At 66.9% G+C, this 55,005-nt stretch carries 53 protein-coding genes (2 of these 53 running past the window's edge); 25 read left to right on the top strand and 28 right to left on the bottom strand.

Annotated elements, in window-relative coordinates; all coding sequences use genetic code 11:
* Together IB243_RS20250 and IB243_RS20255 are read left to right on the top strand one after the other, a co-directional pair.
* Positions 1-1,345: the 3' portion of an AMP-binding protein gene (locus IB243_RS20250; protein WP_192428952.1), read on the top strand. Its footprint begins 323 nt before the window's first position; only the last 1,345 of its 1,668 coding nucleotides appear in the window; the start codon falls outside the window, past its left edge; it ends in the stop codon at positions 1,343-1,345.
* The gene (locus tag IB243_RS20255) at positions 1,345-1,743 is read left to right on the top strand and encodes a RidA family protein (RefSeq protein WP_192429089.1); all 399 of its coding nucleotides are present in this window, start codon (positions 1,345-1,347) and stop codon (positions 1,741-1,743) included. Before IB243_RS20250 ends, IB243_RS20255 begins: the two co-directional genes overlap by 1 nt.
* Here the strand turns inward: IB243_RS20255 and IB243_RS20260 are convergent.
* Positions 1,688-2,656, bottom strand: coding sequence for an EamA family transporter (locus IB243_RS20260; RefSeq protein ID WP_029414002.1), 969 nt, complete (start codon positions 2,654-2,656; stop codon positions 1,688-1,690). The two genes, IB243_RS20255 and IB243_RS20260, sit on opposite strands and share 56 nt — an antisense overlap.
* Before the next feature lie 97 nt (positions 2,657-2,753).
* Between IB243_RS20260 and IB243_RS20265 the strand changes: the two genes are divergently transcribed.
* The 4 genes from IB243_RS20265 to IB243_RS20280 all read left to right on the top strand — a co-directional run bounded on the left by IB243_RS20265 (position 2,754) and on the right by IB243_RS20280 (position 5,745).
* Entirely contained in the window at positions 2,754-3,215 is a 462-nt protein-coding gene (locus IB243_RS20265) for an Lrp/AsnC family transcriptional regulator (protein WP_010462900.1), read from the top strand.
* A 187-nt stretch (positions 3,216-3,402) separates the two neighbouring features.
* On the top strand, positions 3,403-4,080 hold the full coding sequence (locus tag IB243_RS20270) for a DUF1045 domain-containing protein (RefSeq protein WP_192428954.1): 678 nt from the start codon (positions 3,403-3,405) through the stop codon (positions 4,078-4,080).
* 72 nt (positions 4,081-4,152) lie between these two features.
* Positions 4,153-4,575: an arsenate reductase (glutaredoxin) gene (arsC, locus tag IB243_RS20275; RefSeq protein WP_192429091.1), complete on the top strand. Its 423-nt coding sequence runs from the start codon at positions 4,153-4,155 to the stop codon at positions 4,573-4,575.
* 21 nt (positions 4,576-4,596) lie between these two features.
* The gene (locus tag IB243_RS20280; RefSeq protein ID WP_192428956.1) at positions 4,597-5,745 is read left to right on the top strand and encodes an MFS transporter; all 1,149 of its coding nucleotides are present in this window, start codon (positions 4,597-4,599) and stop codon (positions 5,743-5,745) included.
* Here the strand turns inward: IB243_RS20280 and IB243_RS20285 are convergent, their stop codons facing one another.
* Positions 5,746-6,420 carry a DNA-3-methyladenine glycosylase I gene (locus tag IB243_RS20285; protein WP_192428957.1) on the bottom strand — a complete coding sequence of 225 codons (675 nt, stop codon included), beginning with the start codon at positions 6,418-6,420 and terminating at the stop codon, positions 5,746-5,748.
* Between the two features lie 82 nt (positions 6,421-6,502).
* On the opposite strand from IB243_RS20285, the gene IB243_RS20290 reads away from it, so the two are divergent.
* Genes IB243_RS20290 through IB243_RS20300 form a run of 3 tightly spaced genes read left to right on the top strand, consistent with a single transcriptional unit; the run spans position 6,503 to position 8,798 of the window.
* A complete protein-coding gene (locus IB243_RS20290; RefSeq protein WP_192428958.1) occupies positions 6,503-7,657 on the top strand; it encodes an aminopeptidase in 1,155 nt (384 codons plus the stop codon).
* Between the two features lie 11 nt (positions 7,658-7,668).
* Entirely contained in the window at positions 7,669-8,076 is a 408-nt protein-coding gene (locus IB243_RS20295) for a polyhydroxyalkanoic acid system family protein (protein ID WP_192428959.1), read from the top strand.
* A gap of 17 nt (positions 8,077-8,093) precedes the next feature.
* On the top strand, positions 8,094-8,798 hold the full coding sequence (locus IB243_RS20300; RefSeq protein WP_192428960.1) for a nitroreductase: 705 nt from the start codon (positions 8,094-8,096) through the stop codon (positions 8,796-8,798).
* A gap of 11 nt (positions 8,799-8,809) precedes the next feature.
* Here IB243_RS20300 and IB243_RS20305 read toward each other — a convergent pair whose 3' ends face one another.
* Positions 8,810-9,871 carry an ornithine cyclodeaminase gene (locus IB243_RS20305; RefSeq protein WP_192428961.1) on the bottom strand — a complete coding sequence of 354 codons (1,062 nt, stop codon included), beginning with the start codon at positions 9,869-9,871 and terminating at the stop codon, positions 8,810-8,812.
* Positions 9,872-10,083: 212 nt separating this feature from the next.
* Here IB243_RS20305 and IB243_RS20310 point away from each other — a divergent pair, with 212 nt between their 5' ends.
* On the top strand, positions 10,084-11,016 hold the full coding sequence (locus IB243_RS20310) for a hydroxymethylglutaryl-CoA lyase (protein ID WP_192428962.1): 933 nt from the start codon (positions 10,084-10,086) through the stop codon (positions 11,014-11,016).
* Positions 11,017-11,094: 78 nt separating this feature from the next.
* Here IB243_RS20310 and IB243_RS20315 read toward each other — a convergent pair whose 3' ends face one another.
* Entirely contained in the window at positions 11,095-11,349 is a 255-nt protein-coding gene (locus IB243_RS20315) for an acyl-CoA-binding protein (protein ID WP_010462918.1), read from the bottom strand.
* Positions 11,350-11,598: 249 nt separating this feature from the next.
* On the opposite strand from IB243_RS20315, the gene IB243_RS20320 reads away from it, so the two are divergent.
* Together IB243_RS20320 and IB243_RS20325 are read left to right on the top strand one after the other, a co-directional pair.
* Entirely contained in the window at positions 11,599-13,233 is a 1,635-nt protein-coding gene (locus IB243_RS20320) for a wax ester/triacylglycerol synthase family O-acyltransferase (protein ID WP_192428963.1), read from the top strand.
* A gap of 65 nt (positions 13,234-13,298) precedes the next feature.
* Positions 13,299-13,859: a DUF922 domain-containing Zn-dependent protease gene (locus IB243_RS20325; RefSeq protein ID WP_057229482.1), complete on the top strand. Its 561-nt coding sequence runs from the start codon at positions 13,299-13,301 to the stop codon at positions 13,857-13,859.
* Positions 13,860-13,900: 41 nt separating this feature from the next.
* Here IB243_RS20325 and IB243_RS20330 read toward each other — a convergent pair whose 3' ends face one another.
* Positions 13,901-14,758 carry a LysR substrate-binding domain-containing protein gene (locus IB243_RS20330; RefSeq protein WP_192428965.1) on the bottom strand — a complete coding sequence of 286 codons (858 nt, stop codon included), beginning with the start codon at positions 14,756-14,758 and terminating at the stop codon, positions 13,901-13,903.
* 100 nt (positions 14,759-14,858) lie between these two features.
* Between IB243_RS20330 and IB243_RS20335 the strand changes: the two genes are divergently transcribed.
* Positions 14,859-15,248, top strand: a complete 390-nt coding sequence (locus IB243_RS20335; RefSeq protein ID WP_192428967.1) for a tautomerase family protein — start codon at positions 14,859-14,861, stop codon at positions 15,246-15,248.
* Positions 15,249-15,290: 42 nt separating this feature from the next.
* On the opposite strand, the gene IB243_RS20340 is transcribed toward IB243_RS20335, so the two are convergent.
* Complete coding sequence (locus tag IB243_RS20340; protein ID WP_192428969.1) at positions 15,291-16,241, bottom strand: LysR family transcriptional regulator; 951 nt, start codon at positions 16,239-16,241, stop codon at positions 15,291-15,293.
* Positions 16,242-16,357: 116 nt separating this feature from the next.
* Here IB243_RS20340 and IB243_RS20345 point away from each other — a divergent pair, with 116 nt between their 5' ends.
* The 4 genes from IB243_RS20345 (at position 16,358) to IB243_RS20360 (ending at position 20,254) form a co-directional block, all read left to right on the top strand.
* A complete protein-coding gene (locus IB243_RS20345) occupies positions 16,358-17,296 on the top strand; it encodes a dihydrodipicolinate synthase family protein (RefSeq protein ID WP_192428971.1) in 939 nt (312 codons plus the stop codon).
* An 81-nt stretch (positions 17,297-17,377) separates the two neighbouring features.
* Complete coding sequence (locus IB243_RS20350) at positions 17,378-18,352, top strand: tripartite tricarboxylate transporter substrate binding protein (protein WP_192428973.1); 975 nt, start codon at positions 17,378-17,380, stop codon at positions 18,350-18,352.
* Positions 18,342-19,040 carry an SDR family oxidoreductase gene (locus IB243_RS20355; protein ID WP_192428975.1) on the top strand — a complete coding sequence of 233 codons (699 nt, stop codon included), beginning with the start codon at positions 18,342-18,344 and terminating at the stop codon, positions 19,038-19,040. Before IB243_RS20350 ends, IB243_RS20355 begins: the two co-directional genes overlap by 11 nt.
* Positions 19,041-19,087: 47 nt before the next feature.
* Positions 19,088-20,254, top strand: coding sequence for a mandelate racemase/muconate lactonizing enzyme family protein (locus tag IB243_RS20360; RefSeq protein WP_192428977.1), 1,167 nt, complete (start codon positions 19,088-19,090; stop codon positions 20,252-20,254).
* Between the two features lie 141 nt (positions 20,255-20,395).
* Here IB243_RS20360 and IB243_RS20365 read toward each other — a convergent pair whose 3' ends face one another.
* From IB243_RS20365 to msuE, 3 genes are all read right to left on the bottom strand, one after another.
* Positions 20,396-21,421, bottom strand: a complete 1,026-nt coding sequence (locus IB243_RS20365; RefSeq protein WP_056165138.1) for a methionine synthase — start codon at positions 21,419-21,421, stop codon at positions 20,396-20,398.
* A gap of 77 nt (positions 21,422-21,498) precedes the next feature.
* Complete coding sequence (locus IB243_RS20370; protein ID WP_192428979.1) at positions 21,499-22,509, bottom strand: DUF1852 domain-containing protein; 1,011 nt, start codon at positions 22,507-22,509, stop codon at positions 21,499-21,501.
* Positions 22,510-22,556: 47 nt separating this feature from the next.
* Entirely contained in the window at positions 22,557-23,150 is a 594-nt protein-coding gene (msuE, locus tag IB243_RS20375) for an FMN reductase (RefSeq protein WP_192428981.1), read from the bottom strand.
* Positions 23,151-23,228: 78 nt separating this feature from the next.
* Here msuE and IB243_RS20380 point away from each other — a divergent pair, with 78 nt between their 5' ends.
* Positions 23,229-24,131 (top strand): LysR family transcriptional regulator, encoded by a 903-nt coding sequence (locus IB243_RS20380; RefSeq protein ID WP_010462941.1) that lies wholly within the window; start codon positions 23,229-23,231, stop codon positions 24,129-24,131.
* Here IB243_RS20380 and IB243_RS20385 read toward each other — a convergent pair.
* The 4 genes from IB243_RS20385 to IB243_RS20400 form a co-directional block, all read right to left on the bottom strand.
* Positions 24,112-25,749 carry a tannase/feruloyl esterase family alpha/beta hydrolase gene (locus IB243_RS20385; RefSeq protein WP_225585110.1) on the bottom strand — a complete coding sequence of 546 codons (1,638 nt, stop codon included), beginning with the start codon at positions 25,747-25,749 and terminating at the stop codon, positions 24,112-24,114. The genes IB243_RS20380 and IB243_RS20385 overlap by 20 nt on opposite strands.
* A 225-nt stretch (positions 25,750-25,974) precedes the next feature.
* Entirely contained in the window at positions 25,975-26,982 is a 1,008-nt protein-coding gene (locus tag IB243_RS20390) for a helix-turn-helix transcriptional regulator (protein ID WP_192428982.1), read from the bottom strand.
* 244 nt (positions 26,983-27,226) lie between these two features.
* A complete protein-coding gene (locus IB243_RS20395) occupies positions 27,227-28,324 on the bottom strand; it encodes a M14 family metallopeptidase (protein WP_192428984.1) in 1,098 nt (365 codons plus the stop codon).
* 116 nt (positions 28,325-28,440) lie between these two features.
* Positions 28,441-29,658: a M20 aminoacylase family protein gene (locus IB243_RS20400; RefSeq protein ID WP_192428986.1), complete on the bottom strand. Its 1,218-nt coding sequence runs from the start codon at positions 29,656-29,658 to the stop codon at positions 28,441-28,443.
* 76 nt (positions 29,659-29,734) lie between these two features.
* Between IB243_RS20400 and argE the strand changes: the two genes are divergently transcribed.
* Positions 29,735-30,895: an acetylornithine deacetylase gene (argE, locus tag IB243_RS20405; protein ID WP_192428988.1), complete on the top strand. Its 1,161-nt coding sequence runs from the start codon at positions 29,735-29,737 to the stop codon at positions 30,893-30,895.
* Positions 30,896-31,040: 145 nt separating this feature from the next.
* On the opposite strand, the gene IB243_RS20410 is transcribed toward argE, so the two are convergent.
* Positions 31,041-32,189 carry an ABC transporter substrate-binding protein gene (locus IB243_RS20410; protein WP_192428990.1) on the bottom strand — a complete coding sequence of 383 codons (1,149 nt, stop codon included), beginning with the start codon at positions 32,187-32,189 and terminating at the stop codon, positions 31,041-31,043.
* Positions 32,190-32,317: 128 nt separating this feature from the next.
* On the opposite strand from IB243_RS20410, the gene IB243_RS20415 reads away from it, so the two are divergent.
* Complete coding sequence (locus IB243_RS20415; protein ID WP_192428991.1) at positions 32,318-34,417, top strand: molybdopterin-dependent oxidoreductase; 2,100 nt, start codon at positions 32,318-32,320, stop codon at positions 34,415-34,417.
* Positions 34,418-34,512: 95 nt separating this feature from the next.
* On the opposite strand, the gene IB243_RS20420 is transcribed toward IB243_RS20415, so the two are convergent.
* The 5 genes from IB243_RS20420 to IB243_RS20440 form a co-directional block, all read right to left on the bottom strand.
* The gene (locus IB243_RS20420; protein WP_225585111.1) at positions 34,513-36,198 is read right to left on the bottom strand and encodes an MFS transporter; all 1,686 of its coding nucleotides are present in this window, start codon (positions 36,196-36,198) and stop codon (positions 34,513-34,515) included.
* Complete coding sequence (locus tag IB243_RS20425; protein WP_225585113.1) at positions 36,188-36,595, bottom strand: DoxX family protein; 408 nt, start codon at positions 36,593-36,595, stop codon at positions 36,188-36,190. The genes IB243_RS20420 and IB243_RS20425 overlap by 11 nt, the downstream gene beginning before the upstream one ends.
* Positions 36,596-36,600: 5 nt before the next feature.
* Positions 36,601-38,502, bottom strand: coding sequence for an amidohydrolase (locus tag IB243_RS20430; protein ID WP_192428993.1), 1,902 nt, complete (start codon positions 38,500-38,502; stop codon positions 36,601-36,603).
* Positions 38,503-38,662: 160 nt separating this feature from the next.
* The gene (locus IB243_RS20435) at positions 38,663-39,364 is read right to left on the bottom strand and encodes a hydrolase (protein ID WP_192428995.1); all 702 of its coding nucleotides are present in this window, start codon (positions 39,362-39,364) and stop codon (positions 38,663-38,665) included.
* Between the two features lie 139 nt (positions 39,365-39,503).
* The gene (locus IB243_RS20440) at positions 39,504-40,232 is read right to left on the bottom strand and encodes a pirin family protein (RefSeq protein ID WP_192428997.1); all 729 of its coding nucleotides are present in this window, start codon (positions 40,230-40,232) and stop codon (positions 39,504-39,506) included.
* Between the two features lie 185 nt (positions 40,233-40,417).
* Between IB243_RS20440 and IB243_RS20445 the strand changes: the two genes are divergently transcribed.
* Positions 40,418-41,320, top strand: a complete 903-nt coding sequence (locus IB243_RS20445; RefSeq protein WP_192428999.1) for a LysR family transcriptional regulator — start codon at positions 40,418-40,420, stop codon at positions 41,318-41,320.
* Positions 41,321-41,412: 92 nt separating this feature from the next.
* On the opposite strand, the gene IB243_RS20450 is transcribed toward IB243_RS20445, so the two are convergent.
* The 5 genes from IB243_RS20450 to IB243_RS20470 all read right to left on the bottom strand — a co-directional run bounded on the left by IB243_RS20450 (position 41,413) and on the right by IB243_RS20470 (position 45,692).
* Complete coding sequence (locus tag IB243_RS20450) at positions 41,413-42,501, bottom strand: alpha/beta hydrolase family protein (protein WP_370540368.1); 1,089 nt, start codon at positions 42,499-42,501, stop codon at positions 41,413-41,415.
* Positions 42,502-42,751: 250 nt separating this feature from the next.
* Positions 42,752-43,432: a type 1 glutamine amidotransferase domain-containing protein gene (locus IB243_RS20455; RefSeq protein ID WP_010462972.1), complete on the bottom strand. Its 681-nt coding sequence runs from the start codon at positions 43,430-43,432 to the stop codon at positions 42,752-42,754.
* 99 nt (positions 43,433-43,531) lie between these two features.
* Positions 43,532-44,695, bottom strand: a complete 1,164-nt coding sequence (locus IB243_RS20460; RefSeq protein WP_192429001.1) for an iron-containing alcohol dehydrogenase — start codon at positions 44,693-44,695, stop codon at positions 43,532-43,534.
* A gap of 314 nt (positions 44,696-45,009) precedes the next feature.
* Positions 45,010-45,327, bottom strand: coding sequence for a hypothetical protein (locus tag IB243_RS20465; RefSeq protein ID WP_192429003.1), 318 nt, complete (start codon positions 45,325-45,327; stop codon positions 45,010-45,012).
* A gap of 29 nt (positions 45,328-45,356) precedes the next feature.
* A complete protein-coding gene (locus IB243_RS20470; protein WP_192429005.1) occupies positions 45,357-45,692 on the bottom strand; it encodes a hypothetical protein in 336 nt (111 codons plus the stop codon).
* Between the two features lie 247 nt (positions 45,693-45,939).
* Between IB243_RS20470 and IB243_RS20475 the strand changes: the two genes are divergently transcribed.
* Positions 45,940-46,353 (top strand): VOC family protein, encoded by a 414-nt coding sequence (locus IB243_RS20475; protein ID WP_192429007.1) that lies wholly within the window; start codon positions 45,940-45,942, stop codon positions 46,351-46,353.
* 195 nt (positions 46,354-46,548) lie between these two features.
* Here IB243_RS20475 and IB243_RS20480 read toward each other — a convergent pair whose 3' ends face one another.
* Both IB243_RS20480 and IB243_RS20485 read right to left on the bottom strand, forming a co-directional pair.
* Positions 46,549-47,526, bottom strand: coding sequence for a tripartite tricarboxylate transporter substrate binding protein (locus tag IB243_RS20480; protein ID WP_192429008.1), 978 nt, complete (start codon positions 47,524-47,526; stop codon positions 46,549-46,551).
* 300 nt (positions 47,527-47,826) lie between these two features.
* On the bottom strand, positions 47,827-48,840 hold the full coding sequence (locus IB243_RS20485) for a fumarylacetoacetate hydrolase family protein (protein WP_192429010.1): 1,014 nt from the start codon (positions 48,838-48,840) through the stop codon (positions 47,827-47,829).
* Between the two features lie 103 nt (positions 48,841-48,943).
* On the opposite strand from IB243_RS20485, the gene IB243_RS20490 reads away from it, so the two are divergent.
* From IB243_RS20490 to IB243_RS20500, 3 genes are all read left to right on the top strand, one after another.
* Positions 48,944-49,726, top strand: a complete 783-nt coding sequence (locus IB243_RS20490; RefSeq protein WP_010462987.1) for an IclR family transcriptional regulator — start codon at positions 48,944-48,946, stop codon at positions 49,724-49,726.
* 28 nt (positions 49,727-49,754) lie between these two features.
* The gene (locus tag IB243_RS20495) at positions 49,755-50,909 is read left to right on the top strand and encodes a DUF3108 domain-containing protein (protein WP_192429012.1); all 1,155 of its coding nucleotides are present in this window, start codon (positions 49,755-49,757) and stop codon (positions 50,907-50,909) included.
* Between the two features lie 332 nt (positions 50,910-51,241).
* Positions 51,242-51,541 carry a DUF3567 domain-containing protein gene (locus IB243_RS20500; RefSeq protein ID WP_010462989.1) on the top strand — a complete coding sequence of 100 codons (300 nt, stop codon included), beginning with the start codon at positions 51,242-51,244 and terminating at the stop codon, positions 51,539-51,541.
* A 110-nt stretch (positions 51,542-51,651) separates the two neighbouring features.
* On the opposite strand, the gene IB243_RS20505 is transcribed toward IB243_RS20500, so the two are convergent.
* Positions 51,652-54,081, bottom strand: coding sequence for a tetratricopeptide repeat protein (locus IB243_RS20505; protein WP_192429014.1), 2,430 nt, complete (start codon positions 54,079-54,081; stop codon positions 51,652-51,654).
* A 97-nt stretch (positions 54,082-54,178) separates the two neighbouring features.
* On the bottom strand, positions 54,179-55,005 hold the 3' portion of the coding sequence (locus IB243_RS20510; protein ID WP_192429016.1) for an AbrB family transcriptional regulator. Its footprint extends 241 nt past the window's final position; the window shows 827 of its 1,068 coding nt (coding positions 242-1,068); the start codon falls outside the window, past its right edge; its stop codon occupies positions 54,179-54,181.

Consider the following 55,005-nt stretch of genomic DNA (forward strand, 5'->3'; position numbering starts at 1 on the left):
GGAGATGGCGCTGGCCTGGCTGGGCACCGTCTACGCGGGGCTGGTGGCAGTGGCCACCATGCCGCTGCTGCGCGCGGGCGAGCTGGCCAGCATCATCGAACGCGCACAACCCACGCTGGCGCTGTGCGACGGTCGCCTGCTGGCCGAGCTGCAGGCCGCCCAAACGCAGCACCCCGTGCTGGCCGCCATCGTGCCGTTTCACACCGCACCCGACGCGGCCGACCTGATCCAGCGCGCCCAGGCCAAGCCGGGCACCACACCGCCCTGCCCCACGGCGGCCGACGACATCGCGCTGATGGCCTTCACCTCCGGAACCACCGGCGCACCCAAGGCCGCCGTGCACACGCACCGCGACGTCCTGGCCGCCTGCGAGGCCTGGCCGCGCCACGTGCTCAAGGCCACGCCCGACGACATCGTGGCGGGCTCGCCGCCGCTGGCCTTCACCTTCGGGCTGGGCGGCCTGCTGGTGTTCCCGATGTGGGCGGGGGCCAGCGTGTACTTCCCGGACCAGCCCTACACGCCCCAGACCATGGTCACGCTGATGCGCGACGCGGGGGTGACCATCTGCTACACCGCGCCCACCTTCTACCGGCAGATGGCGCCGTTCGCCCAGCAGATCGGCCTGCCGCAGCTGCGCATCAGCGTGAGTGCCGGCGAAGGCCTGCCGGACGCCACGCGCCAGCTGTGGAAGGACGCCACCGGCATCGACATGACGGACGGCATCGGCGCCACCGAGATGTTTCATATCTTTGTATCGTCGGCCGGCGGCGAAAGCCGCCCTGGCGCCATCGGCAAGGTCGTGCCCGGCTACACCGCCAAGGTGGTCGACGGCGGTGGCCATGAGGTGCCGCTGGGCACGGTAGGGAAGCTGGCCGTGATCGGCCCCACGGGCTGCAAGTACCTCGACGACCCGCGCCAGGCCAAGTATGTGAAAGACGGCTGGAACTACCCGGGCGACGCGTTCACGCAGGACGCCGACGGGTACTTCTTCTACCAGGCGCGCGACGACGACATGATCATCACCGCCGGCTACAACGTGGGCGGCCCCGAGGTTGAAGACGCCTTGCTGCGCCACCCGGCCGTGGCCGAGTGCGGCGTGATCGGCGTGCCCGACGAGGAGCGCGGCATGGTGGTCAAGGCCATCTGCGTGCTCAAACCCGGCCACACGGGCGATGCGGCCATGGTCAAGACGCTGCAGGACCATGTGAAAGCTACCATCGCCCCGTTCAAGTACCCGCGCGTGGTGGAGTTCGTCGCGGCACTGCCCCGCACCGAAACCGGCAAGCTCCAGCGCTTCAAGCTGCGCCAGGGCGCTACGGCTCCTTCCTCTACAAAAACAACATGATGATGAACACAGTATTGCAACCCGAGGGCTGGGTGGCCCCCAAGGGCTACGCCAACGGCATGGCCGCACGCGGCACCATGGTCTTCACCGGCGGCCAGATCGGCTGGAACGCGCAGCAGCAGTTCGAGAGCGACGACTTCATCGCCCAGACCAGGCAGACGCTGCTGAACGTGCGTGCGGTGCTGGAGGCCGGTGGCGCGAGCCCCGAGCACCTGGTGCGGCTGACCTGGTATGTGACCGACCGCAACGAATACAACAGCCGCCTGAAGGAGCTGGGTGCTGTCTACCGCGAGGTGCTGGGCAAGAACTTCCCGGCGATGGCGTGTGTGCAAGTGGCGGGGCTCATGGAAGAGCGCGCGAAGATCGAGATTGAAGCAACCGCCGTAATCCCGGACTGAGCTTTTCCAGCCACCGCTGCAGCGCTTGCCCGTACAGGATGAACGCCAGCGCCGCCCCAATCAATGGCAGCGCGGCAAACACCCAGCCCGTCAGCAGCTCGCCGCCCAGCGCCACGCCCACCAGCAGCGCCACCGCAGGGTTCACGAACGAATAGCTGCCCGCCAGCGCCGCCGACGTGTTCTGCAGCAACCACAGATACGCATTGAGCGCCACCAGCGTGCCAAACACCAGCAGATAGACCCACGCCGCCCACGACTTGGCGCTGACCTGGCCCAGAGCCGAGAGCGGCTCGAACCACAGCGCCACCACCAGCCCCATCGCACCGCCCGCAAACCACTGCGCGGCCGAGGCCATGGCAGGTGCGGGCAACGAGAGCTTGCGCGATGCATACGAGCCGATGCTCCAGCACAGCGGCGCACCAAAGGCCAGCAGCGCACCGAGCCAGGTGGCCGAAAAATCGCCCTCCAGCGCCAGCAGCAGCGCGCCCACCACGCCCAGCGCCAGGCCGATCCAGCTGGTGAAAGGCACCCGCTCGCCGCCCCAACGCGACCACAGCGCCAGCCACATCGGCATGGTGGTGACCACCGTGGCCATGAGGCCCGAACCAATGCCCAGCTTTTGCGCAAAGCCCATCAGGTTCATGGCCAGGAACACCATGCAGCCGCCGACCACCGCCGAATTGCGCCACTGCACCCGCGTGGGCAGTGCATGGCCTTGCCACAGCGCAATCAGCAACATCACGCCGCCCGCGCACAGAAAACGGATGGCGTTCATAAGCAGCGGCGGCATGGTCTGCACCGCAATGCCGATGGCGAAATAGGTGGTGCCCCACACCACATAGACCAGCAGCAGTGCCATGGCGACGGCCCAACTTCGCTGTGATCGGGGTTGCGCGTTGAAAATTGCCGGCATATTCTTCACCTTACCGAATAATTTATGGAAACCGTGAGGTTTTCGGAATTTTTACCAAAATCAATCGGATATGCAAGCAAATATTCAGACAGACGACATGGACGCCAGAATTATTTCGGCATTGGGAGCGGATGGCCGACGCTCCTATGCCGACGTGGGGGCCGAAGTGGGACTGTCCACGGCCGCCGTGCACGAACGCGTGAAGAAGCTGCTGGACAAGGGCGTGATCCGCCGTTTTTCGATCAGCGTGGACCCGGAGCGCGTGGGGCTCAACTTCACCGCCTTCGTGGCCATCCGCAACGACGGCGGCATCCATTGCCGTGACGTGGCACCGCGCCTGCGCGCCATGCCCCAGGTGGAAGAACTTCACAGCGTGGCGGGCGAATACGACTTTCTGGCCAAGGTGCGCACCACGCATGCGCGCGCACTGGAAGATGTGATCTACGAAATCAAGGCCATTGCCGGTGTGGCCCGCACCACCAGCACCGTGGTGCTCAACACCGAGTTCGAGGACCGGCCGCTGGACCTGGGCTGGATGAGCGGGGACAAGGGTGGCTGAGGCGCAGCGCCTAGGAGCCTGTCAGACTTGGAGCGTCGAAAGCGAAAATCGGCCTCAGCGAGGACAGTTTTTGCCGGATTTGCAGCCCCATCGCCCAGCTATGGGGCAAAAAGACGGTGAAAAATGGACCGCTGAGGTCGATTTGCAGCCGACGATTTCCAAGTCCGACAGGCTCCTAACACTCGCAATGGCCCACGATGCACCCTCCACCGCCTATCGGTATGCGGTGTCTTTTGCCCCCAACCCCGGCAGCCTGGGCTGGCTGGCCGGCAGCCATTGGCTGGGCCGCTGCGCCGCCTTGCTGCAGCCCCTGCAGCAACTGGGTATTGCAGGGGTTTCCGCTGACGACCTGCACCGGCTGACGGCCGCACCGCGCCGCCGTGGCTGGCAGGCCCCGCTCCTGGCGCCTTTTGCGCTGGCACCCGGCACGGACTGGCTCACGCTGCACCAGGCCATACAGGCGCTGGCCCACAGCCTCATGCCCTGTGTATTGCCAACCCTGCATGTGGAGCGTGTGGGCGACGTTCTGGCGCTGGTGCTGCCTGCGTCCCACGCCGCCAACAGCGCCTTGCAGGAAACCGCTGCAGCCGGCCATGCCGCACTGCACCGCCTGGCCGCGCCGCCATCCGGCATCGAACCGTTGCGCAGCGCGCATCCGCTGGCGCAGCAGGCGTTCCGTTTTCACCTGCCCCTCACCGGCCCGTTGCAGCAGGTGGATGCGCAGACGCAGGCCTTGGTTTTTGATGCCGCGCAGGAATATTTCTCTGACCTGCCCCCGCTGAAGTTCAACAGCCTGGCCCTGTTTGCCGAGCCCACGCCGGGCGCGGACTTTGTGCTGCTAGATCACGTGGAGATGGCCCCTTAGCCCTCGGAACAGCGCCTGGCACAGGCTTGCCACCCGCCCACAGCCAATTCAATGACCACCACCGATCCCGCCATGCCTTCCGTCACGATCTATCACAACCCAAAATGCGGTACGTCCCGCAACACGCTCGCCATGATCCGCAACAGCGGCGTGGAGCCCGAGGTCATCGAATACCTCAAGACCCCACCTGACCGCGCCACCCTGCTGGCGCTGATCGCCGCCACGGGTGAACCGGTGATCCACGCCGTGCGCACCAAGGAAGCGGTCTTCACCGAGCTGCAACTGGACGCGCCGGGCGTGACCGACGCGCAGCTCGTCGAAGCGATGCTGCAGCACCCCATCCTCATCAACCGCCCCATCGTGGTCACGCCCCTGGGCACACGGCTGTGCCGCCCGTCCGAGAAGGTGCTGGATATCCTGCCCGCCCCCCAGCAAGACGCCTTTACCAAGGAAGATGGCGAAGTCGTGACCAATGCCCAGGGCCAGCGTGTCTGAGGCCGTAGCGCACTGCGGCGCATGACCGCCGCCTCACAACGCTGGACCGTGGCGCGCCTGGGCACGGCCCAGACCTTGTCCTGGGCCTCGTCCTACTACCTGCCCGCCATGCTGGCCGTGCCCATGGCGCGCGATCTGGGCGTGGCCACCCCCACCGTGTTCGCGGCGTTCTCGGTGGCGCTCATCGTGTCGGCGTTGCTGGGGCCGGTTGCGGGTCGGACCATCGACCGCCATGGCGGGCGACCGGTGCTGGTGGGCACCAACCTGCTGTTTGCCGCCTGGGTGCTGATGGGCGTGGCCATGGGGTCCGGCCTGTACGAGGCCGCGTTTGCCACGCTGGTGCGCCTGTACGGCCAGGGCGCACGCAGTGCCATCACCGGCATCACGCTGATTGCGGGTTTTGCCAGCACCGTGGGCTGGCCGCTGTCGGCCTGGATGGAAGTGCAATGGGGCTGGCGCGGCGCATGTGTGGGATGGGCAGCATTGCATTTGCTGGTGGGCTTACCGCTGAACGGCTGGTTGCCGCGCATCGCGTCCGAAGAGAAGGGCCCAACCACAGGAGCCGGTACACACTCTTCCACCGCAGCCACAACAGCCACACCTGCATCGCCCGCTCCCGACCACGCGCTGCGCACCACCGTGCTGCTGTCCTTCGTGTTTGCCGTCACCTGGTTCACCAGCACTGCCATGGCGGCCCATCTGCCGCGCCTGCTGCAGGCCAGTGGCACATCGTTGCAGACGGCGGTGGCTATGGCGGCGCTGGTGGGCCCGGCCCAAGTGGCGGCGCGGCTGCTGGAGTTTGGCTTCCTGCGCCGCCTGCATCCATTGCTGTCAGCCCAGCTGGCGGCGGTGGCCCACCCGGTGGGCGCGGCCTTGTTGATGGTGGTGGGCGGGCCCGCAGCCGCGGTGTTCACGGTGTTGCACGGGGCCGGCAACGGCATCCTGACCATTGCCAAGGGCACGCTGCCGCTGGTGCTGTTTGGGCCTGCAGGCTACGGCGCCCGCCAGGGCCTCATGATGGTGCCTGCCCGCGTGGCACAGGCCTTTGCCCCCGTGCTGTTCGGCATGCTGATCGATGGTTTGGGCGCTGCCGCCCTGTGGGCCACCACGCTGCTGGGGTTGGCAGCGCTGGGAGCGTTGTGGGTGTTGCGGCCCGTGGCGCAGCGCTGATCAACCGCGCGGCGCCACAAACTCCGCCCGCGCCTTGAGCGCTGGGGCGCGCGAATGGCAACCCTCCAGGTGGTCGTTCACCAGCCCCATGGCCTGCATGAAGGCATACACCGTGGTGGGGCCCACAAAACTCCAGCCGCGTTTTTTCAGGTCCTTGGACATGGCGATGGACGCGGGCGACGTGGACAGGGTGCGTGCCACCTCGCGCGTGAGGCGCTCGGGCCGGTCGGCGGCGGCGGGCTCGTAGCGCCACGCGTAGTGTGCGAGTGAGCCGAACTCGCGCCGCAGCTCCAGCACGCGCCGTGCATTGTTGATGGTGGACTCGATCTTGCCCCGGTGGCGCACGATGGCCGCGTCCTGCACCAGGCGCTCGACATCGGTGGGGCCGAAAGCGGCAACCTGCTCAGCATCGAAGTTCGCAAACGCTGCGCGAAACCCCTCGCGCTTGTTCAGGATGGTCAGCCAGCTCAGGCCCGACTGGAAGCCCTCCAGGCAGATCTTCTCGAACAGCCGCCGGTCGTCCGCCACCGGAAAGCCCCATTCCTGGTCGTGGTAGTGGCGGTAAAACGGCGTGGCCTGGCACCAGGTGCAGCGCGGGCAGTCGGCCTCGTCGGCAAACAGGCCCTCAGGCAAGTCAGGCAGGTCACGCGGCGGAGAGGTGGGTTCAACGGTCATGCGTGGCATTCTAGAAACTGCACCGGCCACGCTGCTGACACCCCTTCGGACGCCCCACGCGATCTGCCCATAAACTGCCCGCATGCGCCAGTTTCTCCCCCGCCTGCGAGCCTTGCCCCCCCTGATGATCAGCCTTGCCCTGGCGGGCTGCGCCAGCACCACCGGCCCCGCCAGCATGCTGGGCTACTACTGGCAGTCGGTGCAGGGGCACATGCAGATCATGCAGGCGGCCGAGCCCATTGACCGCTGGATCACCCGCACCGACATCCCACCTGCCCTGCGCGAGCGGCTGCAGCTGGCGCAGCGTGCCCGCACCTTTGCCGTGGCCGAGCTGGGCCTGCCCGACAACGCCAGCTACCGCCGCTATGCGGACCTCAAACGCCCCGCCGCCGTGTGGAATGTGGTGGCCGCGCCGCCGTACTCCCTCACGCTGCACACCTGGTGCTTCCCGGTCACGGGTTGCATTGGCTACCGGGGCTACTTCACCGAGGGCGCCGCGCAGGCCGAGGCGGCTGAACTGGCTGCACAGGGCCTGGAGGTGGAGGTGTATGGCGTGCCCGCGTACTCCACGCTGGGCTACATGAACTGGGCGGGGGGCGATCCGCTGCTCTCCACCTTCATCGCCTGGCCCGAGGGCGACTTTGTGCGCCTGTTGTTCCACGAGCTGGCGCACCAGGTGGCCTATGCCAAGAACGACACCTTATTCAACGAGTCGTTCGCCACGGCCGTGGAGCGCATCGGCATTGCGCAGTGGCTGGCAACCCAGTCCACCCCGCAGGCGCGCGAGGCGTTTGCCACCAGCGAGGCGCGGCGCAGCGCCTTCCGCGCGCTGACGCGCGCCACACGCGCCCGGCTGGCAGCCATTTACGAACAAAAAGAGGCTACAGCGCTTGATAGTAAAGCGCTAGCAGCTATGAAAAGCGAAGCAATGGAGGCTTTTCGCACCGACTACGCAGCCCTGCGCGCACGCTGGCTGGGCACCCCGGGCGGCCCCGCCCCCCAGGCCACCACGGCCCAAGTGACGGGCTACGACCGCTGGGTGGCCAAGGCCAACAACGCCAGCTTTGCCGCCCAGGCCGCCTACGACGAGCTGGTGCCCGCATTCGAAGCCCTGTTTGAGCGCGAAGGCCGCGACTGGCCCCGGTTTTATGATGCCGTACGACAACTGACGCAGCAGCCCCAGCCACAACGCCACGAGACCTTGCGCGCACTGCGGCCTTCCCAGACAACGCCCTAAGGAGACGACCCATGCCCGACATCCACATCCACCGCGACCACCACCTGGGCTTCAAGGAAGCCCGCAAGGTCGCCTTCTCCTGGGCCGAAAAGGCCGAAGAAAAATTCGACATGGAATGCACCTACGAAGAAGGCGAGAAGGAGGACCTGCTGACCTTCACCCGCTCGGGCGTCAAGGGCACGCTGCTGGTGGATGCCCACCAGTTCGAGATGAAGGCACAGCTCGGTTTTCTGTTCGGCGCGTTCAAGGACCGCATCGAGGCCGAAATTGGCGAACAGCTCGACGCCCTGCTCAATGCGCCCCACCCCGGCGCCAAGAAACCCGCCACCGACAAGAAGAAACACGCGGCAGAGGCGGGTGCAGACAAGCCGACCACCAAAGCAGCGGCGAAACCTGCACCCAAGGCCAGGAAGGCGTAGCCGCCGGGGCCCTGACCATGACATCCACTGCCACGGGCACTGCCGCCCACAGCCCGGCGTTCGACACCCTCGCCGCGCTGCTCAACACCCGCTACAGCTGCCGCGCCTTTCTGCCCGAACCCCTGCCACGCGCGACCATCGAGCGCATCCTGGCCACCGCGCAGCGCACGGCCTCGTGGTGCAACGCGCAGCCCTGGCAGCTCACCATTGCCAGTGGCGCCACGCTGGAGCGCCTGCGCAGCGCCCTGTTGGCCCACATGGCCACAGCCGCCCCTGCGCCCGACCTGCCCTGGCCCCGTGAATACCGGGGGGTGTACCAGGAGCGGCGGCGCGAATGTGGCTGGGGCCTGTACGAAGCCCTGGGCATTGCCAAGGGTGACCGCGAAGCCTCGGCCCGCCAGGCGGCGCAGAACTTCACGATGTTTGGCGCACCGCATGTGGCCATCGTCACCAGCGACGAGGCATTGGGCGTCTATGGTGCGGTGGACTGCGGCGCGTATGTGAGCAACTTCATGCTGGCCGCGCACAGCCTGGGTGTGGGCTCCATCGCGCAGGCCGCACTCGCCTCCTACCCCGGCGTGCTGCGCGACGTGCTGGGCATTGGCGAGGACCGCACCATCGTCTGCGGTATCTCGTTCGGCATGGCGGACCCGGAACATCCGGCCAACCGTTTCCGCACCACGCGTGCCGATCCGGCGGGCAGCGTGGTGTGGCGGGACTGACCGAGCGGATATCAGGCGGCAGCGCGCAACAAGGGGCTGCGCGTGCGCAGCACCCCGAACAGGTCCTTGGGGTCTGACAGTTCGGGAATCAGTTCGATGGGCTGGCCCATGCCCAGCTCGGTGGCCGCGTCGCGCAGGAACCGCAGCGCAGAAAAGTCCTCCAGCGCAAAACCCACGGAATCGAATACCGTCACCGCCGCCTCACTGGCCCGGCCGGCACGCTGACCCGCCAGTACCTCCCACAATTCGGTCACGGCAAAGTCGGCCGGCAGTTGCTGGATGTCGCCTTCGATGCGCGTCTGCGGCGCGTATTCGACAAATACCTGCGCCTGGCGCAGCACATCGGCATGCAGCTCCGTCTTGCCAGGGCAATCGCCCCCCACCGCGTTGATGTGTATGCCGGGCGCCAGCATGTCGGGCGTGAGGATGGTGGCATTGGTCTTGTCCGCCGTCACCGTGGTGACGATGTCGGCGCCGCGCACGGCCTCGGCCGTGCTGGTGCAGACCACGGTGCGCAGGCCCGTGCCTTGCAGGTTGGCCTGCAGCTTGGTGGTGGCGGCCGGGTCGGTGTCAAACAGCCGCAGGGTGTCGATGCCCAGCAGGTGGTGGAAGGCCAGCGCCTGGAACTCGCTTTGGGCGCCGTTGCCGATCAGCGCCATGGTGCGTGCGCCGGGGCGCGCCAGAGCGCGGGCGGCCACGGCAGACATGGCGGCGGTGCGCAGGGCGGTGGTGAGGGTGAGCTCACTCAGCAGCAGCGGCGCGCCCGTGGCCACATCGGCCAGCACGCCAAACGCCATCACCGTAGACAAGCCCCAGCGGGTGTTCTTGGGGTGGCCGTTGACGTACTTGAACGCATAGGTCTGGTCGTCGGCAATGGGCATCAGCTCGATCACGCCGTCGCGCGAATGGCTGGCCACACGCGCCGATTTGTCGAAGGCGTTCCAGCGCAGGTAGTCGGCATGCAGGTAGTCGGCCATGCCGCGCAGGCAGGCCTCGACGCCCTTGCGTTGCACCAATGCGATGACATCGGGCGCACTGAGGTAAAGGGTGGAAAAGTGATTTTTGGAAGGCATGGTGCTTGTCTCCGGGTGGGATAGAAGCAGTGTCCTGGAGCGTCGCAGCAATGGGAATCGCCCAAACTGCCGCATATTGCAGGCCGGTTTGCCGGTATGGCAAGGAAAATTGCCACTTTGCACAATAGCCGGCGCACACACCCTGGTGGCGTGGGCGCGCTATCCTCCCCATACCGGGCGCAATCTATGCCCTTCCGACAACATTCCGCACCATGACGCCTTCGGACATCCTCATCAGCGAAGTCGGTCCACGCGACGGCCTGCAGTCCGTGAAGGCCACCATGCCCACTGCCGACAAGCTGCGCTGGATTGATGCGCTGGTGGCGGCCGGCCTGCGCGAGATCGAAGTTGGCTCGTTTGTCCCCGCGCGCCTGCTGCCCCAGATGGCCGATGTGGCCGAGGTGGTGCGCCACGCGCTGACCCACCCCGGCATTGCCGTGATGGCGTTGGCGCCCAACCTGCGCGGCGCCGAGGCGGCCTTGGCGGCGGGTGTGCACAAGGTCACGCTGCCGGTGTCGGCCAGCGTCGCGCATTCGCTGGCCAATGTGCGCAAGACGCGCGAGGCCATGGTCGAGGAAGTGCGTGCCGTGGCCCACCTGCGCGATACACAGGCTCCCGCCATGCTGGTGGAGGTGGGGTTGTCCACGGCCTTTGGCTGCACCCTGCAGGGCAAGGTGCCCGAGGACGACGTGATCTGGCTCGCAGCCCTGTGCGCCGAGGCTGGGGCCGACGAGGTGGGTCTGTCCGACACCACGGGCATGGCCAACCCGGCGCAGGTGCGCCGCCTGTTCACGCGCCTGCGCGCCGAGCTGGGCACCCGGGCCGGGGCGGCCCACATGCACAACACGCGGGGCCTGGGGCTGGCCAATTGTCTGGCGGCCTACGACGTGGGGGTGCGCACGTTCGATGCGTCGCTGGGCGGCTTGGGCGGCTGTCCCTATGCGCCGGGCGCATCGGGCAACGTGGTGACAGAAGACCTGGTATTCATGTTCGAGGCCATGGGCATTGCCACAGGCGTCGACCTGGAGCGCCTTATGGCCGCACGTGCGCCACTGCAGGCGGGGCTGCCGGGCGAGCCGATCTATGGCATGACGCCAGAGGCGGGGTTGCCCAAAGGGTGGGCGCCCGGCGCAATGCGCCGTTGAGGCTGTTGTCCTGGAATGCAAAAAAGGCGACCTCGGTCGCCTTATGTCTTTATGGCCAGGTGGCCAGACGCGTGGGTGTCAGCTCAGCGAGGTGATCAGGTCGATGTACTGCTGCTTGGCTGCATCGGCCTCGGTGCCCTTGAGGTTGTTCCAGGCGTCCCACTTGGCACGGCCCACCATGTCGGAAAAGCTGGGCTTCTTCTCGGTGTTATCGCCGGTTGTGGCCTGCTTGTACAGCGCGTAGATCTTGAGCAGCGTGGCGTTGTCGGGGCGCTCGCTGAGGTTCTTGGAATTGGCCACAGCGGCTTCGAAGGTGGCGTTCAGGTCGGCCATGTCGGTTGCTCCTTGGATGGAAATCGAAAGATGAGGAAGGGGGAGGGAAAGAACGGTGTTGGCAAGAGGTTGCTGCGTTGTATCTTACGGGCTGCGCGCCGCGCCAAGCGGTGCGATCCATAGAGGCAAGCCCCCAAAAAGCACGGCTTGTGCCAACCGGGATGAAGCCACGTGCTGGTTCCTTGCCAGGAAACGGGCGATTCATCCTTGTTTGCGCCAGTCCTTACAAACACAACAGGTGTACATCTGATGGTGACCCGCATTCCAGCCCCCAGCGCCACCGCCCTCGAAGGCGTAGCCCCCACCTTGCGCAAGGTGCGCGCCCAGGCCCCCGATGTGGCCCGCCGAGCCGCCCAGGCCCTGCCCCCGGCCGCCCGCAAGGCCGCCACCGTGGTGCAGAAGAACGTGCGCCGCGCCGCCACCGGCATGCTGGGCCTGTCGGGCGAGCGCATGAGCAAGGTCGATACCGCCTGGCTGCGCATGGACTCGCACAGCAACCTGATGATGATCAACGGGGTGTGGACGCTGTCGCCCGGCATCGGCTGGGACGCGCTGTGCGAACGCGTACAGCAGCGCCTGCTGCAGTACCCGCGTTTTCGCCAGCGTGTGGTGGAAGACGCGGCGGGCGCCACCTGGGTGGAAGACCACAACTTCGACATCGCTGCCCACGTGCTGCGGGAGAAGCTGCCCCACCAGAAAGGCCACAGCATGCAGCGCGCGCTGCAGGACCGTGTGGGCGAACTCGCTATGCAGCCGCTGGATGCGCGCCGCCCCCTGTGGCAGATGCACCTGATCGAAGACTTCGTGGGCGACGACGGTCAGCCGGGCAGTGCGCTCATCGTCCGCATCCACCACTGCATTGCGGATGGCATCGCGCTGATCTCGGTGACCATGTCGCTGGTCGATGGCGGCTCCGAGCCACCCAAACGCAAGCCGCGCGCGGACAAAGAGGCCGCGACGGCCGAGGACTGGATCGCCGACGCACTGATCAAGCCCTTTACTGGCCTCACGGTGAAGGCGCTGGACCTGGCAGGCGACAGCGCGGCCAAGTCGCTGCAGATGCTGGGCGACCCAGAAAAGGCCATGCACCACGGGCTGGCCGGCACCATGGACATGGCGCGCGTGGCCTACCAGCTGGTCAGCGATGCCGCCGCTCTGGCGCTGATGCCCGACGATTCGCCCACGCGCCTGAAGGGCCAGCCGGGCAGCGCCAAGCGCGTGGCGTGGTGCCCGCCCATTCCGCTGGAAGAGGTCAAGGCCATCGGCAAGGCGCTCAACTGCTCGATCAACGATGTGCTGCTGTCCTGCGTGGCAGGGGCCATCGGCGGCTACCTGCGCAGCCAGGGCGACGACCCCACAGGCCAGGAGATCCGCGCCATGATCCCCGTCAACCTGCGTCCCATGGAAGAGGCCTGGAAGCTGGGCAACCGCTTCGGCCTGGTGCCTCTGGTGCTTCCCATCGGCATGGCCAACCCGGTGGAGCGGGTGTACGAGGTGCGCAAGCGCATGAACGCGCTCAAGGGCAGCACCCAGCCCATCCTGGCGTTTGCCATGCTGGCAGTGGCGGGCCTGATGATCAAGCCCGCGCAGGACGCGCTGCTTAACCTCTTTGGCCGAAAGACCACCGCCGTGATGACCAACGTGCCCGGCCCCAAGGAGCAGCTCACGCTGTGCGGCTCGCGCGTCACGCAGTGCATGTTCTGGGTGCCGCAGTCGGGCGACATCGGCCTCGGGGTCTCCATCCTGAGCTATGGTGGCGGCGTGCAATTTGGCGTGATCACCGACACCACCCTGTGCCCCGAGCCGCAGCGGATCATCGACGCCTTTGCGCCCGAGTTCGACCAGCTGTCGCTGCTCACGCTGATGCTGCCCTGGGGCGAATGAGGCGGCGATCCGCTGAGAGCCCTGCGGCACTTCGCGGCCTGGTCGCCCCTGTGCGGCGATCTCTGGTGAAAAACACCGCCCTGCCGCTTGCGCTATGGACGGCGGGGGCCTGTGCGCAGGCGGCCGTGATCGAGGAGCATGCAGAGCGCCCGTATGCCGTGAATGCACATCCCTCCGAAACGCTGCGGCAGGCGCTCAACGCAGCCACCCCCATCACCACGAACGGGCAGCGCTTTCACGGCCACACCCGGTGGAATGTCCGCTGGACCTTCCGCTGGCAAAGCGAAGCATCAGGCCAGTGCCGCATCACGGAGGTCACCACACGTTTGCGCACCGAAGTGCAGTTGCCTGAGTTGCGGCGCGCCACCCCCTCCCAGCAGGCGGTGTTTGACCGATACGTGCCAGCCCTGTCACGCCACGAGCAAGGCCACGTGCAGTTCGGCCGCGACGCCGCCCGTGCCGTCGACCAAGGCATTGCACAACTTCCTGCCGCATCCGATTGCGCGGCGCTGGAGCGCCAGGCCAATGAGCTTGGCCACCGTCTGCTGCGCGAACATGCAGAGCGCGAGAAACAGTACGACCGCGACACGCGGCACGGAGCATCGCAAGGCGCCAAGCTGGAGTGAGCCAGCCAAGAACGAACTAACCAAGCAAGCAGGCTTGTGCGTTATCCCCGTACCGCGCTGCGGAATGCCGCCGAAAGCGCCGCCAGCGCTGCGTAGGGCCGGCCGTCCGTGATGCGCGTGTGCAACAGCACCGGCAGGCGCGGCAACTCGGGCAAACGCAGGCGCGCACCGACCTCCACCGCACCCAGCGGCAGCATGCGCGGCGCGAGCGCCGCCACGCCTAGCCCGGCCATCACCGCGGCCGCCACGGCAGCGACACCGCCGCCCACGAACACCTCGGCCCACGCGATGCCCGCCGCATCCAGCGACCGACCCGCCATCGCCCGCACACCGCAGGGCTCGGCCAGCGTGGCCAGCGGCAATGGCTCGCCCGAGCGGTGCTGCCAGCCGGGGGCCGCGAACCAGCCGAACGGCTCCTCGGCCAGCAGCTCGCCATCGCTGCGGCCCACGTGCATGCGGGCCAGCACCGCATCGAGCTCGCGCCGGTCGTAGGCTTGCAGCAGATCGCCGGACGATCCGATGCGGATCTCGATCAACAGCTGCGGGTCCTGCGCATTCATGCGGGCGATCAGCGCGGGCAGCTCGGGCCCGGCCACGTGGTCGCTGATGCCGATGGTCAGGCGCTGGCGGGCCTGGACGAAAGAGGCCAGTGCCCGGTCGTGTACCGCCAAAAGCTCGCGGGCATGTTCGAGAAACGCCGCGCCCCGGGCCGACAGCTGCACATGCCGCGGCGTGCGCTCGATGAGCCTGCAGCCCAGGCGCGCCTCCAGCCGCTGCAGCTTGAGGCTGACCGCAGCCTGCGCCGTACCCATGGCCTCTGCCGCGCGGGTGAAGCTGCCCAGTTCGGCGATGCGCACAAAGGCCTCGACGGCATCCAGGTCCAGGGATCGCTCAACCATTTGATTTCGACATTTCTGAAATAGATATCCATAGCATATTCATATGGATAGCATTTCGCCAGCCTCTTCCTTTTTGTTGTTGTTCACCAAGGACCCTGCGATGCCCCTCATCCACATTGCCATGCGCGCCGGCAAGCCCGCAGCCTACCGCCAGGCCATTTTCGACACGCTGTACCGCGCGATGCGCGAGACCTTCAACGTGCCCGAGGACGACCAGTTCATGACCATCACCGAGCACGACGCCGCGAACTTCCGCTACAGCCCCACCTACCTGGGCGTGGCGCGCAGCGACGATGTGGTGTTCATCCAGATCACCGCCAACAACACGCGCGGGCTGGAGCAGAAGAAGGCGCTGTTCGCGCGCATCGCACAGTTGCTGGGCGAAAGCCCGGGCCTCCGGCCCGAAGACGTGTTCGTGAACATCGTGGAAGTGGCCAAGGAGAACTGGTCCTTCGGCCACGGCCTGGCGCAGTACGCGCAGCCTGCGTAACGCAGCACTCGGCACCCGCAGCGCACGTGGGCGGCAGAGGCCTCAGGCCGCCGCCAGCGATGCGGACAGCTCCCACACCGCCTCGGCCATGGGCGACATCTCGGCGCGCTGGCGGTACAGGCGGATCTGCACCGGCAGGCTCCAGTCGCTGCCGCCTGCGGCCACCAGCGTGCCGGCTTTGAGTTCATCGGTGATCAGGCTCTCGGGCAGCCAGGCCACGCCGCGGCCTTCCAGGGCCATGGTCTTGAGCAGCACCGCATGGTGCGCGGTGAACACCACCGACACCCCTTGCGGCATGGCGGCGTCCGGGCCTTCGCTGAACAGGTGGCGCATGCGCGACCGCATGATGCGGCCCAGGCCCGAGGCCTCGCTGTAGGCCAGCACGGGCACCGCGTCCTGCTGCACGATGGCGTGCAGCGGCTGGCCGGGCGACGCTGGGACGGGCGCGCTCACCGGTAGCAGCACATCGTCCGACAGGCGCAGCACCGGGTACTGCGCCTCGTCCAGCCGGCCCGGCACGTCCGGGTGGCCGTGGCACAGCACGAACTGCACGCGGCGCTGCAGCATCAGGTCCTCGCAGGCGTGCGAGCTGTCGGACATGGTCTGGATGGGGCCCATCTGCAACCGGGCTTCGATGCCCACCAGCCAGCGCGGAAAGAAGGTGAGCGACAGCACGTGTGTGGCCGCAAAGCGCAGGCTGGCCGCGGCCACGTCGTGCGCGGCGCGGGCCTTGATGCGCGCGGCCTCCAGGTTGGCCAGGATGGCCTCGAGCAGCGGCAAGAACCGCTGGCCTGCGGGCGTGAGCGCCGCGGGGTGCGCGCTGCGGTCGAACAGCTCGACGCCCACCCAGTCCTCCAGCGCCCGGATGTGGCGGCTGAATGCGGGCTGGGCAATCGAGCGCGCCTCGGCCGCGCGCGAGAAATTGCCGGTCTCGGCCAGGGCCAGAAAGTCCTCCAGCCACTCCAGATCCAGCGGTCGGTTGCCAGGGCCCATGGGTGCGTTCCCGCCTTGCGATAGTTGTATGCGATTGAAGTATTGGACCGCGGGCACGGGGTGGGAAATGATCCACCCCGTAGTTCACCAGCCTTCCAACACGGAGACAAAAAAGCATGCCTGCCATCTCGAATTATCGCGGGATCATCCCCGCCATCTCGTGCCCCTTCACCCCCGACCACCGCATTGACGAGCCCGCGCTGCGCAAGCTCGCCGCCTGGCTGGCGGGCCACGAGGGCGTGGTGGCCATCATGACCAACGGCCACACGGGCGAGGTCTTTTCGCTGACGCCGGCCGAGCGCGCCCAGGTCACCCGCATCGTGGCCGACGAGCTCAAGGGGCGCTGCCCTGTGATCTCCTCCATCGTCTGCGAAGGCCTGGCCGATGCGGCCGAGCATGCCCGCGCCGCCGTCGAGGCGGGCGCCGTGGCGCTCGACGTGATGCCCCCGCACCACTGGCTGCGCTTTGGCTTCACGCCCGGCCATGCGCTGCAGTACTTCGAGGCCATCCACAAGGCCGCACCCAGTGCCGACCTGGTCTGCCACGTCTACCCCGCCTGGACGCGCGCCTCGTACTCTTCGCAGCTGCTGGCCGACCTGGCCCGGCTGCCCTACCTGCAGGCCTTCAAGGTGGGCCAGCGCGATATGAACAAGTACGCCCGCGACATCCAGGCGATCCGCGAGGCCGATGCGTCCAAGGCCATCCTGACCTGCCACGACGAGTACCTGCTGGCCTCGATGGTGCAGGGCGTGGACGGCGCGCTGGTGGGCTTTGCCACCTTCATCCCGCAGCTCATCATCGATTTGTGGAACGCCGTGAAGGCCGGTGATTTGAAGAAGGCCATGGCGGTGCAGGCCGTCATCACGCCGCTGAAGGACGCGGTGTATGGCGGTGGCGAGCCCACCGGCGAGGCCCACGCCCGCATGAAGGGCGGCATGTACCTGGCCGGCGTGCTGGACGACGCCACCGTGCGCCCACCGACCGAGGCGCCCAACGCGAAGGAAGTCGAGGCCCTGCGCGCGGCGGTGAAGCAGGCGGGTCTGCTCACGCGCTGAGCGGCCCCTGCAAGGTAGGGGACTCTTGAGTCCCCCGCGCCTGGAGAGAACACAAGAAAACCGACAAGGAGACAAGACACCATGCAACGCAATCGATTCCTTCGAACAGTCCTGCGCACAGCCCTGGGCACCGCAGCGCTGGCAATGGCAGCCAGCAGCTTTGCGCAGGCCTACCCCACCAAGCCGGTGCGGGTGGTCATCCCCTTTCCGCCGGGCGGCACGCTGGACACCGTGGGCCGTCAACTCGCGCAGAAGCTGGGCGAACAGATGGGCCAGAACTTCATCGTGGAGAACAAGCCCGGCGGCAACGGCGTGATCGGCGGCGACGTGGTGGCCAAGGCGCCGGCCGACGGCTACACGCTGCTGTTCAACGCATCCACCTTCACCACCGCGCCCATGACCATGAAGTCCGTGCCCTACGGCGTGGTCAAGGACTTCACGCCCGTGGCGCTGGTGGCCAAGGCGCCGCTGTCGGTGGCCATCAACAAGAACCTGCCCGTCACCGACATCAAGTCGCTGATGGCCTATGCCAAGGCCAACCCCGGCAAGATGACGTTTGCCGTGGGCTCCATCGGGTCGGCCGGGCACCTGTCGACCGAACTGCTCAAGCGCGCTGGCCAGCTCGACTACCTGATCGTGCCGTACAAGGGCACGGCGCCTGCGTTCCAGGACCTGATCGGCGGGCAGATCGACGGTTTCATCGACCCCATTCTCGGCTCGCTGCAGTACCACAAGAGCGGCATGCTGCGCGTGGTGGCCGTCACCTCCGCGCAGCGCGCAGCCAGCCTGCCCGACGTGCCCACGGTGGGCGAGACGATCCCGGGCTACGAGTTCTACAGCTGGTACGGCCTGTGGGGCCCGGCCAAGCTGCCGGCGGACATCGCCCAGCGGCTGAACACCGAGGTGAACAAGGCACTGGCCGAAATGACGCCCAAGCTGCGCGAGCAGGGGCTGCTCACCACGCCGGGCAGCATCGAGGACTTCGCCAAGTTCCAGCGTAGCGACATGGAGCGGTCGCAAAAAATCGTGACCGAAGGGAACATCCGTGTCGAGTAACACCCGCCACGCCCTCGTCACCGGCGCCAGCAGCGGCATAGGCCGCAGCATCGCCGAATCGCTGCTAGCAGACGGCTGGCGCGTGACAGGCCTTGACGTGGCCCAGGCGACGGTCGTCCATCCGTCGTTCACCCACACGCCCGTCAACCTGGCCGATGGTGCCGACATCGCCCGCGTGGCCGCCACACTGCCTGAAGTAGACGCGCTGGTCCATGCGGCCGGCGTGCTGCGCGTGGGGCCGCTGGGTCAGCTCGATCATGCGGGCGGCGAACTGATGTGGCGCCTGCATGTGGACGCCGCCACCCGCTTGGCCGACGCCATCGTGCCCGGCATGGCGCAGCGCGGCCGGGGGCGTGTGGTGTTCATCGGCAGCCGTGTGGCGCAGGGCATGGCCGGGCGTGGGCAGTACGCCGCGACCAAGGCCGCGCTGATCGCGCTGGCGCGCAGTTGGGCGGCCGAGGTGGCCGCGCAGGGCGTGACGGTGAACGTGGTCTCCCCCGCGGCTACGACCACCGGCATGTTGAACGACCCGGCGCGCGCCGGGAGTGCGCCGCGCCTGCCGCCCATCGGCCGGCTGATCGAGCCGGCCGAGATCGCCGCGCTGGTGGGCTTTCTTCTTTCCGACCCTGCCGCCGCCATCACGGGGCAGGACATCGCGATCTGCGGGGGCTCGTCGCTCGCCCGCTGATCGCTTCGACTCCGTTCTTTTTTGTTTCATCCACCACCACGACCACCATGAAGATCGTCAACATCCTCGAATCGACCCGTCCCATCAAGTCGGACATCCGCAACGCCTACATCGACTTCTCGAAGATGACGCTCAGCCTGGTGGCCGTGGTCACCGACGTGATCCGCGACGGCAAGCCGGTGATCGGCTACGGCTTCAACTCCAACGGCCGCTATGGCCAGGGCGCGCTGATGCGTGACCGCTTCATCCCGCGCGTGCTCGAGGCGGAGCCCGCCAGCCTGCTGGACGCCACCGGCGAGAACATCGACCCGCACAAGGTCTGGGCCCGCATGATGATCAACGAGAAGCCCGGCGGCCACGGCGAGCGCTCGGTGGCCGTGGGCACCATCGACATGGCGGTGTGGGACGCCACGGCAAAAATAGCGGGCAAGCCGCTGTTCCAGTTGCTGGCCGAGCGCTACGGCAACGGCACGCCCAACCCGCGCGTGTTCGTCTACGCGGCGGGCGGCTACTACTACCCCGGCAAGGGACTCGAAGCGCTGCAGCGTGAAATGGAAAGCTACCTGGCGCGCGGCTACTCGGTGGTCAAGATGAAGATCGGCGGCGCCACGCTGGCCGAGGACTGCGAGCGCATCGAGTCGGTGCTCAAGATCCTGGGCCCGGGCCAGCAGCTGGCGGTGGACGCCAACGGCCGGTTCGACCTGGCCACCGCAATCGCATATGGCAAGGCCCTGTCGCAGTACCCGCTGTTCTGGTACGAGGAAGCCGGCGACCCGCTGGACTATGAGTTGCAAGCCAAGCTGGGAGAGGTCTACAAAGGCCCCATGGCCACGGGCGAGAACCTGTTCTCGATGCAGGACGCGCGCAACCTGATCCGCCACGGCGGCATGCACAAGGACCGCGACTGGCTGCAGTTCGACTGCGCACTGAGCTACGGCCTGGTGGAGTACCTGCGCACGCTGGACATGCTCAAGGAACACGGCTGGTCCCCCAGCCGCTGCATCCCGCACGGCGGCCACCAGATGTCGCTGGCCATTGCCGCGGGCCTGGGCCTGGGCGGCAACGAGAGCTACCCGGACCTGTTCCAGCCCTACGGCGGCTTCCCCGATGGCGTGAAGGTCGAAAACGGCTACGTCACGCTGCCGCCGCTGCCGGGCATCGGCTTCGAGGGCAAGTCGGACCTGATCGCGGAGATGCGCGCGCTGGCGTCTTGACAGTGAAATGGGGCTCCAGCGCTTTTTAGGCAAGCGCTGGCAGCTATGAAATTTGAAGTGGCCGCGTTGGCGGCCACTTCAGTTTCCGATGCCTGACGGAGTCATCCAGCGGGCGCAACACCAAAGACAACCTGGCTGGCGTTACGCCGCGGCGAGCCGTTCCTTGGCCAGCTTTGTGCCCTCTGCCAGCGCTTTCAGCTTGCGCCAGGCGACGTCCCGCCCCATGGGCGCCAGACCACAATTCGTGCAAGGGAACAGCCGCTCCTTGGGCACGAACTCCAGTGCCCGGGCGATGGTGTCCGCCACTTCCTCGGGGGTTTCGACCACGTCGCTCGCCACATCGATCACGCCGACCATCACGTCCTTGCCGGCCAGCAGCTTCATCAGGTCGGGCGGCACATGGGAATGGATGCATTCCAGGCTCACCTGGTCGATGCTGCTCTTGGCCAGCGCGGGGAACACTGCCTCGTACTGGCGCCATTCATCGCCCAGGGTGCTCTTCCAGTCGGTGTTGGCCTTGATGCCGTAGCCGTAGCAGATGTGCACCGCCGTCGTGCAGGTCAGGCCCTGCGCTGCGCGCTCCAGCGCCTGCACGCCCCAGTCGGCGGCGTCCTTCATGTAGACGTTGAAGGCGGGTTCGTCGAACTGGATGATGTCCACGCCATCGGCCTGCAGCGCCAGCGCTTCCTGGTTGAGCAGCTCCGCAAACGCGAAGGCCATCTTGACCTTGTCTCCGTAAAAGCGGTCTGCCACGGTGTCGACGATGGTCATCGGGCCGGGCAGGGTGAACTTCAGTTTTTTGCTGGTGTGCGCGCGCGCCAGTTGTGCCTCGAAGGCATGCACGCGGCCCTTCAGGCGCAGGGCCGAGACCACCTGAGGCACCATCGCGTCGTAGCGGTTGTCGCGGATGCCCATCTTCACCTTGTGCTCGAAGTCGATGCCTTCGACCTGCTCGAGGAAGCCGTGCACGAAGTGCTGGCGCGATTGCTCGCCGTCGCCCACGATGTCCAGGCCCGCGTCTTCCTGGGCCTTGATCCACAGCAGGGTGGCGTCGGCCTTGGCCTGGCGCAGCGCATCGCCTTCGGCCATCCACTGGGGCCAGAGCTTGTTGGTTTCAGCCAGCCAGGCGGGTTTGGGCAGGCTGCCTGCGATGGAGGTTTCAAACATCTGACAATTCCTTTGAAGCAAAAGAGGGGTGGGTGAGCATATTCCGGGACTTTGGCCCGGCGATGGAAGCCGAGTATTCAGTGGGCGTGGGCTTGGGCAACTGCAGCAGCAGCAGCAGCACCAGTCCATTGCGCCAGGACCTTCTTGTACGGCCGGATGAAGTGCTCCTGCGCAAACTTGCCCTGCTTGACCGCCAGCTGGCTGCGCTCTTCCCGGTCATACACGATCTGCGTCAACGAATAGTCCTCGTTCTTCAGGCTCGGTTGGTAGAGTTGCCCTGCCGCTGAATTGGCGTTGTAAATCTCGGGGCGGTAGATCTTCTGAAAAGTTTCCATCGTGCTGATGGTGCCGATCAACTCCAGGCTCGTGTAGTCGCCCAGCAGGTCTCCCTGAAAGTAGAAAGCCAGCGGCGCAACGCCATTCGCGGGCATGAAGAAGCGGACCTGCATCCCCATTTTTGCGAAGTATTGGTCGGTTGAGGACAGCCCACTCTGTTGGTATTCGATGCCCAGTACCGGGTGCTGATTGCCGGTGCGTCGATAGGTCTTGCTGGTCGAAGCGCTGATGCAGATGACGGGCGGCTTGCCGAAGCGCTCCTTGTAGATGCTCGAATTGGCGAACTGCTGGAACAGCTTTCCATGCAGGTCGCCAAAATCATCGGGCGTGCTGAATTGCGCGCGGTGGGCGTTGTACTCAGGAAGCAGCACGCTGAAGTCGTAGTCGCGCACGTAGGAGGAGAAATTGTTCCCTGCAATGCCAGGGATGCGTTGGTCCGACTTCTTGTCGAGGATGCAGGTTTTCAGTATCTCGATCAGCGGAAAGGCAGCATTGCCAGCCTTGGCATCTATGCTCATCTCGACCGAGATGATCTCGAGTTCGACGCAGTAGCGGTCCCCCGTCGGGTTGTCCCAATGCGCCAAGTTGTTGAAGCGGTTGTCAATCATCTTCAGCGTGTTGCGCAGGTTCCGTTGCCGACTGGCTCCCCGGGCCAGGTTGGCAAAGTTGGTGGTCATGCGTGTGCTGTCCGATGGCTCATAGTTTTCATCGAAACATATGCTTTTGAGGCTGAAGCTGAGTTCGTCGTTCATGGCGGTCCAGTGGCTTGAATGGATGGAGGGAAAGGCCGGTGCTTGTTTCAGGCCAGGGCCACTTCGTCGGCCAGCGAGGGCTGGGCGGGGCGCGCCAACGGCATGAGCGGCAATGCCCGCTGGACGGCCAGTCTGGCCCGGTCGATCAGGGCCTGGTTCTGCAACCGGTAGTCCACAAAATCCTTGTCGGTCGCATACACGCCCAGCGGCAACGTGCGCGCCTGGAAGAAGCTGAACAGCGGCCGCAGCTGGTGGTCAATCACCAGCGCATGGCGCTCGCTGCCGCCGGTGGCGGCCAGCAGCACAGGCGTGTCGATCAAGGCGTCCTGGTGAACGAAGTCGAAGAAGTGCTTGAACAGCCCCGCATAAGAGCCGCGGTACACCGGTGTCGCCACCACCAGGATGTCGGCCTGCTCGACCGCCGCCAATTCCCGCTCTACGGCGTTGGGCAGTTGATCGCGCCAGACCGCGCCAGCGAACATCGGTGCGAGCTGGCCCAGGTCGATCAGGCGTTGTTCGCAGGGACGCTCGTCGGCGATGAGGTCCAGCAGGTGCTCTGCCAGGGCAGCGGACCTGGAGGGGCGCTGCAGCCCGCCGGAGACTGCGACGATGCGCAGGGGATGTGCTGTATGTGCGTTCATGAGAGGGGATGCTAGTTGCTGCAAACCATGAAGTAAAATGGTCTTATTTCATAAATCCATGAATACGGTTCATTAAAAATGCTCGAACGCATTCACCTCAGCATCGTTCAGCAGGTTGAGAAGCAAGGATCGTTGACGGCCGCCGCGGGCGTGTTGAACCTCACCCAGTCGGCGCTGAGCCACAGCATGAAGAAGCTGGAGCAGCAACTGGGCACCGACGTGTGGTTGCGCGAAGGTCGAAGCCTGCGCCTCACGCAGGCCGGCCAGTACCTGCTGGCAGTGGCCAACCGCGTGCTGCCGCAGCTGGACCTGGCCGAAGAGCGCCTGGGCCAGTTTGCGCAGGGCGAACGCGGTGCGCTGCGCATCGGCATGGAATGCCACCCTTGCTACCAGTGGCTGCTCAAGGTGGTATCCCCTTATCTGGCCGCATGGCCTGACGTGGACGTGGACGTCAAGCAGAAGTTCCAGTTCGGCGGGATCGGCGCGCTCTTCGGCTTCGAGATCGACCTGCTGGTCACGCCCGACCCATTGTTCAAGCCAGGGCTGAAGTTCGAACCCGTGTTCGACTACGAGCAGGTGCTCGTGGTGGCCAAGGGCCATGCCCTGGCTTCGGCGGCCTATGTGAAGCCCCAGCAGCTGACACAGGAAGTGCTCATCAGCTACCCCGTCGACATCGAGCGCCTGGACATCTACAGCCAGTTCCTGTTGCCGGCCGGTGTCACGCCCAAGCGCCACAAAGCCATCGAAACCACCGACATCATGCTGCAGATGGTGGCCAGCGGCCGCGGGGTGGCCGCCCTGCCGCGCTGGCTGGTGCAAGAGTACGCGGCCAAGATGGATGTGGTGCCTGTCCGGCTGGGCGTGCGCGGCATCGCCAAGCAGATCTTCCTCGGGGCACGCGAGACGGACACCGCCATTGACTACGTGCGGGCCTTCATCGAACTGGCCCGCACCGCGGTGCCTACGTCGCAGAGCAGGTGAAGCTCTCGGCCTTGGCCGGGTCGCCCGTGCCGTTGTAGCGCGGGAACTTCGGAAACTCGCAGACCGGGCGTTGGGCGACGGGGGTGGTGCCGTCGCCCGCGAATCGGGTGGCCACCAGCTTGTCGGGCGCCGTGCTCTTTTCCACCCAGGCATCCATGGCCGCCAGCAGGTCGATGGAGCGCGGCTCGGTGCCCGCGCCGTCCAGGTCATGCCCGTTGGAGGGCGAGGTGACCATGCGCGCAAAGCCCTGCACCTTGCTGGCGCCCAGGCGCTGCTTGACCGAGTCGAAATAGTCCGCCGTGCGGTACACCGACACGCAGGTGTCGCCCAGGCCATACCAGATCAGCAGCTTGCCGCCGTTGTCGGCAAAGGCGGAGATGTCGGGGTCGGTCGCGTCGATCATCTCGGCCAGCCGCGCGTACTGCGCCTGGTACTGCGTGGGGTCGTGCGTCAGGATGTTGGCGTTGGGGTTGCCCTCCACCAGCCGCGCGGCTTCCGTCACGGCCATGTGGTTGAACGAATCGGGGGCGTCGAAGCTGGTGCCGAACATGTACGACTGCCAGTCCGAGGTGGACGCCCCGCCCCGGCCGTAGCGCGGATAGCCCACCGCACCGCGCGACAGGGTCACGGGCGTCTTATGGTCGCTGTAGATGAGGCGGATCGATTCGATCTGCCCGGCGGTGAGGCAGGTGTCGCTGTCGGCCCCCTTGCACAGCAGGTCGGTGGGCACATAGCTGCAGGCCTCGACGTTGCCGATGATGCCGTCCTTCAGGCCGTCCAGGCCGTCGCACGCTGCGGTTTCGGCCGTGGCGTAGAGCGCGATCTTGGCGGGGCTGAGCCAGTTGTCGCGGCTCTTGAAGATGTGCCGCAGCACCGTGGGGCCCAGGTTGACCTGGTGCGCCTGCTGGCTGATGGCGGGCTCCATGGCCACCACGCCGTCGTAGTCCTTGGGGTACTTCTGCGTGGCGATGAGGCCGGAGCGCCCGCCGTTGGAATGGCCCATGTGGTAGCGCCGCGCGGGGCGCTTGCCATAGAACTCGGTGGCGATCGCCGTGCCGACCTCGAGCACGAAATGGTTCGCGTCGAACGCATGGTTGCGCAGCGCGACATCGCTCTTGCCCCAGGCGAAGCCGCGAATCTGGTGGCCCGAGTCGGAGCTGATCTTCACGTAGGCGTGGGCGGACGGCCCCACGAGTTGCTGGTACCAGGGGTCGTCGGTGGGGATGAACCCGTCGAAGCCCCCGCCGCCGATGGTCAGCGTCTTGCCGTTCCACTGCGCGAGCGTGGGCAGCTCCACCGCCCAGTTGATGGTGGACTCGGGCGACGAGACGATCTCGCCGCGCACGATGCAGGCGTCGGGCAGCGTGCTGTCGGCCTTGCGCACCTCGGTGCGGGTGACCTTGGCACCATGGGGCAGCGCGGCCGAGGTGTAGGCGGCGCAGGCTTCGGCCAGGGGCTTGGCGGCCAGGGGCGGGGCGTCGCTGCCGCCACCGCCGCAGGCCGCCAGCGCCAGGGCCGCGCTGGCGCCCAGGGTTCGGGCGGCCCATCGCCCTGCGTGTACAGGGCCGGGGATGCTGCGGCGGTGCGCCTCGGTGGCGCGGGATGTGCTCGGGAACATGGGATGCGTCTCCTGTGATGATGGTTCTTCAGGAGCCGCAAGGGCTGTGCGCGGCAGCACCGCCAACGCAGCCCTTTCGGCTCCGGTGCGGACGATAGAAAAAGAAGCCGCGGTTGCAGCCTCTGCAAATGCAGAGGGCCCGGGAAACTACCGAGCGCCGGGATCGACCCGCACGGCCACCAACACTCGGCAGGAAGACCGAGGTACCAAGTGTGCTGAACGCCCTCAGGCGGTGCGCAGCGCCGCCACCAGCTCCAGCTTGTTGCTCACCCCCAGCGCGGCATAGGCGGTGCGCAGGTACGTGCGCACGGTGGCGGGCGTGAGCCCGAGCGTGGCGGCGATGTCCTTGTGCGAGCGCCCCTGCGCATAGAGCATGGCCGCGCTCAGTTCGCGCGGCGCCAGCGGCGACTTCGGGTGGCGCGATGCGATGCTGATGGCCACCAGCGAACCGCAGGGCTCCATCCGCAGGCGGCAGGCCTTGCCCACGGCCACGGTGCACGGCGCGCGCGCGAGGTCTTGCACCACCGCCGTCGGCAGCCGCGTGCCGGCCCAGTCGGGGTGGGCCTCGCCCAGCGCCAGACTGATGCGCAGCCCCGCGAACAGCAGATCGCCCGAAGGCTCGGCGAGCGCAAAGCTGTCCCACGGGCGGCTGGGCGAATCGCTTTGCAGCGCCTGCAGCCGGTGGTGCCAGTGCTGCAGCAGGTGCACGACAAACTCGCCGAACAGCACGGTCTCCTGGTCGGTGAATTCGGTGCGGGTCTGCGGGCGGTACACCGAGACGAAGAACAGCAGGCCGCTGTGCGGCAGCTCGGCCGTGAGCGCCATGCAGTGGTACAGGCCATGGCGCTCGCTGAACGCCAACACCTCGGCGTGTTCGGCGATGTCGCCGGTCACGTCGCGTTCGCGGATCACCACGCCGAGCCGGCTCATGGACTGGCGCGCGAACTCGTCCACGGCAGACAGTTCATTCCATTCCTGCGCGAAGCTCTGGCTCAGGCCCATGCTGCCATGCAGCCAGTTGCGAGGGCTGGTGTGCACATCGCCTGCCGACATCTCGCCCCACCAGGCCGAGTCGAACGGCACCAGCGCCTGCAGCGTCTGCAGGGCCTGGTGCAGCATGTCCTGGGGTTGCGTGTGCCGCGCCAGCTGCCCCAGCGCGAGCAGGCTGCGGCTGAGCGCCCGCACGGCATCGGGGTGCGGCCCTGCGCCGGGCTGGGGGCCTGCGACGCTCATCGGAGCGGGTGCTGCGCTGCGCGCAGCGAGGTGGGTGCAATGGCCATGGCGCGGTCTCCTGGTTTTTGGGCGATGGTAGCCGCCGCGCGCACGACGCCGACGCCCCCGGCCCGCGCAGAGCGTGCACCCGCGCCGCCGTGCGCCCCGCACGCCGCATCGCAAACGGTCTCACATCCACCAGAAACTATATTTTTTATAGCGCCTTGCGCTTAATGGTTAAGCGCTAGAGGTCGATTAGACCTATCTATCGGGCCAGGCCATCCACCGCCTGGAACATCGACTGGCGCGCCTGGCTCACGATCTGGCCCTTCCACGTTTCAGTGTCGGTGTAGAACGCGGCCAGCATCTGCGCCTTGATCTGCACATGCTGCTCGGCCGGTGCCTCCGGGTGCAGGTTGAGCCACTGCTCGGCGCGGATCGAGTCCATCACCTCCAGCACCGGCACGGTGCCGTATTCCATCGCGATGCCCGTGGTCTCGGCATGGGGGCACTCGTCGTAGACGGAATTCCACATCAGCCCGGTGAGGAAGGCCGACGTCGAGGAGCCATCGTAGATCGACGTGACCGGCGTGGTGCCGCCGCCGTCCCACCAGGCACGGGCGCGCGCCACGGAATCGGCGTCGTCCTTGCCGGCGTAGATGCGTTCGCCGTGGCCGCTGGGGCCCAGGCCCGTGTGCAGGTCGATCCAGGCGATGTGCGATGCGTTGGCGCCGTGCTGGCGCAGCACCTGGCGCAGCGTGCGGTTGCTCCAGGTGGGCTCGGTGCCGCCAAAGAACACGCCCTGCGGAAACTCGTGCTGGCCCTGCGAGATGGCGGCCTGCCAGGCGGCCTCTCCGTGGGCGTCGATGTACTGCTGCCGCGCGGCGGCATTCTCGGCCGAGGGCGGCCACTGCTCGGGCAGCAGCAGGGGCTGCACTTCGCGGTAGGCCTTGTTCACAGGCAGGGGCTGGCTGAAGTCCTGGAAGTTGCGGTTCAGGTCCACGTTCTCGTGCGTGAAGCGGCGCACGTGCGAGAAGCCGTAGGGGTTGAGCGCATGGATGTACAGCGTGGCCACGCCAGCGGCGCGTGCCTTGTCGCGCCACTCTTGGTCGTGCAGCGCGAACACCTGCACGCCGCTGCCGCAGTAGCCCTCCACGCCGTGGCAGGCGCTGCTCACGATGAGCAGCTTTTTCGCATCCGCCGGGCCGTCCCGCACCACGTCCATCGCCAGGTCCTCGCCGTCACGGCCTTTGAGCGGGTGGGCGTGCGACTCGATGGGCAGGCCGGCCGCGGCGGCGGCTTCGAGGAGCTTGGTGCGGGCCTCTGCGTAGCTGGAGGAAAAGGCGCTGGGGATGCCGATCATGGGCGGGGCTTTCAGGGGTCGGGGGGGGAGGGGGACAAAAGAAAACCCGGGGCACACAGGGCGCCCAGGGTTTCAAGACAGAACCAGAATCAACGGTTGCAGAGCGGTGGTGGTGCTCAGGCCGTCGCAGCCGTCGTTGGCTGGGCCAGCCACTGCTCGGCCAGCTTGACCCAGTAGGTGGCGCCCAGCGGGATCAGGTCATCGTTGAAGTCGTAGCTCGGGTTGTGCAGCATGCAGGGGCCGCCGCCATGGCCCATCTCCCGGTGCGCGCCGTCGCCGTTGGCGATGAAGCAGTACGCGCCGGGCTTGGCCTGCAGCATGTAGGCAAAGTCTTCGGCGCCCATGGTGGGCTCCTGGGGCAGCACATGGCTTTCGCCGACGATCTCGGTCATGACCTTGCGCGCGAACTCCGCCTCGGCGGGCGAGTTGACGGTGGGCGGGTAGTTGCGCACGAAGGCGAATTCGCAGGTGGCGTCGTGCGCCGCGCAGGTGTGCTCGGCGATCTGGCGCATGCGCTTTTCGATCAGCTCCAGCACCTCGACGGTGAAGGTGCGCACGGTGCCCTGCAACTCGACGCTGTCGGGCACCACGTTGGTGGCCTCGCCCGCGTTGATCATGGTGACCGAGATCACGCCCGCATCCACCGGCTTCTTGTTGCGGCTGATGATGGTCTGGAAGGTCTGCACCATCTGGCAGGCGATCGGCACCGGGTCGATGCCGGTGTGCGGCAGCGCTGCATGGCCGCCCTTGCCGCGGATCACGATCTTGAATTCGCTGGTCGACGCCATCACCGGGCCGGGGCTCACGGCAAAGGTGCCCACCGGCATGCCGGGCCAGTTGTGCATGCCGTACACGGCCTGCATGGGGAACTGCTCGAACAGGCCGTCCTCGATCATCACGCGGGCACCGCCGCCGCCCTCTTCCGCGGGCTGGAAGATCAAATACACGGTGCCGTCGAAATTGCGGTGCTTGGCAAAGTGCTGCGCCGCGGCCAGCAGCATCGCCACGTGGCCGTCGTGGCCGCAGGCGTGCATCTTGCCCTGGTGTTTGCTGGCATGGGCGAAGGTGTTGAACTCCTGCATGGGCAGGGCGTCCATGTCGGCGCGCAGGCCGATGGCCCGGCCGCTGGCGCCGCCGTCGCGCCCCTTGACGATGCCCACCACGCCCGTCTTGCCCAGGCCGCGGTGGATCGGAATCCCCCATTCGGTGAGCTTTTGGGCCACCACGTCGGCGGTGCGCACCTCTTCGAAGCACAGCTCGGGATGCGCGTGAATGTCCCGGCGCACCGCTGCAATACTGGCCGCCTGGGTGACGATGGAGTCGATAACGTTCATGATATGTGTCCTTACGATCTCACAGTCTAGCCCGCTGGCCTGCCTTGCGCCACCCGGGGTTTATTTGCACTGCAACATGAAGCTTTCCCCACACGCCCTCGAACTTGCGCAAACCCTCGTACGCATGAACACCGTCAGCGACCAGTCCAACCTGGAGCTGATCCATTTCATCCGTGACCACTTGGCACGGCTGGGCGTCAAAAGCCGCCTGACCTTCAATGCCGACAAAACCAAGGCCAACCTGTTTGCCACGCTGGGCGAGGGCAAGTCGGCGGGGGTGATCCTGTCGGGCCATACCGACACCGTCCCCTGGGATGGCCAGGACTGGAGCATGGACCCGCTGAGCGCGCTCGTGAAGGACGACAGGCTCTACGGGCGCGGCAGTGCCGACATGAAGGCTTTCATCGGCATTGCCGTCTCACATGCGGAGCAGTTCCTGAACAGCAATGCACCCTTCGCCATCCACCTGGCCTTCAGCTACGAAGAAGAGATCGGCTGCTTCGGCGTGAAGGAGCTGATCGCCGACCTGCGCGACGCGAACATCAAGCCCCTGGCGTGCATCGTGGGGGAGCCCACCAGTATGGTGCCGGCCATCGCCCACAAGGGCGTGTACCGCTACAAGTGCTGCGTGCGGGGCAAGGAGGCGCATTCGTCCCTCACGCCACATTCCGTCAACGCCATCGAGATGGCCGCCCGCGTGGTGGGCCGGGTGCGCGACATGGCAGAAGATTTTGAAAAGAACGAACCCCGCTTCGAGGGCTTTGACGTGCCGTTCTCGACCACCAGCGTGGGGCAGTTTCACGGCGGCATCGCCGACAACGTGGTGCCGCGCGACGCCGAGTTCCGCTACGAATTCCGCGACCTGCCCACGGCCAACGCCGCGCAGATGCAGTCAGAAGTGGTGGCGTACGCCAAATCGCTGGAGCCGCGCATGAAACAGGTGGCGCCCGCAGCCGGCTTCTCGTTTGAAACCATCTGCGAAATCCCGAGCTTTCTGGGCAGCAAGGACGACCCGGTCACGCGCCTGGCGCAAACCCTGTCGGGCGAGAAGAGCACCACCCTCGTGGCCTTCGGCACCGAAGCCGGCCTGTTCAAGAACGCCGGCATCTCCACCGTGGTCTGCGGCCCCGGCAGCATCCAGCAGGCGCACCAGCCCGACGAGTACGTGAGCCTGGAACAGCTCGGCCGGTGCGAGGCGTTCATGCAGGGCCTGGCGCGCACCACGGCCATTGGCTGAAACACAGACATTCGACAGACGGTAGACAACGCCCGGCCCACCCGCAACTGGCGCGCCCCAAGGCCAGCGCCGCCGTGGAACTGGCTCCGCCAGGCCACGGGTGGCGTCCCCCTTGGGGGAAGACGCGAAGCGGCTCAGGGGGATATCAAGTCCTCACTCGCCCATCACCGGTCAGCATCGACATTTCGACAAATTTCGATGCCGCATGGCTGGTGGCACTGAACGCAATGGGAAAGCCCGAGACCACCTGGTTGCCCAAGGACTCGATGCCAGCAATCAGCCCTTCGCGCGTGGGTTTTCCACTGCCCTGGGCTTGGCGCAGGCCCTCCGTGAATACCCGGGCTGCCAAGTAGCCTTCCATGCTCGAGTAATTGGCCTGCACCTTGTCGCCACCCTTCTTGATGGCTTCGAGAAACTCGCGGGTGATCTGGCGCGACGGCTGGTAAGGGGAAGGCACGACCTGCGACACCACCACGCCAGCGCCATCCTTGCCCAGCTCATCGGCCAGCGCCTGGGTGCCCACAAACGACACGTTGTAGAACGTGCCGCCAAAGCCCGCCTTGCGCGCTGCGCGCACGAAGGCTGCGGCCGAGGCATAGGCGGTGATCTGCACCACGGCATCCGGCTTGGCCGGCACCAGCTTGTCGACGGCCGCTTTCACGTCGGTCGAATTGCGCTCCACCGTGGCTGTGGCCACGGGCGCGAGCTTGAGCTCGGTCAGCGCCTTCGTCACACCGTCGAGCCCGGCCTTGCCATAGGCATCGTTCTGGTAGAAAACCGCAATCTTCTTGAGTCCCAGGTTGGTGAGCTGGCGCACGATGAGCGCGGTCTCGTCATAGTACGAAGCACGCACATGGAAAATCAGCCGATTGAAAGGCTGGCGCAGCGCCTCGGCACCGGTGAAGGGGCCGAAAAACGGCACTTTTTCCTTGGTGAAGATGGGCATCGCCGCCAAGCTGGTGGGCGTGCCGATGTAACCAAACAGGGCAAACACGTCTTCGGCAATGAGCTTCCTGGTGTTCTCGGCACAGCGGTCGGGCTCGTAGCCGTCGTCCATGGTGCGGATTTCCACCGTGCGCTTGCCCACGCCACCCTGCGCATTGAGCTGGTCGAAAAAGAGCTTGGCGCCCAGGTTGAACTGCACACCCAGCTGCGCGGCAGGGCCGGTAAAGGCTGCAGACTGCCCCAACACAATCCGGCCTTCGCTTTGCGCGTGTGCCAGATGGAAGCCCCCGAGGGCTACCGCACCCAAGCCCACGGAAAACTGCCTGCGCCCCAATACCGGTTGGTTCATGGTGAAATCTCTGCTCTTGTAAAAGAGGGTGAACCCTCTGCGCTGCCTTCAGGCAGCCTCCTTGGAACTGCGGCAACCTATGCACGCCGTTTCCAACCCTGCTTGCAGTTTAACGATCAACCCACAGAATGCACACGTCTTCTGCCGCCAATTCCCCTCTGTCTGTACCGATTCAGGTGCGCGGGGCCTGCCCGCACGACTGCCCGGACACCTGCGCCCTGATCACCACGGTGGAAAACGGCGTGGCCACCCGCGTGCAGGGCAACCCCGACCACCGCCACACCGACGGCGTGCTTTGCGCCAAGGTCAGCAAGTACACCGAGCGCAGCTACCACCCCGAGCGCGTGCTCACTCCGCTCAAGCGCACAGGCCCCAAGGGCAGCGGCCAATTCGCGCCCGTGGGCTGGGACGAAGCCCTGGCCGACATCGCGCAGCGCCTGCAGTCCATCGCCGCGCGCGATCCCGAAGCCGTGTTGCCATACAGCTACGCCGGCACCATGGGCATGGTGCAGGGCGAGAGCATGGACCGGCGCTTCTTCCACCAGCTGGGCGCATCGCTGCTGGACCGCACCATCTGCGCATCGGCCGGGGCCGAAGCGCTGACGCAGACTCTGGGCGGCAAGGTGGGCATGAAGGTGGAGTTCTTCGCCGAATCGCAGCTCATCCTGATCTGGGGCAGCAACTCCATCGGCAGCAACCTGCACTTCTGGCGCTACGCGCAGCAGGCCAAGCGCAATGGCGCCAAGCTGGTGTGCATCGACCCGCGCAAGAGCGAGACGGCCGACAAGTGCCACGAGCACATCGCCTTGCGCCCGGGCACCGATGCCGCGCTGGCCCTGGCGCTGATGCACGAGCTGATCGCCCACGACTGGCTGGACCACGACTACATCGCGCGCCACACGCTGGGCTGGGACCAGCTGCGCGAACGCGCCCTGCAGTGGCCGCCTGAGCGCGCGGCCGAGATCTGCGGCATTCCGGTCGAGCAGATCCGCCAGCTGGCCCAGGACTACGGAACCACCAAGCCCGCCGCCATCCGCCTGAACTATGGCATGCAGCGCGTGCGCGGCGGCGGCAATGCCGTGCGCGCCGTGGCCTGCCTGCCCGCCCTCACCGGTGCCTGGCGCCACCGCGCCGGCGGCTTGCTGCTGTCCAGCTCCGGCCAGTTCCCGGCCCAGCGCGCGGTGCTGCAGCGGCCCGACCTGATGCCCCAGGCGGCCTCAGGGCGCGTGCCGCGCACGATCAACATGACAACCATCGGCGACGACCTGCTGCGCGAGGCATCGCCCGCCTTCGGCCCGAAGGTCGAGGCCGTGGTGGTCTACAACAGCAACCCCGTGGCCGTGGCCCCGGACTCGGGCAAGGTGGTGCGCGGCTTTGCGCGCGAAGACCTGTTCACCGTGGTGCTGGAGCACTTCAAGACCGACACCGCCGACTACGCGGACTACATCCTACCCGCCACCACGCAGCTCGAACACTGGGACGTGCACCTGTCGTACGGCCACACCGACGTGGTGCTCAACCGTCCTGCCATCCAGCCGCTGGGCGAAGCCCGCAGCAACGCGCAGATCTTCCGCGACCTGGCTGCGCGCATGGGCTTTGCCGACCCCTGTTTTGCCGACACCGACGAGGTGCTGTGCCGCCAGGCCTTTGGCGATGCGGTGGACTACGCGCTGCTCGAATCCCAGGGCTTTGCCACGGTCGCCATTCCCGATGCGCTGTTTGCCGAAGGCAACTTCCCGTCACCGTCGGGCAAGTGCGAGTTCTACAGCGCCCGCCTGGCCGCCCAGGGCCTGGACGGCCTGCCCGACCACCTGCCCAATTACGAGCTGCAGGGCACCGACGCACGCTACCCCCTGGCCATGATCTCGCCGCCTGCGCGCAACTTCTTGAACTCCACCTTCGTGAACGTGACGAGCCTGCGCAATATCGAAGGCCGCCCGATCCTGGAGATCCACCCCGACGACGCCGAAGCCCGCGGCATCGGCAACGACGCCGTGGTGCGCGTGTTCAACGACCGCGGCAGCTACCAGTGCCACGCCACCGTCTCGAGCCGCGCACGGCCCGGCGTGGTCAACGGCCTGGGCATCTGGTGGCGCAAACTGGGGCTCGATGGGACGAACGTGAACGAGGTGACGAGCCAGGCACTGACGGACCTGGGGCGGGCGCCGACGTTTTATGACTGTTTGGTGGAGGTGGAGGCTGTGGAGGCAGCGGCAATAGCAGGCTGACCGCGCTCTGCCAGACACGCAGAATGCTCATTTTTTGATAGCTTCTGGCGCTTATTGGACAGGCGCCAGCAGCTATTTTCACTAAAAACCACCTCTCACTGCGCCTGCATGGCATGGGCGCGGCCTGCGTCCCCCGCAGTCAACGCCAGAAAGTGATGCACCACGGGCCGCTCCGCTCCCTGGTGAAACCGCAGCGCCTCTGCCTGCAGGTCCGCATCGGCCTTGGACACGCGGTGGTGCTGGCGCAAATGCTCCGCCCAAGACTCGACCAGGAACCACTCGATGACCCGGCCCGGCTCGCCGGTGTGTTCGGCCACGCCCCAGGCGTAGGCGCCGTCGCGGCGGCGTTCCTGGGACAGGCGCTGCATGGCCTGCAGGAAGGCGGGTAGGTCGGGCTTGGCGATGCGGTATTCGATCTGCACCATCACCGGGCCCCGGTCGTGCGCGACGGGCTCGGCCAGCAGGGGCTCGGGCCAGTGGTTGGAGGGCTGCAGGTCGGCCTCGCCGGTGGGCAGCTTCACGCGGTGAAAGATGAGCGATGCCACCACCAGCCCGGCCGCGCCCATCAGCAGCGTGACCGGCAAGCCGGCCTGCCCCGCGATGAGGCCCCAGCCCAGGCTGCCGGCGGCCATCGCGCCGTTGAAGACCATGAGGTAGATGGCCAGGCCGCGGCCCCGCACCCAGTTGGGCAGTACGGCCTGGGCCACGCCGTTGAGGGTGGTCAGCGCGATGATCCAGCCCAGGCCCAGCACCAGCATCAGCACCACGGCGGCCCACTGGGGCGGGGCCACGGTCAGCACGCCCATGACGGCAGCGGTGAGCAGGGATGCCAGCAGCACCAGGCCGTCGGTGTCGAGCCGCTGGCGCAAGCGGGGCAGCAGCACGGCGCCCAAAATGGCGCCCGCGCCCACGGCGCCCAGCATCACGCCGTAGAAGCCTGCCGAGCCGCCCAGCATGCGGCGCGCCACCAGTGGCAACAGCGCCCAGACCGAGCTGGCGAACAGGAAGAACACCGCTGCGCGCAGCAGCACCACATGCAGCTCGCGGCTGGCGCGGGCGTAGCGCACGCCGGCACGGAAGGCGCCGAAGAACTGCTCGTTCAGCCCCGAGGCCTCGGCCTTCGGGCGCTTCCACCACAGCAGCGCGGCGATCACGAACACGTAGCTCAGCACGTCCAGGCCGTAGGCCATGGCCGCGCCGAAGCTGGCCAGCAGCAGGCCGCCCGCCGCGGGGCCGATGGCGCGTGCGATGTTGATGCCCAGCGAGTTGAGCGCCACGGCGCTCTTGAGCTCGCTGCGCGGCACCAGCTCGGGCACGATGGACTGCCAGGTGGGGCCCATGAGCGCAGCGCCGATGCCGCCCACGAAGGTCAACGCCACCAGCCACTCCACCGTCAGCGTGTGGGTGTTGGCCAGGATGAGCAGCGTGCCGCTGACGGCGGCCAGCAGCACCTGCACACCGATGAGGAAGCGGCGGCGGTCCAGGATGTCGGACAGCACACCCGCAGGGATGGCGAGCAGAAAGACCGGCAGCGTGGCGGCGGTCTGGATCAGCGCGACCGCGGTGGGGCTGGACGAGAGCTCGGTCACCATCCAGGCGCTGGCGACGTCGCGCATAAAGCTGCCGATGTTGCCCAGCACGGTGGCGGCCCAGAGCACCGCGAAGACGGGGATGGCCAGCGGCGCGAAGCTGCCGGAAACCGCAGGAGCCGCCGAGGCCGGCGCGGGCGCTGCAGCAGCAGGGTTCTGGTGGTGATGGTGATCGTGTTGGTTATCCGGCATGGTGGCCTCCGAGGTCGTGCCAGGCGACGAGCAGCATGCCGCCCACCAGGCCCCAATGTTCAAAAAATGCGTTGGCGCTGCGCTGTCGATCAGCCGGCAGCGCGGCCCAGAAGCGGTCTGCCAGCAAGGCGGCAAGCACGGTGAAACCCGCCAGCGCCAGCGCCCCGATCCTGCGGTACCAGCCCGACAGAATGAGCGCCGAGGCTCCGAGCTGCAGCACCAGCGTGGCAGCAGCGATGGGCGCGGCGGGCGCGAGGCCAAGCGAGCGCACTTCGGCCACGGCGCCCGTAAAGTCGCGGGCCTTGCCGATGCCGCCCGGCAGGTACGCGGCGCACAGGCACAGCAGCGCCAGCGTCTGCACCCAGGGCGCGGTGGCGGCGGTTTGCAATGCGTGCAACACCGTCACACCGCCCAGCAGGCGCAGCCGAGCGCACCCCAGAAGCCCTGCAGGTCAGACACTGGCAACTTGCTGCTCCAGGCCGTGGCATGGGCGTGGCCGTGCAGGTTGCAGTCGCTGGCACAGCCGCAGTTCGCCGCCGCGTTGCGCAGCACGGCCTGCAGCGGCGCGCCGTCCGGCCCTCCCTGGGCACCCCAGGCGCCGTAGCCGCCGAAGGTACGCACGGGCGACCAGTCGGGCATGGCGGGCGGCGGGGCCGCGTCGTCGAAGCGCGCGAAGTCGCCCGCGCCATAGACCACCTTGCCGCCCACTACGGTGAGCAGGACCGTGGTGTCAGCGATGTCGGACTCGGCGCAGGCAAAGAAGTCGCGGTCGGGCACGACGAGGTCGGCCAGCTGGCCCGCCTCGATGCGGCCCTTCTTGCCCTGCTCGTTGCTGAACCAGGCGACGTTCTCGGTCCACATGCGCAGGGCCTGGTCGCGGGTGAGGCAGTTGCGCTGGGGCGTGAGCTGCAGACCACCCACCGTCTTGCCGGTGACGAGCCAGGACAGCGACACCCAGGGGTTGTAGCTGGCCACGCGGGTCGCGTCGGTGCCGGCGGACACGTTGACGCCCTTCTCCAGCATGCGCTTGACCGGGGGCGTGGCCTCGGCCGCGACGGCGCCGTAGCGCTCCACGAAGTACTCGCCCTGGTAGGCCATGCGGTGCTGCACGGCCACGCCGCCGCCCAGGGCGGCGATGCGGTCGATGGACTTTTCCGAGATGGTTTCGGCGTGGTCGAAGAACCAGTTCAGGCCGGCCAGCGGCGTGTCCTGGTTGACCTTTTCAAACACGTTGAGCGCGCGCTCGATGGTCTCGTCGTAGGTGGCGTGCATGCGCCAGGGCCAGCGGTTCTGCGCGAGGATGCGCACCACCTCTTCCAGCTCGCCTTCCATGCCGGGCGCCAGCTCGGGCTGGGGCTGGCGGAAGTCCTCGAAGTCGGCGGCAGAGAACACCAGCATCTCGCCCGCACCGTTGTGGCGAAAGTAGTCCGTACCCTGCTTGTACTGCGACGTGGCCGTCCAGTTCAGGAAGTCTTCCTTCTCGTGCTGCGGCTTTTGCGTGAACAGGTTATAGGCCAGGCGGATGGTGAGCTGGTCGGCATCGGCCAGCTCCTGGATCACGTCGTAGTCATCCGGGTAGTTCTGCATGCCGCCGCCCGCGTCGATGGCGCCGGTCACGCCCAGGCGGTTGAGCTCGCGCATGAAGTGGCGCGTGGAGTTGACCTGGTAGTCGTGCGGCAGCTTGGGGCCCTTGGCCAGCGTGGCATACAGGATGGCCGCATTGGGCTTGGCCAGCAGCAGGCCCGTGGGGTTGCCCGCGCTGTCGCGCACGATCTCGCCACCGGGCGGCGCGGGGGTGTCCTTGCCGTAGCCCACGGCGCGCAGCGCGGCGCCGTTGAGCAGCGCGCGGTCGTACAAATGCAGGATGAACACGGGCGTATCGGGCGCCACGGCGTTCAGCTCGGCCAGCGTGGGCAGGCGCTTTTCCGCAAACTGGTGTTCGGTGAAGCCGCCCACCACGCGCACCCACTGCGGCGCGGGCGTCACCGCCACCTGCGCTTTGAGCATGGCCATGGCGTCGGCCAGGCTGCGCACCCCGTCCCACCGCAGCTCCATATTGAAGTTGAGGCCGCCACGGATGATGTGCAGGTGGTTGTCGATGAGCCCCGGCAACACGCTGCGCCCGCCCAGGTCGATGACCCGCGTGCCCGCACCAGCCAGCGCCATCACTTCGCGGTCGTCACCGACCTTGGTAAAGCGCCCTTGCGCAATGGCGACCGCACTGGCCGTGGGATTGGCGCGGTCCAGCGTGGTGAAGCGGCCGTTGCGCAGGATGAGGTCGGGGGTGATGGCAGGTTGTGTCATGGTCTTCGGGCTTCAAAGGATTTCAGCATGGCAGAGCGCAAAAAGGGTGCAGCAGCCGTAGCGAGCGGCCGAAGCCTGCGCCGAGGACCGCAACCGTACTCTTGTACGGTGAGGACCACAGGTGCGGGATCCGGCCGCGCAGTAGGCTGATGCGCCCTTTTTAGCCCTCGTGGGCGTTGAACATGCTTTTGGCGTAGGTGATGCCCAGGCCATAGCCGCCGCCGAACTTCTTGGCGATGCCCGTCGTCATGTCATACGTCTCGCCTCGCGCCCAGTCGCGCTGCAGCTCCAGCAGGTACTGCAGGGCCGTGATGGGCCGCGCGCCGGCCTGCACCATGCGCTCCATGGCGCGGTTGTGGGCTTCGGCCGAGATGTCGCCGCTGGCGTCGGCGATCACATACACCTCGAAGCCCTGGTCCAACGCCGACAGCGCCGGGCCCACGATGCACACGCTGGTCCACAGGCCGGCCAGCACGATGCGCGGCTTGCCGATGGCGTTGACACGGGCGATCACGGCCTCGTCTTCCCAGGTGTTCATGGAGGTGCGGTCCAGCAGCGCCTGACCCGGGAACGGTGCGGTCACTTCCTCGAACATGGGGCCGCTGAAGCTCTTCTCAGCCACGGTGGTGAGGATGGTGTCCACGCCAAACCCGGCGGCCGCGCTGGCCACCAGGCCGGCGTTGGAGCGCAGCGTGATCGCGTCGATGGAATGCGTGGCAAAGGCCATCTGCGACTGGAAGTCGATCATGACCAGGGTGTGGTCTCCGGCGTTCAGCAGCGTGGCGCCGGGCTTGGCGTAGGCGACGGGGCGGGCGGCGTTGGCGCTGGCAGTCGTGGTCGTTGTCGTGTTGGCGTGGGTCATGGTGAACTCCCTGGAAATTGAAGGTGAAGTGCGTCGAGAAGAAGAACAAACAAAAAAACGAGACAAGGCAATGCGGCGGGCCGGGGCGCAAGGGATGGGCGGCATCGCCCACCCCGCTCCTCAGCGGCGCCCCATCCGCTCAGTGCGGCATCGTGGGCAGCTCGTTGGGCCGCAGGTCGAACACCAGCACCTCGGCGCCTTCGCCGTGGGCAAAGCGCAGGGCCCCGGCGTCGCGGATGCGGGCGCCGTCGCCTTCGGACAGCCGCTCGCCGTTCACCTCCAGGCTGCCGCGGGCCACGTGCACATACACGTTGCGGCCCGGGCCCACGTCCAGATCGGCCGCTTCTTCGCTGCCGTCGAACAAGCCGGCATAGACCCGGGCGTCCTGGTGCACGGCCAGCGATCCGTCGGCCCCTTCGGGCGAGATGATCTGGCGCAGGCGGCCGCGCTTGTCGGCCTCGCTGAAGTGCACCTGCTGATAGCGGGGTGCGGCGCCGCGGGCACTGGGCACGATCCAGATCTGCAGGAAGTGCACGGGCTCTTCGCCCGAGTGGTTGAACTCGCTGTGGCGCACGCCGGTGCCGGCGCTCATCATCTGCACGTCGCCGGGGCGGATGACCGAGCCGGTGCCCATGGAGTCCTTGTGCTCCAGCGCGCCTTCCAGCACGTATGAGAAGATTTCCATGTCGCGGTGCGGGTGGGCGCCGAAGCCCTTGCCCGGGGCCACGCGGTCGTCGTTGATGACCAGCAGGTCGGAAAAACCTTGCTGATTGGCGTCGTGGTAGTGGCCGAACGAGAAGGTGTGGCGCGAATGGAGCCAGCCGTGGTTGGCGTTGCCCCGGTGTTGGGCCTTGCGGATGTCGAGCATGGTGTCTTCCTTTCAAAGTCTGTCGATGAATTTCACACTGGGCGCACGGTTTGAAATCTGCTGGATTTCATGGGGCATCAGTGCTGCGATGGATGAAGTATCCGGCGCGTGGCAGGGCATCAGGTTGAAAGGTTTGGCCATCCATCATCGATAATTTCGATGATTGAAATTCCGGGCCTTTTGCCATGCTGAAACTCTCCCTCGAAGCCATCGAACTGGTGGATGCGATTGCCCGCTACGGCTCGTTCGCGGGCGCCTCGGAGCGGCTGCACAAGGTGCCGTCCACCATCTCCTACGCCGTGGGCAAGCTCGAGGAGCAATTGGGCCTGGCCCTGTTCACCCGCAACGGCCCGCGCGTGACGCTCACACCCGCGGGGCACGAGCTGCTCAAGGAAGGCCGCTGGCTGCTGGCCTCGGCGCGGCAGCTCGAATCGCGCCTGCGGCAGATCGCCACCGGGTTCGAGTCCGAGCTGCGGCTGGTGCACGACTCGCTGATACCCACCAGCGCGTTCAACGACGACATCGCGGCCTTTGAGGGGCTGGACTGCGGCACGCGCCTGCGCATCGGCTGCGAGGCGCTGACGGGCACCTGGGAGGCGCTGCGCGACGGGCGCGCCGACATCATCGTGGCGGCGGGCGAAGGCCCCGCAGGCGGCGGCTACAAGGCCGTGGCGGTGGGCAGCCTGGACTTCGTGTTCTGCGTGACTGCGTCGCACCCGCTGGCGCGCCTGGGCCGGCCGCTCACGCGCAGCGACCTGCTGGAGCACACGGCCGTGGTGGTGGGCGACGGGGCGCGCACGCTGTCGGACCGCACGGTGGGCCTGCTGTCGGGCCAGCGGCGCATCACCGTGCCGTCGATGCAGGCCAAGATCGCCTGCCAGGCCGCCGGGCTGGGCCACGGCTTCGTGCCGCGCGCCTGCGTGCGGGTGGAGCTGGAAAACGGCATCCTGGTGGAGGTGCCGGTGGAGGAGCCTCGGGCCGATGAGACCTTCTGGCTGGCCTGGAAGCCCGAGCACCGGGGCGAGGCGCTCAAGTGGTGGTGCGAGCGGCTGGCCCGGCCGCTGCTGCCCGGAATCCTGCCGTACTAGCGGGCCCGGCGGAAGCCGGCACTACACTTTTGATAGCTGCTTGCGCTTGCCAGACAAGCGGTAGGCAGCTTTTTTATCTTGATAATTCAGACTCAGCGCCACTGCTGCGCGAAGAACTGCACCACCTGCGCCTCCAGCACCGCGTGGTAGGCCACGCGGTCGAAGCCCGCCGGGTTGGCGGCGGCGTCGCCCGCGTCGGACGGCAGGCTCTGGCTGGGCTGGGCCATGAAGGCGAAGTGGCCGGCACCCGGCACGGTGTCCGCCTGCGCGGTGGGCAGATTGGCGGCCACCAGCCCGCCGTGGTGCTGGCCTGTCAGCACGGCATCCTGCTCGGCCACGCGCAGCAGCACCGGCACGGTCACGGCTTTGAGGCTCTCGGGGGTGAACACCACGGCCATGGGCGCCAGGGCGACGATGGCGCGGATGCGCGGGTCGGGCACGGAGACCAGGGCGCCGTCCGGCACCACGTTGGAGGGCGTGGCCGTGTTGGCAGCGGCGACCGGCTGCGGCGCCTTAGGGCCCTGGGCCAGGCCGCAGAAGCCGGGGTCGTCCTGCACGCTGCGGCAGTGCTGCGCGGCGCGGGCGGGCTCGGCCTGTGCGCCGGCCAGGGCCAGCACTGTGTAGCCGCCGGCCGAATGGCCCAGTGCGCCGATGCGGCCGGCCGGAATGCGGGGCCCCCACTCGGGGCTGGCCAGCAGTGCGTCGAGCACGCGGCTGACCTGGCGAGGGCGCTCGCCGAAGTAGCGGCCCGAGGTGATCATGGAGCGGTCCTGCCAGTTGTCGCCCGGGTGGCGCACGGCGGCCACCAGGTAGCCCTCGGCGGCCAGGCGCGTGGCCAGGTTGTGGTGCGCCAGTTCGTTGCCGCCCGTGCCGTGCGACACCAGGATCAGCCCCTTGAGCGGCTCGGCCGACACCGGTGCGCCCAGGCCGACCACCGGGCGCCAGGGGCCCAGCTGCACCACGCCCGCGCTGCGCACGGTGGGGTAGAACAGCGCGACGTTGATCGGCTCGTCGCCCGGCACGACCAGGGTGCGCAGGCCGGCGTGCTGGGCCGAGGCGGGGCCTGCCAGTGCGGCCAGCGCCACGAAGGCGGTGGCCGCCACGAAGGCGGTGGCCGCCACGGGCCGGATGCGCCGTGCTGCCCACCGCAGGGCGAGGGAAAGAAGAATGAGGAGGATCACGGTGCGCCTTTCGTCTTGAAGTGCCAGGGGCCGCGACCGTGGAGTGACGATCGGTGCGGCATGGCGGCACTGTAGGCACCGCGGGCCGGCAGCGGCAGCGGCATGCGACGAAATGCAAGGGCGTGGCGCGAAACGGCAGGCGAGGGGCGCGAGCCGTGCGCGAGCCGTGCGCGAACCGGGCGTTAACGCGCGCTGGGTGGGCGGGTGGTGGCCCGTGCGGGTGGCCGGCCTGCCAGCCGCCCGGTGGGCATCAACCCAGCGCTTTGAGCAGCGCCTGCGCCGCAGGCTCCGACGACGCCGGATTCTGCCCGGTGATCAGCAGCCCGTCGGTGACCACGTGCGGCTGCCAGTCGGCCTGCTTGGTGTACAGGCCGCCGTGGGACATGAGCATGTTCTCCACCAGGAAGGGCACGACGTCCGTCAGGCCCGCAGCGGCCTCCTCTCCGTTGGTGAAGCCTGTCACGTTCTTGCCGCGCACCAGCGGCGTGCCGTCTGCCGCCTTGACGCCGCGCAGCACGCCAGGCGCGTGGCATACGGCGGCCAGGGGCTTGCCAGCGGCCAGGGTGGCTTCGATGAGGGCGATGGACAGCGTGTCGTACGCCAGGTCCCACAGCGGGCCGTGGCCGCCGGGGTAGAACACGGCGTCGAACTGGGCCGCGTTCACTTCGGACAGCTTCAGGGTGCTGGCCAGGTGCGCCTGGGCGGCGGGATCGCCCTTGAAGCGGCGCGTGGCATCGGTCTGCGCGTCGGGCGCATCGCTCTTGGGGTCCAGCGGGGGCTGGCCGCCCTGGGGCGATGCCAGGGTCACCTCGGCCCCCGCATCCTTGAACACGTAGTACGGGGCGGCAAACTCTTCGAGCCAGAAGCCGGTTTTCTTGCCGGTGTCGCCCAACTCGCTGTGGGACGTGAGAACCATGAGGATGTGGGCCATAGCGATCCCTTTCTGGGGGTGAGGTGAAACGTAAAGCCGCCCACCGTACCCGCAATCTGCGCAGATGCGCCCTGGTGCGGCGCACGTTGCGGCGTTGGCTTACAGCGCGGCTTCGAGAATGCGCCGGCTGACGGCGGGCGTGATCTCGCGCTGCTCGCCCAGCTGCAGCATCCCGTGCGCCTCCAGCTGCGCCACCACGGCGCCCACGGTGTCGGCGCCCAGGCCGTAGCCCGACAGGCGCGTGGCGATGCCCATGCTTTCGAAGAATGCGCGCGTGCGGTCGATGGCGGCGGTGATGCGATCGTCGTCGGTGCCGGTGGTGATGCCCCACACGCGCTCGCCGTACTGCAGCAGCTTGGCGCGCTTCGGGCCCCGGCGCTCGTGCAGCAGCGCGGGCAGCACGATGGCCAGCGTGCGCGCGTGGTCGATGCCGTGCAGCGCGGTCAGCTCGTGGCCGATCATGTGCGTGGCCCAGTCCTGCGGCACGCCCGCGCCGATCAGGCCGTTGAGCGCCATGGTGGCCGCCCACATGAGGTTGGCGCGGTCGTCGTACACGGGCTCGGGGGCGGCCAGCAGGCGCGGGCCGATCTCGATCAGCGTCTGCAGAATGCCCTCGGCAAAGCGGTCCTGCACGGGCGCGTTGACCGGGTAGGTGAGGTACTGCTCCACCGTGTGCACAAACGCATCGACCACGCCGTTGGCCAGCTGCTGGGGCGGCAGGGTGTAGGTCTTGGTCGGGTCGAGCACCGAGAACACGGGGTAGGTGTGATTGCTGCCAAAGGCCAGCTTGGCGCCTTTGGCACGGTGCGTGATGACGCCGCCGTTGTTCATCTCGGAGCCCGTGGCGGGCAGCGTGAGCACGGCGCCGAAGGGCAGCGCGGCGGTGACGTTGCGGCCGTGCTTTTCCAGAATGGCCCAGGGGTCCCCGCCTTCGAACTTGACGGCCGCGGCGATGAACTTCACTGCATCGATCACCGAGCCACCGCCCACGGCAAGCAGGAAGTCGAACCCGCCGCCCTTGATCTGCGCGACGGCTTTCATCGAGGTTTCGTAGCTGGGGTTGGGCTCGATGCCGCTGAAGGTGGCGTGCTGGCGGCTGGCCAGCGCCGTGCGCACCTCGGCCAGCGTGCCGGTCTTCTCGGCACTGGCGCCGCCCACGAGGATGAGCACCTTGGCGGCGGCGGGCACGAGCTTGTCGAGGTCGGCGATGCGGCCCTGGCCGAAGGCGATGTGGGTGGGGTTGTGGAAGTCGAAGTTCAGCATGGGGATCCTTGATGGTGGAAGCGAGACCAATGGGTCATTGGCAGGCGCCGGTCAACCTGCAACGCAGGCGGCGCTGGCGCCCGTGGTCCGAAAAGACCAAACGGCCCGGGCATGGAGGCGATGCGCGCAGCATCTGCAACGCCACACGCTCTGCACGCCACGGCTCCGTAGACACCCTCGGCGGCCAGGTTGGTCCTGAGATTGTGTCGCGATTGCGCCGGCCGCCGGTCGCCTTGGCAACAGAGCCCGTGCTGGCGTGCAGGGCAACGGTCGCCACCCCAAGCGTTCTAAGCTCGGGGAGGTTAAACGGCGCCCTAACGCGCCAACACCAGCACCGCAAACCCGCCCAGCACCAAAGCCGCAATCCCCGCAAGGGCCGTGATGCCAACGACCAGTGCCTTGACCGCCCAGCGCCAGCGGCCCGGCCCGGCCACCGGTATCGACCGCAAGCCCCACAGGAGCAGCACCACCGCAACACACAAAGTGCCCAACGCAATGGCAAAGGCCGACCCGATGCAGGTCATGCCAAAGGTGCCACAACCCGCCGCATTCCCAAAGCCGCTGAGTGCGGCTGCCGCCGCCCCCAGGCCCACCAGCAGGACCGCCAGGCCGACCCCAACGGGAGCCGGCACCGCAGGAGCAGAGGAGGAATGACTAGGCTTCATCGGTCAACCAGGGCCGGCTGCCACGGCAGCGTGGCGTCAGTCAACGCCATCTGCCAGAGGTCGGCATAGACCGGGAACGCCTGCATGCGGGTTTCGTCGGACTCAAGCTCCACTGCCTCATCAGTCAGCGCCCGCACGCTCCAGTCGGCAAACGCTGCGTACCGCCGCCTCTGCATGTCGATCAGCACCGAGCGCAGAGCGCTGGTGGTGCAGGCCACGTACTGCCCGTTGGGGCTGACGAAAAAATAGCGGACCTCGGCTGGCACGAGGGCGGCCATGGGCAGGGCGCGATGCAATACGTCGGCCCATTCGGGGGCTGTGGGAGTGGACATCGGGGAAAGCTTTGGTGGGCGCGGGTGAAGAAATGCCGCACCGCGGACGCATCCGCGTTGGGGCACTGTACCCCGGCGTCCGAAAATCGAGGCCGCGCCCTGCCCAAACGCCACGGCAGTCCGCGTGCGGAGCCAGTGGCAGGGTTCTCGCGCCCACAACGCCCATCCGTTTTCGCTTGCCACAAATACTGTATTTAAATACAGTCTCCGAATGTATGCAGAACAACCCAGAGGAGCAAATTTCCCCATGATTGATCACATGACTTTCCGCGTGACCGACATCGGCCGCGCCAAGGCTTTCTACGGCGCAGCCCTTGCGCCCCTCGGCTACAGCCTGTGTTTTGAGGGCAACTACGGCTCGAACATGCTGGGCTTCGCCTACCCCGATGCGTCCGAGCCCGATGGCAAAAAAGCCGATGTGTGGTTCATCGACGGACCGTCGCCGTACGGTGGCCCGCCGGCCACCGCGGGCTGCCACCTGGCGTGGAAGGCAGCAAACCGGGCGCAGGTGGATGCCTTCTACGCCGCAGCCATCGCCGCCGGCGGCAAGGGCAATGGCGCCCCCGGCCTGCGGACCGACTACCACGAGCACTACTATGGCGCCTTTGTGATCGACCCCGAGGGCAACAACGTGGAAGCGGTGTGCCATCTGCCAGAGTAGGCGGCCTTTTTGCGCTTGGAACGGCGCGGCAAGTACCTGGGCGTACCCCGCGGAACTGGCTTTTCCGCACACTGGAAACGAGCCCTTGGGCTGAAGCCTGCAACCGCAGTCTGCCGCGCAGGCATGGACAGATAGAAGATCCCTCGTTTGGAGCGAGCACCGAGTGGCGCGGCGCTCACACCGGGCATGAATGCATCAGTCCAGCTTCACGCCCGCCGTCTTGATGATTTCGCCCCAACGTTTGGACTCCACCCGCGCCATCGCACGGAACTGCTCCGGCGTGCCGGGCAGGGCTTCCATGCCGAAGTCGGCCATGCGCTTGACCACGGCGGGGTTGAGCAGGGCCTTGTTCAGGTCGGCATTCAAGCGCGCGGTGATGGCCGCGGGCAGGCCGGCGGGCGCCAGGATGCCCTGGAAGGCGAACACCTCGGTGCTGGGCACGCCGGCTTCGGCCAGCGTAGGCACGTCGGGCAGCGCGGCCACGCGCTGGGCCGAGCCGATGGCCAGGGCGCGCACCTTGCCGGAGGTGATCACGGGCAGGCCGGCGGCCAGGTCCAGGAACATGCAGGGCACCTGCCCGCCCATCACGTCCTGCAGTGCAGGCGCGGCGCCCCGGTAGGGGATGTGCGTGAGGAAGGTCTTGGTGCGGTTCTTGAACATCTCCATCGCCAGGTGGTGCGGCGAGCCGTTGCCGGGCGATGCGTAGTTGAGCTTGCCGGGGTTGGCGCGCGCGTAGGCCAGGAATTCCTTCACCGTCTTGGCTTCGAACGCGGGGTTGACCACCAGCGCCAGCGGAAAACGGCTGATGCCGCCCACGTAGGTGAAGTCTTTCTCGGGGTTGAACGGCAGCTTGGTGAACAGGTGCTCGTTGAAGGCCAGCACGGCATTGTCGGCCGACATGAAGGTGTTGCCGTCGGGCTTGGCGGTGGCCACCATCTGAGCACCGATGTTGGTGGACGCGCCGGGGCGGTTGTCCACGATGATCTGCTGGCCCAGCGTCTGGCGCATGGCCTCGGCCACGGTGCGCGCCAGCACGTCGGTGCCGCCGCCGGCCGGGTACGGCACGACCCAGCGCAGGGGCTGGTCGGGCCAGGTAGATTGGGCAGCGGCCCACGGGGCGGCGGAGGTGGCGCCTGCGGCGGCCAGGGCGGACAAGAGCGTTCTGCGTTGCATGGGGTTGTCTCCTTGTGATTACTATTAATTTGATAGCTTCTAGCGCTTTACCATCAAGCGGTAGAGGCTGTTTTTATTGATATTTTGCACCTGCTGCGGGAGCCTGGGGGCTGAACACGGTGTTCCATCGCTCGGCCCCGGCTTCGACAGGCTCAGCCCGAACGGGTGAGGGGTGGGCTGGCAGGCGCGACCTGTAGAACGAGCGGTGCGCGGGGCCCGCCCTTCCCGACAAGGCCGCTGCACATGCGCCCGCTACCAGCAACCACCGGCTGTGGCGACGGTTGCAGTTGCCGTGGCGGCTCAGGCTTCAGGCGCTGCAATCGTCTGGTCGATGGCGCCGAAGATGCTCGCGCCGTCCTTGCCCTTGACCTCGATGCGGATGGTGTCGCCGAACTTCATGAAGTCCGTGCTGGGCTTGCCGTCCTGGATGGTCTCGATGCAGCGCTTTTCGGCGATGCAGCTGTAGCCCTTGGGCCACTCGGTGCGGCCGTTGGCGTCGGTGATGCCCTTGTTGCTCACGGTGCCGCTGCCGATGATGGAGCCGGCGCGCAGGTTGCGCGTCTTGGCGACGTGGGCAATCAGCTGGCCGAAGTGGAAGGTCATCTCGGGGCCGGCGTCGCACATGCCGACCTTGCGGCCGTTCCAGGTGGATTGCACGGTAAGGTTCACACGGCCGTGCTCCCAGGCGTCGCCCAGCTCGTCCAGCGTCACGGCCACGGGGCCGAAGGCGGTGGCGGGCTTGCTCTGGAAGAAGCCGAAGCCCTTGGCCAGCTCGGCCGGGATCAGGTTGCGCAGGCTCACGTCGTTGGCAATCATCACCAGGCGGATGCCGTCCAGCGCCTGGTCAGCGTTGGTGCCCATCTTCACGTCGCCGGTGACGACGGCGATCTCGGCCTCGAAGTCGATGCCCATGGCTTCGCTCGGGACCACCACGTCGTCGCGGGGGCCGATGAAGTCGTCGCTGCCACCCTGGTACATCAGAGGGTCGGTGTAGAAACTCTCGGGCACCTCGGAGTTGCGCGCTTTTCGCACCAGTTCGACGTGGTTGATGTAGGCCGAGCCGTCAGCCCACTGGTAGGCGCGGGGCAGTGGCGCCATGCACTGGGCTGGGTCAAAGGGAAAAGCGTGGCGCGCGCGGCCGCTGTTGAGCTGGTCGTACAGGTCCTGCAGCTGGGGCGAGAGGAAGCCCCAGTCGTCCAGCACCTGCTGCAGCTTGCTGGCAATGCCGGTCGCATAATGGGCTGCGCCCAGGTCGCGGGAGACGACAACCAGTTGGCCGTCGCGCGAGCCGTCTTTGTAGGTAGCGAGTTTCATGGTGGCAGGACCTTTGTCTCAAGGGGTTGAAAGTCTTCACCCAACACGAATTACGCTTGGGTAAATTGATTTAACTAAACAAAACTCGCAAATTTTAGTGCACATGGACAAAGAACGTGCAGGAATTCAATCGGTCGAGGTGGGTTTTGCCCTGCTGGAGGGGCTGACACGCTCGCGCGGGCCGCTGATGCTCAAGGATGTGGCGGCCTCGGCTGGCATGAGCGCAGCCAAGGCGCACCGGTATCTGGTGAGCTTTCAGCGCCTGGGGCTCGTCACGCAGGACCCGCGCAACGCCCGCTACGACCTGGGCCCCGCCGCCCTCAAGCTGGGGCTGGCGTCGCTGGCCCGGCTCGACGCCGTGCGCTTGGCCCGCGAGCGCATGCCCGAACTCATGGAAAGCATCGGCCACACGCTGGCGCTGGCGGTGTGGGGCAACCACGGCCCCACCATCGTGCACTGGGAGGAATCGCCTCAGGCTGTCACTGCCAACTTGCGGCTGGGCGACGTGATGCCGCTGCTGTCGTCGGCCACCGGCCGCTGCTTTGCGGCGCACATGGCGCCTGATGTGGTGGCCCCGCTGCTCAAGGACGAGTTGGCCCGCGCCGTGAAGATGCGGCGCACCGACCTGCCCTCCACCATGACCGAGGTGAACGCCCTGTTGGCCGAGGTGCGCACGCGCGGTGCCGCCCGCGTGGTCGACACCCTGCTGCCAGGCATCGTGGCGTTCTGCGCGCCCGTGTTCGATTCGGACGGACACCTGGAGCTGGGCATCACCACGCTGGGCTCCATCGCCACCTTCGACCCCGAGTGGGGCGGCGCCATTGACGTACCGCTGCGCGCGGCTGCCGCCCAGCTCTCCAGTGATCTGGGCGCAGGCAGCGCCTGACACCCGCCACCGTACAGCGACCGACTGGATGCCACGGCAGGCCCTGGTTCTCATCACCGCCTTGGTATTGGCCTTGCACTGGCTGGTGCTGCACGGCGTGCCCCTGGCCTGGGACAGCCCTCAGCAGCCGATGGCGGGCCGCGTCTTCAGCACGCGCAGCGTGGCAGCCGCGCCACCCGCACCAGCCCCCGTTGTGGCCCCAACAGCCGCGCCCACCCCGCCTGCGGCCATAGCGGCCAAGCCCGTGGTGCGCAGAAGACAGGCGCCACCCGCCCCCTCCCCGGCTGCAGCAGATCCGACGGTTGCGGCGCCCGAGGCCTCTGTGCAGGTGGCGGGTGCAGAGCCCAGCGCAAACTCCACCGCCGCGGCGCCAGCACCAGACATTGCCACGCCAAGCACAGCCACCCCAGCATCAGCCCCCCCGGCCGAGGTGCCGGCGTCAGGGGCTTCGGCACCGTCTGCAGAAGAAACCACTGCAGCCGGGATCGACATCGCGCCCCCTGGCTCCGGCACAGGCCGCACTGCAGGCGCCCCACCGCCCCCCGTACGGATTCCGGCCCCCACCCGGCTGGTGTTTGACGTGAGCGGGCAGGCCAAGAAGTTCGCCTACAACGCCCGTGCCGAGCTGCTCTGGCAACACGACGGCAGCCGCTACGAAGCGCGCCAGGAGGTCAGCGCCTTCCTGGTGGGCAGCCGTACGCAGCGCAGCGTGGGCGCCATCACGGCCCAGGGCCTGCTGCCCGAGAAGTTCTCCGACAAGTCCCGCAGCGAGCAGGCTGCACATTTCGACCATGCCAAGGGCCGGGTGACCTTCAGCGCCAACACGCCCGAGGCCGCCGTGGGCCCTGGCGCGCAGGACCGGCTGAGCCTGTTTATCCAGCTGGGCGCCATGCTGGCCGCCGACCCCGTCCGTTTTGTGCCCGGCACCCAGGTCACCATCACCACCGTGAGCGCCCGCACCGCCGACCGCTGGACCTTCACCGTGGAGGGCCCGGAAACGCTGGATCTGCCTGCAGGCCCCACCCCCGCCCTGAAGCTGCTGCGCCTGCCCCGCAAGGACTACGACCAGAAGGCCGAGCTGTGGGTGGCGCCCAGCCTCAACTACCTGCCCGTGCGCATCAAGCTGACCCAGGCCAACAGCGACTTTGCGGACCTGCTACTGCGCAGCAGTGGCGCACCTTGAGGCGTGGTCGGGGCAAGGCCGACTGAAGCTGGGCTCCGCGAGAGAGAAGGCGGCAGAGCGGACGGCTGCGACACCCCCTCCTGCATCAAAGTGTTGCGCCCGAACGCCACCCGAGCCCTGGAGCGGTAAAAAACCCGCACGAACCCGGTCGCATCACTTTTTCATGAAATACTGGAACGCAGCAGAGAACCAAGCCCAGAGCGGGCTTCCCCTGATAACCGATCCGTAGGACAAGGCGTTACGACCTTGCCAGCGTTTCCTGGAAGCTGCCTTGGGCCTTGAACTCTGCGAACCCGCTGTCATCTGACATCTATATCGACAAGGGGAACACGATGCACATGCTCTACGACTCAGAATCCTTCGTGGTGGTCCACATGCTGCCCGACGCCGTGGAGAAAAAGAGCACCCAGGCGCTCAACGACACCGCCCCCGCAGTTCCCCAGCTCGCACGCCATGGCTTTGAAATCGTGGACAAGCGTTCGGGCAAAGAGGTGTACCTGGACGGTTCCTGGGCCGAGATGTTCCAGGAGCAGATCCTGGCCTGGCAGCGCGACACCCCCACGCAAGAAGAAGTGGAAGACGCGCTGGACCGTTATGCGGGCCTGGCGCAGAACCCCGTGGTCGTTCACTGATCCACCTGCGCTTCAGCTGTTTCTACTGCAACGGTAGCGGCACACCCGGAGGCCCCAAGGACCTCGCCAAAACCCGGGGCCGGGGGAGCATGCCCTCCCCGCCTTCGGCTCTATACATCGATCACTTCAGGCGCCAGGCCCTGCATGTACCGCCCATGCATCGCCACGTAGGCGGCCTCGATGTCGCGCGCAAACTGACGGGTGTTGAACAGTGGGGACTGGGCTTTTTCCGCTTGGAGTTTGTCGCGCAGCGCTTTCAGGCGCGCAGGATCCCGCGCGAGTGAGATCGCCAGAGCTTCATACTCTGCGGCGCTGTGGGTCACGAGTTCCGGCAGGCCCACGGCATGCAGCAGGCTCGCCGCCACACGGGCCGCAAACGATTCTCCCAGCCGCGTAAGCACCGGTAGACCCGCCCACAAGGCATCACTGGCCGTGGTGTGGGCGTTGTAGGGCAAGGTATCCAGAAACAGGTCGGCCAGCCGGTGGCGCGCCAGGTGCTGATCCAGAGGCAGGCGCTGTGCAAACACCAGCCTCGCAGGCGCCACGCCGCGCGCCTGCGCCTCACGCCGCAGGCTGCCCTCCACAGCAGGGTTATCTGCCAAAAGCCAGAGAACGCTGTCCGGAACCGCCTGCAGGATGCGCATCCAGCTGTCAAAGACCTGCGGAAGGATCTTCTGGTTGTTGTTGAAACAGCAGAACACGCGCCCTGTCGCAGGCAACCGTGCCTCCTCTCTGGTGAAGACCCGATCACTGATTGCGCGCCGCGAGTCATTGACCTGGTAGCTGTGCGGCAGGTAGGCGAGTTTTTCGGTGAAATGGATCTGCGCCTGGGCTGGGACGACCACCTTGTCGGCAATCACGTAGTCCATATAGTTCGCACCGGTCGTCCCCGGGTAGCCCAGATAACCGGCCTGGATGGGTGCGCAGCGGTGGGCAAAAATGCCAAATCGGCAGCCCGTCGTGAAACCCATCAGGTCAATGGCGATGTCAATGCCCAGCTCCCGCGACAAGCGGGCGATATCGATCTCGCTGCGCTCGCGCACGTCGATGAAATGGTCGAAACCTGCGACCAGACGCGCGCGCATGGCATCCGTCGCGGGAGGTCCAAACGAAAACGCAAACCACTCGAAGCGTTCACGGTCATGGACTTCGAAAAGCTGCGCTATCAGATACGAAGTGGGGTGGCCGTGAAAATCCGCAGAGTAGTAGCCGACCCGGATCTTGCCTCCGCCAGCACGCGCAAGGATGGTGCCCAGGGCGGTGGACTCTGGGAAATCCTGCTGCACGGAAGCTTGTGCCGCCTGCTTGTGCAGCTCGGGCGCGTCGAACAGCGAAAGAGCGATGAAGGGCTTCACACCCAGCTCACCGGCCCGGATACTCTGCTCACATTGCGCCATATCGTCCGTCAGGTGCCTCCAATCACCGGTCTTGAGCCGACTGCTCGCAAGATACCCCAGCAGATACTTGGCATCTGGTTTGAGGCGATACACCGCCATGTAGTCGGCCACGGCATCCTCATGCCGATTGAACCGGATGTGCAAATTTGCGCGGTTGTAGTATAGGTCCGGCCTTTCAGGCGCCAACCGGATCGCCTGGTCGTAGGCGGCCAGTGCTTCTGCATACATCCCCGCCTCCAGCAATGAAAGGGCCAGAAACGACAGGATCTCCACATCTTGCGGGCTCAGCTGCGCAGCCTTCTGAAAAGCCGTCACGGCATTTGACAATTGGAAAAGACTGCGCTGCGCGAGCCCCAGGTTCTTGTGGGCCTGGACCAGTTTTTCATTGCCCTGAATGGCGGCCTCGAAGTGCGCAATGGCCTGCGTCCACTGCTCCCTTTGCGCCAGGATCGCGCCCTTGCCGTTGTGGGCTTCCGCATGCTGCGGCCGCAGAGCGATTACCCGGTCAAAGCACTGCAAAGCCTCGTCCTGACGGCCTGCGTCGGCATGCAGCATGCCCATGTTCTGACACGCATCCACGTCGTCGCTGTCCAGGGCAAACGCCTGCTCATAACATTTCAGCGCCTCTTCCAACCGGTCGAGCTGGCGCAAGGCATTGCCCTTGTTGTTGAACGCGGCCGCCAGACGGGGATGGAGGGCAATCGCCTGGTCGTAGCTCGCAATGGCATCCAGGGGCCGCGACAGCTCTTTCAGGGTGATCCCCCGGTTGACATAGGCCTCGGCGAAACCAGGGCGCAGGCTGATGGCCCGCTCAAAGTGCGCCAATGCTTCATCATGGCGCTTCAAAGCCCCCAAGGCAAGCCCGCGATTGACATGGGGAGCTGCATCCTCTGGCACCAGCTTGATGGACTGGCCGATCAGATCCACCGCCATTTGCAGATGGCCCGCCTGGTACGCCAGCACACCTTGCATGTGCAGGGCACCAACGTTTTTCGGATCATTCTTCAAAATGGTGTTGTAGAGCTGGTTGGCCTGCGCAAGGCTTCCCTGCTGGTGCGCTTGCATGGCCTGCTCCAGCCAAGCGGCCAGCTGGGCTTTCGTTGCTTGGGGAGGGCGTACGCCGAAGTTGTAGTGAATGCTCATGGTCGGGGATGTGCAACGGATGGGAACGCTCACAGACCGTCGCCAGGACAATCCATCAGCGTCGACAGAGGTGGGATTGTGACGCGCCCGCAACCGGTCAGGCCACGGTGGCAGGGTAGATGCACCGGTAGAGCGGGCCGACCAGCATCAGCACGGCCATCAGCCGACACACCTGAAACGCAGTGACCACCGGCACGCCCAGCTGCAGCACCTTGGCGGTGATGGCCATCTCGGTGATGCCTCCTGGCGAGGTACCCAGCAGCAACGTGACCCATGGCAGCCCGGTGGCCCAGGCCAGCAGTACCGCAAACAGCGCACACGCCCCCATCAACACCACGGTGCCCGCAGACACAGACACGAGCCAGCGCGGCGCCGTGTGCAGGAAATCTGCGCGAAACCGGACGCCCAGGCTTATGCCGATCACCAGTTGCGCTGCATTCACCATCGACTGCGGCACGGCGGACAAGGTGATGCCCGCCATGGTGAGCCCCATGGACACCAGCATGGCCCCCATGAACCAGGGGTTGGCCCGGTCCAGCCGGTCCATCAACAAAGCCCCAGCCCCCGTCAGCAACGCCATCAGCGCCAGCCCGGGCCAGCTCACCACGCGGGCCATCGGCGGCAGCATGTCCAGCCCCTGCAAGCCACTCCACTGCAGGGCAAACGGGATCGTCAAGGTGACGATCAGCAAGCGCAGGCTGTGGCTGGCCGCAACCAGGTCCGTCCGGGCGTTTTCACGCTCGGACAGCAATGTCATTTCAGATGCCGCACCAATGGCCCCGGAAAAATAGCTCGTGGCACGCAGCATGGGTGCAGGTACACCATGCATACGCGGTGCATGCACACGGTACAACCAGGCCCCGAACAGCCAGCCCAGGAACAACGCCCACATGACACCCAGCGCAATGGCCCACCAGAGCCCCC

Origin of the sequence: Acidovorax sp. ACV01 (genome assembly GCF_014851495.1) — a bacterium.
GTDB classification, from domain to species: Bacteria; Pseudomonadota; Gammaproteobacteria; order Burkholderiales; family Burkholderiaceae_C; genus Acidovorax; species Acidovorax radicis.

What these genes read in the sequence shown, in the direction of transcription:
- IB243_RS20255 (WP_192429089.1), top strand. Translation starts at nt 1,345, where the DNA reads ATGATGAACACAGTATTGCAACCCGAGGGCTGGGTGGCCCCCAAGGGC.
- IB243_RS20260 (WP_029414002.1), bottom strand. Translation starts at nt 2,656, where the DNA reads ATGCCGGCAATTTTCAACGCGCAACCCCGATCACAGCGAAGTTGGGCC.
- IB243_RS20265 (WP_010462900.1), top strand. Translation starts at nt 2,754, where the DNA reads ATGGACGCCAGAATTATTTCGGCATTGGGAGCGGATGGCCGACGCTCC.
- IB243_RS20270 (WP_192428954.1), top strand. Translation starts at nt 3,403, where the DNA reads ATGGCCCACGATGCACCCTCCACCGCCTATCGGTATGCGGTGTCTTTT.
- arsC (WP_192429091.1), top strand. Translation starts at nt 4,153, where the DNA reads ATGCCTTCCGTCACGATCTATCACAACCCAAAATGCGGTACGTCCCGC.
- IB243_RS20280 (WP_192428956.1), top strand. Translation starts at nt 4,597, where the DNA reads ATGACCGCCGCCTCACAACGCTGGACCGTGGCGCGCCTGGGCACGGCC.
- IB243_RS20285 (WP_192428957.1), bottom strand. Translation starts at nt 6,420, where the DNA reads ATGACCGTTGAACCCACCTCTCCGCCGCGTGACCTGCCTGACTTGCCT.
- IB243_RS20290 (WP_192428958.1), top strand. Translation starts at nt 6,503, where the DNA reads ATGCGCCAGTTTCTCCCCCGCCTGCGAGCCTTGCCCCCCCTGATGATC.
- IB243_RS20295 (WP_192428959.1), top strand. Translation starts at nt 7,669, where the DNA reads ATGCCCGACATCCACATCCACCGCGACCACCACCTGGGCTTCAAGGAA.
- IB243_RS20300 (WP_192428960.1), top strand. Translation starts at nt 8,094, where the DNA reads ATGACATCCACTGCCACGGGCACTGCCGCCCACAGCCCGGCGTTCGAC.
- IB243_RS20305 (WP_192428961.1), bottom strand. Translation starts at nt 9,871, where the DNA reads ATGCCTTCCAAAAATCACTTTTCCACCCTTTACCTCAGTGCGCCCGAT.
- IB243_RS20310 (WP_192428962.1), top strand. Translation starts at nt 10,084, where the DNA reads ATGACGCCTTCGGACATCCTCATCAGCGAAGTCGGTCCACGCGACGGC.
- IB243_RS20315 (WP_010462918.1), bottom strand. Translation starts at nt 11,349, where the DNA reads ATGGCCGACCTGAACGCCACCTTCGAAGCCGCTGTGGCCAATTCCAAG.
- IB243_RS20320 (WP_192428963.1), top strand. Translation starts at nt 11,599, where the DNA reads ATGGTGACCCGCATTCCAGCCCCCAGCGCCACCGCCCTCGAAGGCGTA.
- IB243_RS20330 (WP_192428965.1), bottom strand. Translation starts at nt 14,758, where the DNA reads ATGGTTGAGCGATCCCTGGACCTGGATGCCGTCGAGGCCTTTGTGCGC.
- IB243_RS20335 (WP_192428967.1), top strand. Translation starts at nt 14,859, where the DNA reads ATGCCCCTCATCCACATTGCCATGCGCGCCGGCAAGCCCGCAGCCTAC.
- IB243_RS20340 (WP_192428969.1), bottom strand. Translation starts at nt 16,241, where the DNA reads ATGGGCCCTGGCAACCGACCGCTGGATCTGGAGTGGCTGGAGGACTTT.
- IB243_RS20345 (WP_192428971.1), top strand. Translation starts at nt 16,358, where the DNA reads ATGCCTGCCATCTCGAATTATCGCGGGATCATCCCCGCCATCTCGTGC.
- IB243_RS20350 (WP_192428973.1), top strand. Translation starts at nt 17,378, where the DNA reads ATGCAACGCAATCGATTCCTTCGAACAGTCCTGCGCACAGCCCTGGGC.
- IB243_RS20360 (WP_192428977.1), top strand. Translation starts at nt 19,088, where the DNA reads ATGAAGATCGTCAACATCCTCGAATCGACCCGTCCCATCAAGTCGGAC.
- IB243_RS20365 (WP_056165138.1), bottom strand. Translation starts at nt 21,421, where the DNA reads ATGTTTGAAACCTCCATCGCAGGCAGCCTGCCCAAACCCGCCTGGCTG.
- IB243_RS20370 (WP_192428979.1), bottom strand. Translation starts at nt 22,509, where the DNA reads ATGAACGACGAACTCAGCTTCAGCCTCAAAAGCATATGTTTCGATGAA.
- msuE (WP_192428981.1), bottom strand. Translation starts at nt 23,150, where the DNA reads ATGAACGCACATACAGCACATCCCCTGCGCATCGTCGCAGTCTCCGGC.
- IB243_RS20380 (WP_010462941.1), top strand. Translation starts at nt 23,229, where the DNA reads ATGCTCGAACGCATTCACCTCAGCATCGTTCAGCAGGTTGAGAAGCAA.
- IB243_RS20385 (WP_225585110.1), bottom strand. Translation starts at nt 25,749, where the DNA reads ATGTTCCCGAGCACATCCCGCGCCACCGAGGCGCACCGCCGCAGCATC.
- IB243_RS20390 (WP_192428982.1), bottom strand. Translation starts at nt 26,982, where the DNA reads ATGAGCGTCGCAGGCCCCCAGCCCGGCGCAGGGCCGCACCCCGATGCC.
- IB243_RS20395 (WP_192428984.1), bottom strand. Translation starts at nt 28,324, where the DNA reads ATGATCGGCATCCCCAGCGCCTTTTCCTCCAGCTACGCAGAGGCCCGC.
- IB243_RS20400 (WP_192428986.1), bottom strand. Translation starts at nt 29,658, where the DNA reads ATGAACGTTATCGACTCCATCGTCACCCAGGCGGCCAGTATTGCAGCG.
- argE (WP_192428988.1), top strand. Translation starts at nt 29,735, where the DNA reads ATGAAGCTTTCCCCACACGCCCTCGAACTTGCGCAAACCCTCGTACGC.
- IB243_RS20410 (WP_192428990.1), bottom strand. Translation starts at nt 32,189, where the DNA reads ATGAACCAACCGGTATTGGGGCGCAGGCAGTTTTCCGTGGGCTTGGGT.
- IB243_RS20415 (WP_192428991.1), top strand. Translation starts at nt 32,318, where the DNA reads ATGCACACGTCTTCTGCCGCCAATTCCCCTCTGTCTGTACCGATTCAG.
- IB243_RS20420 (WP_225585111.1), bottom strand. Translation starts at nt 36,198, where the DNA reads ATGCCGGATAACCAACACGATCACCATCACCACCAGAACCCTGCTGCT.
- IB243_RS20430 (WP_192428993.1), bottom strand. Translation starts at nt 38,502, where the DNA reads ATGACACAACCTGCCATCACCCCCGACCTCATCCTGCGCAACGGCCGC.
- IB243_RS20435 (WP_192428995.1), bottom strand. Translation starts at nt 39,364, where the DNA reads ATGACCCACGCCAACACGACAACGACCACGACTGCCAGCGCCAACGCC.
- IB243_RS20440 (WP_192428997.1), bottom strand. Translation starts at nt 40,232, where the DNA reads ATGCTCGACATCCGCAAGGCCCAACACCGGGGCAACGCCAACCACGGC.
- IB243_RS20445 (WP_192428999.1), top strand. Translation starts at nt 40,418, where the DNA reads ATGCTGAAACTCTCCCTCGAAGCCATCGAACTGGTGGATGCGATTGCC.
- IB243_RS20455 (WP_010462972.1), bottom strand. Translation starts at nt 43,432, where the DNA reads ATGGCCCACATCCTCATGGTTCTCACGTCCCACAGCGAGTTGGGCGAC.
- IB243_RS20460 (WP_192429001.1), bottom strand. Translation starts at nt 44,695, where the DNA reads ATGCTGAACTTCGACTTCCACAACCCCACCCACATCGCCTTCGGCCAG.
- IB243_RS20470 (WP_192429005.1), bottom strand. Translation starts at nt 45,692, where the DNA reads ATGTCCACTCCCACAGCCCCCGAATGGGCCGACGTATTGCATCGCGCC.
- IB243_RS20475 (WP_192429007.1), top strand. Translation starts at nt 45,940, where the DNA reads ATGATTGATCACATGACTTTCCGCGTGACCGACATCGGCCGCGCCAAG.
- IB243_RS20480 (WP_192429008.1), bottom strand. Translation starts at nt 47,526, where the DNA reads ATGCAACGCAGAACGCTCTTGTCCGCCCTGGCCGCCGCAGGCGCCACC.
- IB243_RS20485 (WP_192429010.1), bottom strand. Translation starts at nt 48,840, where the DNA reads ATGAAACTCGCTACCTACAAAGACGGCTCGCGCGACGGCCAACTGGTT.
- IB243_RS20490 (WP_010462987.1), top strand. Translation starts at nt 48,944, where the DNA reads ATGGACAAAGAACGTGCAGGAATTCAATCGGTCGAGGTGGGTTTTGCC.
- IB243_RS20495 (WP_192429012.1), top strand. Translation starts at nt 49,755, where the DNA reads ATGCCACGGCAGGCCCTGGTTCTCATCACCGCCTTGGTATTGGCCTTG.
- IB243_RS20500 (WP_010462989.1), top strand. Translation starts at nt 51,242, where the DNA reads ATGCACATGCTCTACGACTCAGAATCCTTCGTGGTGGTCCACATGCTG.
- IB243_RS20505 (WP_192429014.1), bottom strand. Translation starts at nt 54,081, where the DNA reads ATGAGCATTCACTACAACTTCGGCGTACGCCCTCCCCAAGCAACGAAA.